Genomic DNA, 55,585 nt, shown 5'->3' with positions numbered 1-55,585 from the left:
GCGGCCTGAGGACCCCGCGCCCCGGCTTCGCACTAGGTGACGATCATGCTCAGACCCATGGTGCGCCCCGGCGGGCGCAGTGCCCGAGTCCAGCGGGCGGTGCACGCCGCCGTACCGCGTCCTCTTCCGGCCGGGCGCCCTGGACGGGGCGTACGCGCGCCGCCTGGTGGCCGACTGCCTGGGCTGACGGGGAGGTATTCGCTCGTCCTTCCGGCCGGCGCGACCCCCTCAGCTAACATGTTCGAGCCAACAGTGACCGGTTGAAATATGAACATCGGCTGAGAATTGATATCTGAGGAACCACGAGCGCTCACGCGCACGAGCAGCGCCACCGCGTCCGGGAACCGGAGCCGGCCACTCGTCCTCCTGTGGGCCGCGGTGGGCGTGACGGGCCTCGGGTTCCTCGTCGCCCTGGAGATCGCCGCGCGCCACTACGGCGTGGCGGGCCCGATCGTCAGCCAGGCGCGAGAGGTCGTCTTCGCCCCCCGGTCGGGGACGGTGCTGTACGCGAGCATGGCGCTGATGATGGTCGTGCTCACCTGGCGGCAGCGGTTCATCGCACTCGGTGCCGCGATCGGCATCGACCTGCTCCTCTGGCTCGTACGGTCGGCGGCCGGCGCCGAGAACATGTTCGGCAGCGGCGCCCTGTGGGTGACGCTGGGCTGTGCCGTCTTCGCCGTCGTGCGCCGCAAGGGAGCGGAGCGCGCCCTGCTGCTGAAGGGCGTCGGCCTGGCCCTGCTGCTGGTCGCCGGCCGCAAGACCGGCTACACCTGGCTGCTGATCACGTCGAAGACCCGTCCGATGGTGCTCGACCAGTACGTGGCGGCCGCCGACCGCGCGCTCGGCAACCCCTCGTGGGTGGCCGGCCGGATCGTGGAGGCCACCGGCCCGATCGGCCACCACGTCCTCGAATGGGTCTACATCCAGCTCGCGGTGGGCGCGGTACTCGTCGCCCTGTACCAGCTGCGCAACGTGGCGTCCGAGCGCCGCTTCCCGGCCCACCACCTGGTGCGCACCTTCCTGGTCGTCGGCCTGCTCGGACCGGGCATCTACATGGTCTTCCCGGTGGTGGGCCCGATCCTCGCCTACGGCGCCGACGGCGGGCAGTGGGCGCTGGCCGACCTGTGGCCGCACACCGCCCCGCCCCTCGGCATCCCGCAGCCGATGCCGTTCGACGAGTTCACCCCGCGCAACTGCATGCCCAGCCTGCACACGGCCTGGGCCACCGCGATCTTCATCCACTCCCGCAAGGGCCCCTGGCCCCTGCGCTTCCTCGGCGCGTTCTGGCTCGTCGCCACCCTCGGCGCGACCCTCGGCTTCGGCTACCACTACGGGGCGGACATCGTCTCCGGCGTGGTGTTCACCCTCACGATCGAGGCGGCGCTGCGGGCGCTCGCCCGGGGCTGGGACCGGCGGGCGACCCTGCTCGTCGGCCACGGCGCCGCGGTCTTCACCGCGATGCTGGTGTCGTACCGCTACCTGTCGACGGAGATGGCCGGTCACCCGTGGGTGTTCGGGCCCCTGGTCCTCCTGGCGACGGCCTCGGTCGTCTACGCCTACGTACGGACCACCAGGCAGTGGGACCGGCAGCCCGGGCCGGCCCGCGTGCCCGCCCAGCGGCGCGCACCGGAGCCCGAGCTGGTCTGAGCCGGGGCTACCGGCTGCCGTGCTCGTTGTGCATGGCCAGGCAGAGGGCCCGGACCTCGGAGAAGGTGTTCGGTGAGAGCGATCCGCCGGCGTGGATCTCGGCCGTCCAGTGCGTGGGGGCCGAGCTGCCGCTGCGGACGGGGTGCCGTCGGCGGCACCGGGGAAGCTGCCGTTGAGGTGGGTTCCGCCCGAGCCGGCCTTGGTGAAGCCGGCCGTGGTCGTGCCGCCCGTGGTGGGGCCGGCGACCTCGCGGTGGTGGACATGAACTCACCTCGCATCTGCCGTGAACCGCGCGGGAGCCGCCTGCGGTCGGCGCGGCCCGGCCTACCCGAAAAACACGGCTCGGTGGACTTGATCAGCGCGACGACGGAGCTGCCGGCGGCACCGACTACCCGGTCAGGGGCCCGCTCAGAGGGTTGGATCGCGGCCTGTGGCGCGTTGCCAGTCCTGGTAGGCGGCAACGGCCGTCGGGAGCGTGGGGAAGATGCGCTCCGGGCCGATCTTCGCTGTCAGGCCGTAGGCGTCGAGGGGGTGGCGCAGGTCCTGCTTGACGCGGGCGAGGGCGAACACGATGTCCTGTCGGGCGAGTTCGGCGCGGAGGGCTTCGACGGCGTCGAGGGCGGTGATGTCGACCTCGACGTTGGCCTCGGTGTTAAGGACGAACCAGTGCACCGGTTCCGCCTTGGCCGCGACCGAGGCCAGCGCCCGGCGGCGGAAGTCCTCGGCGTTGGCGAAGAACAACGGGGAGTCGTAGCGGTAGATGAGGAGACCGGGAATGGTGCGCGCGGTCGGGTAGTCGTCGATGTCGTGCATGCCGGCCAGCCCGGGCACCATGCCCTCGACGGCGTCGTGCGGACGGGCGACCCTCGTGAGCAGTTCGGCGACGGACAGTGCCACGGCGAGGAGCACGCCGTACAGGATGCCGAGGGCGAGGACCCCGAGACCGCAGCCGAGGGCGAGCAGGAACTCGCGGCGACGGAAGGCTGCCAGCCTGCGGAACTCGCCCACCTCGATCAGGCGTACGGCGGCGTAGACGACGATCGCGCCGAGGGCGGCGGAGGGGGTGTGGGCCAGCAGCGGGCCCAGGAAGAGCAGGACGGCGGCCACACAGACGGCACCGACGATGGAGTACGCCTGGGTGCGGGCGCCGGCGGAGTCGGCGAGGGCGGTACGGCTGGCGCTGCTGCTGACGGGAAAACCGTGCAGGACACCGGCACCGATGCTGGACACGCCGAGCGCCAGCAGCTCGCGGTTTGCTGCCAAGGGCTGCGGATCGTCGTGGCGGGCGAAGGCGCGCGCGGTGAGGACGACATCCGAGTATCCGACGAGGAGAACTCCTACGGCCGGCAGGACCAGGCCGGCGTAGTCCGACGGATCGGGCAGGGCGAAGCCCGGCAGGCCGGTCGGGACGGCTCCGATGACGTTGATGCCGTGGTTGTCGTCGAGGGCGAAGCCCCCCACCACGGCGGTGGCGAGCGCCAGGACGACGAGCGGTCCGGGCAGCGGGCGCCACAGCAGGGGCAGGAGGAACAGAAGGGCGAGGCATCCGGCGGCGAGCACGGCCGTGGGCCAGTGCACGTCACCGAGATGATGGAGGAAGGAGAACAGCTGGGGGAAGAAGCCCGATCCGCTTCCCCTGGCCCCGGTCAGGCGGGGAAGCTGGTCCACAATCATGATCAGGGCGACACCGGCGAGGTAGCCGACGAGGACCGGCCTGGAGAGGAGATCCGCGAGGAAGCCCAGCCTGACGGCCCACGCGGCGAGGCACAACAGACCAGCCACGACGGCCAGGGCCGCCGAGAGCGCCGCGTACCGCGCGGGGTCGCCGGCCGCCAGCGGGCCCACGGCCACGGCAGTCATGAGGGCGGTGGTCGATTCAGGGCCTACGGACAGCAGGCGGGAGGACCCGCTGAAGGCGTAGAGGACCATGGCCGGGAGGGCGGCCCACAGGCCGACGACCGGTGGCAGGCCGGCAACGCCGGCGTAGGCCATGACTTGCGGCACGAGATAGGCGGCGACCGTGATGCCGGCCGGCACGTCACCCCGGAGCCAGGCGGCGCGGTAGCCGTGGAGAGCAGGCGGGACCACCACGGTCCATCCGCGCTTCGGCATGGCACCTCCGGAACTCCTGCGGGCGTGTGCCGCACCATCGTTACGTGCCGAGGGCCGCGTGGAGGTGAAGCGCGCGAACGGGCGCCGCTAAGGACCACCCTCGCGCAAGCGGAAGCCGGTGACCAGGTCGGGTCTGATCCGGATCGCGCAGGATGCGCTGCCCGCGGCCCAGGGCCGCAGGAGGCGCACGTACCGCTCGATCTCGTCGGGGTCGGTGACAGCGGTGGCGTAGCCGGTGGCGACCACGCTCCATCCCAGGTGTTCACCGGTGTCGATGTCGTCGGCCTCGTAGGCGACGACCACGCCTGCGCCGTCCTGGGCCGCGAGCAGCGCCGCCAGCGTCGATCCGTCCTGGACGCGGATGATGATGTCGCCGGCATCGAGAACGTGGTTGACCGGGCGCACGGCGGGCAGTGCGTGACGGGTGAAGACGATCCGGCCCAATTCGGCGGTGCCGAGTAGCCGCAGCGCCTCGTCAGCGCTGAGCTCTTCCATCAGCCGTCCCGGCACACTGGCGGCAGGCGAACTGACGGTCACACCTGCCGGGTGGCTTTTCATCATGGACGTCCTTCGTCGAGCGGGCAGGCCGCGACCCGGACGGTCGGCGTGGCGAGGGAGGCGAATGCCTCCGGTCTCCATGCCATGACCGTTCCCGTACGTCACACGCCTGACGCTCGGACAGGGTCGGAGGCCGTGAACGGGCCATCTGCTGCCAGCATGTCCGCGTGCGCCGATCTCGGACATGGGCCGATCGGCCCTTGGACGGGACCACAGGGCCCATGCCCGGAACGGACGGAACGCCAAGACTGGAGACGGACTCGAACAGGAGGCCGTCCATGAGTACCCCTTCACCCACCCGTATCTCCGAGGCGCTGCCCGCCGACTGCCGTTCCCGTCTGATGGAACTGGCCCAAGAGGTCAACTTCGACGAAGGGACCCATCTCTTTCGCGAAGGTGGCCACGCCGACCGGTTCTGGATCGTCCTGTCCGGCACCGTGACCTTGGACGTTCATGTGCCCGGGCGGCGCGCCGCCGTCATCGAGAGCCTCGGCGCCGGCCAGCTGGTCGGCTGCTCGTGGCTCTTCAAGCCGTACTGCTGGCGTCTGGGCGCCGAAGCGATGACGCCCGTCCGCGCGTACGAGTTCGACGCGGAGCGCGTACGGACGCTGATGGACGCCGACTCCGCTTTCGGCTCTGCCCTGGGCCGCTGGGTCGGGCAGGTCCTCGCCAACCGGCTGCAGGCCGCCCGCGTGCGCCTTCTCGACCTGTACGCGCCCTACGGCAGCGGCAGCTTCCTCTGATCGTCCCCACGGCGAAGGAGCCGGTCATGCCCGCGTCCCGCTACACCGTCAGTGACGTCATGACGCACACGGCCGTCGCCATCGGCCGCGAGGCGTCGTACAAGGAGATCGTCGAGCTGATGCACCAGTGGAAGGTGAGCGCGGTCCCCGTCCTGGAAGGCGGGGGGCGCGTCGTCGGCGTGGTCTCCGAGGCGGACCTGCTGCCGAAGGAGGAGTTCCGGCGTACGGACCCCACCCTGCCCGATCAGCTGGAGGAAGCGTCGAAGGCCGGCGCGGTGCTGGCCGAGGAGCTCATGTCGAGCCCGGCGATCACCGTGCCTCCCGACGCGCCCGTCGCCGAAGCCGCGCGGATCATGGCGCACAAGCACGTCAAGCGCCTGCCCGTGGTGAACGCGCTCGGCATGCTGGAGGGCGTGGTCAGCCGCAGCGACCTCCTGAAGGTGTTCCTTCGGCCCGACGAGGAGCTCGATGAGGAGATCCGCCAGAGCGTACTCACCGGGCTGATACCCGGCGTGCACGTGGACTTCGCCGTACAGGACGGCGTCGTCACTCTGCGCGGCCCGCTGCGGGACCGGGCCCTGGTCCCCCTGCTCGCCCGGGCGATCCGCGCGGTCGAGGGTGTGGTGGACGTCCGGATGGAGCTGAACGGCGCCGTCGCTGCCTAGTGCCTTCGCACGGCCACGGGGTGCGGTGCGCACCTTCCTGAGACAATTCGGATGAAAAGCATCATGGGGTCGAGCCAGGGGCGATCATGTCCGATGATCCGAAGGAATCCGCCGAGGCGCCGATCAAGGTGTTCCTCCTCGACGACCACGAAGTGGTCCGGCGCGGGCTGCGAGACCTCCTGGACGCCGAACCGGACATCAGCGTCGTGGGCGAGGCGGGCACGGCCGAGCAGGCGCTTGCCCGCGGGCCGGCGCTGCGCCCGGACGTGGCCGTGCTCGACGTGCGGCTTCCCGACGGCGACGGCATCACCGTCTGCCGCGAGCTGCGCTCTCGCATGTCCGGCCTGGCCTGCCTCATGCTGACGTCCTTCGATGACGAGGACGCGCTGCTGGACGCGATCATGGCGGGCGCCGCCGGGTACGTGCTGAAGCAGATCAAGGGCTCCGACCTGGTCTCCGCCGTACGGACGGTGGCCACCGGGCAGTCCATGCTGGACCCGGCCACCACCGCCCGCCTGATGCACTCCCTGCGGGACCCCGAGAGCCCCAGGGAACCGGAAGACGCCCGCCTGGCAGCTCTGTCAGAACGCGAGCGGGCAGTGCTGGACCTCATCGGCGAGGGCCTCACCAACCGGCAGATCGCGAAGCGGCTCTACCTGTCCGAAAAGACCGTCAAGAACCACATCTCACGGCTGCTGGGAAAGCTCGGCGTGGAGCGGCGGGTCCAGGCGGCCGTGATCGCCGCCCAGGTGCACGGGCACGACGCCGGGACTGCGAAGCATTAGGGACGCCGGCGACGGTCACCGCGAGGGCGGCGGGACCAGGGGTACCTGCCACTCCAGGCGGGTGCCCGGCGCACCGTCGCCCCGCGCTGCGACGTCCATCCGGCCGCTCAGCCTTTCGGCACGCTCGGCCAGGTTCCGCAGTCCGCTGCGCCGACCGCCCGCGGGCAGGCCGACGCCGTTGTCCGTCACGGTGAGGGTCAGGATCCCGTCGGCCGCAACGATCGAGACCTCGACGCGCGTGGCCTCGGCATGGCGGGCGACGTTGGCGAGGGCTTCCCCCACCACGGCGAGGGCCTCGTCCGCGACGGCCGACGGTACCTCGGTGTCGATCAGCCCCTCCATCCTGAGGGCCGGGGCGAAGCCGAGGGCTGCAGCGGCCTCGTCCATGGCCTGGACCAGGCGGGAGCGCAGTTTGGACACCTGACCGGGGGCTTCGTGGTCGCGGAGTCCGAAGATGGTCGATCGGATGATCTTGATGGTGGCGTCGAGGTCGTCCACGGCACGCGCGAGGCGCTCGGACGCCTGGGGGTGGTCGACGAAGCGCTGGGCGCTCTGGAGGGTCATGCCGGTGGCGAAGAGGCGCTGGATGGCCAGGTCGTGCAGGTCCCGGGCGATGCGGTCGTGGTCCTCCAGCAGGCTCATCTGCTCGGTGTCGCGGCGCCGGTCGGCGAGCTCCAACGCGAGGGCGGCCTGGCCCGCGAACCCCGGAAGCGCGGCTACCTCCGTGGTGGCGAAGACGGGACGACCGTGCCGCCGGGCGAGCATCAGGACGCCGCTCAGCTTTTCCTTGGTGCCAACGGTGACGGCCACGGCCGGGCCGAAGCCGCTCCACCGCTCGGGTTGCACGGTGACGCGCTCGTCGGTCGCCACGTCGGGAACAGTGATGAGGCCGTTGCGGGCCAGGGCGGCCTCGGCGAGAGTGCCCTGGGTGCTGGGCAGGACGATCCCGCGGTGCGCCTCGGCTCCCTCCCCGAGTGCGAGGGAGCCACGCAGTTCACCGGCGGAGCCGAGCAGGTAGAAGACGCCCATGTCGGCGCTGGTGATGTCCTTGGCCCGTTCCAGCATGCCTTCGAGGACTTCCTCCTCGGGCGCTCCGGAGAGCAGGGCGCTGGTGATGTCGGAGCTGGCCTCCAGCCAGCGCTCGCGCAGCCGGACTTCCTCGAAGAGCCGGGCGTTCTCGATGGCGATGCCGGCCGCGACGGCGAGGGTGGACAGGACCGCCTCGTCCTCGGCGTCGAATTCTGCTCCGCCGCGCTTCTCGGTCAGGTAGAGGTTGCCGAAGACGTCCTCGCGGACCCGGATCGGGACACCGAGGAAGGAGTGCATCGGCGGGTGGTGGTCCGGGAACCCGTACGAGGCAGGGTGCTCGGACAGCTCCGACAGTCGCAGCGGTTCGGGATGGCGGATCAGTTCGCCGAGGATGCCGTGGCCGGAGGGCAAGTCTCCGATCCGTGCGCGGAGGCTGTCGCTGATGCCGACGGGAAGGAACTCGGCCAGTTTCTTGTCGTTCCCGATGACTCCGAGGGCCCCGTATTCGGCGTCCACGAGCACCACGGCGGCCTCGACGATGCCTTGTAGGACCTGCGGCAGGTCCAGTTCCCGGCCCACGGACATGACGGCTTCGAGCAGGCCGTTCAGCCGGTCCCGCGTGCCCCTGACCTCGTCGATCCGTACCTGGAGCTCGTCCAGCAGTTCATCGAGCCGCAGTCGGGGAACACCGCTCCCGGTGGGCTGTTCCCCTGCGCTCATGCCCGCCTCCGGCCGGAAGTGATGGCGAGATGGCCATCGCTTCCACGGTATCCCCGGCCGGAGGGCCCGGCCTTCCCACTCAGTGGGAGGCCGTTGCATCGTTCGGCCCCTCCTCGTTCCGTGGCGTGCCGTCGTCGTGCAGGTGCCGGACGTGGGCGTCCGGGCCGGGGAAGAAGACGGTGGTGCGGCCGGTGTCGGACCAGCGCACGTCGTACGGCGGGGTTCCGTCGTCATGGTGCAGGGCGATGACTTCGCCGTCACGGCCGGGCTTTCCGATGGTGGGGCCGCCGACGACGATCTGGTCGCCCACCATGGCGTGGATCCCATGGCCGTCGGCAGGTGAATAGGCGTTCATGGTCATGCCTTTCTGTGGAATGCGCTGCGCAGGATCCGGGCAGTGACGAATGCTGCGAGGGCTGCCGCCGTGGCGAGCCCCGCGCCGGCCCAGCCGACCGGCTGGGTGTCCAGCAGCGACTGCAGCGCGGGAACGTGCAGGGCAGCCATCGCCAGGAGGCCGGAAACCGCCACGGAGGCGGGGAGGAAGAGGTTCTGGGTGGTAAGCAGCCGGGCCCGCAGACCCAGGGCCACGCCCAGCTGGGCCCCGAGCAGAGACAGGAAGAGCACGCTCTGCCAGGGCAGGCCCATGCCACGCGCGCCGATGCCGGCGATCAGGCTGAACGCCGTCACGGCCGCGGCCAGGATGAGGAGGCGTTGCCACACGCCGGCGGCCAGGATGTGCTGTCCCGGCGGCCGGGGCGGGCGCCGCATCGCCTCGGGTGCGGCCGGCTCGGCGCCCATGGCCACGCCGGTCAGGCCGTGGGTGAGGAGGTTGATCCACAGGATCTGCCCCGCCCGCAGCGGCAGGGCCAGGCCGAGCAGGGGACCTGCCAGCATCACGAGGATCTCGGCGGCTCCGCCGGCCATGGCGTAGACGAGGAAGCGCCGGATGTTGTCGTAGACGCGGCGGCCTTCCTCGACGGCCGTGACCACGGTGGAGAGCTCGTCGTCCGTGAGGACGAGGTCGGCGGCCTGGCGGGCCACCTCCGTGCCGCGGGCGCCCATGGCGACGCCGATGTCGGCCTGGCGTAGGGCGGGGCCGTCGTTGACGCCGTCCCCGGTCATGGCGGTCACGGCGCCACGGGCCCGCCAGGCGTGGACGATGTCGAGCTTCTGCTGTGGATCGGTCCGGGCGAAGACGCGGATCGCGGTCAGGTCGGTGTCCGGTGCTGCGGCCAGCTCGGGGCCGGTGACCACCGCATCGGCCGGCCCGTCCTCTACGAGGCCGATGCGTACGGCGATGGCGTGGGCCGTCGCGGGGTGGTCGCCGGTGATCATGACCGGGGTGATGCCCGCGGCGCGGCAGGCTGCCAAGGTGGCCGCTGCCGCCGCTTTCGGCGGATCGCTGATGGCGATCAGGCCGAGAAGGCCCAGTCCGCGTTCCGCCTCGGTGGCGGGCGGACTCCACTGGAGCCGTTCGGTGCCTGCCACAGCCAGGACCCTGAACCCGTGCGAGGCCAGCTCTGCTGCCCGTCGGCGGGCCTGGTCCAGGACCTCGGGCGGCTCGGCGAGCACCGTGGGAGCGAGGACGGCCTCGGGCGCCCCTTTGAGGCAGACCAGAACGTTGCCGTCCGGCAGGTGGTGGAGGGTGGTCATCCGTTTGCGCAGGCTGTCAAAGGGGGCTTCTCCGATCCGGGGGCAGTCCCGGTGCAGCTCGGCAGGGTCGGGGCAGCCGGCCTTGGCAGCGGCTGCCAGCAGTGCGGCCTCCATGGGATCGCCCACGGCCGTCCACATGTCGGATCCGCTCTGGGGCGGTTTCAGGCTTGCGTCGTTGCACAGTGCCGCCGTGGTGAGGAGCTCCTGTAGCGGGCGGAGCTGCTCGGGTGTCAGGGAGCGTCCGGAACGGGTCAGGGCTCCGTGGGGTTCGTATCCGCTGCCGGACACATCGGCGGCTCCGGACGGCGTCCACACGTGCTGGACGACCATGCGGCCCTCGGTGAGGGTGCCGGTCTTGTCCGTGGCCAGCACGCTCACCGAGCCGAGTGTCTCGACCGCCGGCAGGCGTCGTACCAGGGCTCCCCGGGCCGCCATGCGGCGGGCCCCGAGGGCGAGGGCCAGGGTGACCACGGCGGGCAGGGATTCGGGTACCGCGGCGACGGCCAGGCTGATGGCGGTGACCGCCATCGTGCTCACGCCGAGGCCGCGTACGAGGCCCAGGGCGAAGAACAGCACGCACAGGGCGAGGGTGACGGCAGCCAGAACGCGGCCGAGGGAAGCGAGGCGGCGCTGGAGCGGGGTCGGCTCGTGTTCCCCGCCAAGGAGCGCCGCGATCCGGCCGAGGGCACTGGAGGATCCGGTGGCCGTGGCGGTCGCGGTACCCCGACCGCGCACCACGACGGTGCCGGCGCCGACCGTGTCACCGGCAGTTCTGGCGACGGGTTCCGATTCGCCGGTGAGCATGGACTCGTCCAGCAGGATCGCCGACGCCTCGGTGAGGTCTGCATCCGCGGCGACGATGTCTCCCTCGCCCAGGAGCAGGCTGTCACCGGGCACCACCAGCGCTGCCGGCACCTCGTGGGCGGCACCGTCGCGCCGCACTCGGGCGTGCGGGGCCGAGAGCGCGGAGAGGGCGGCGACCGCGTGGTCCGCCCGGACCTCCTGGGCCACTCCCACGGTCGTGTTGAAGAGGACCACCAGGCCGATGACGACGGCATCCGGGTGGTCACCGATCGCGATGGTCAGCAGGGCGGCACCGAGCAGCACCATGATCAGCGGATCGCGCAACTGCGCCAGCACCCGACGGTGCAGGGGTGTCGGCCGCGGCGGGGCCACCTCGTTGCGCCCGTACCGGGCGAGTCGGCTTTCGGCCTCGGACTGCGTCAGCCCCGCCGGCTCCGAGGAGCCGACGGACGGCATGTCGATCGCGCGGCTGGTCATGGCGGGTCAGCCGGTGGGGACGGTGATCACCGGGCAGTGCGCACGGTGCAGCAGGCCGTGGACCACGGATCCGATCCTCATGCCGGTGTATCCGCCGCGGCCGCGGCGGCCCACGACGACGGCCAGCGCGTGCTCGGCGGCGCGGGCCAGTTCCTCGACCGGGTGGCCGGTGAGGACCTCATGCGTCACATGGACGTCCGGGTACTTCTCCGACAGGCCGGCGGTGGCTTCGGAAAGCAAGGTGCGCTGGGCCTGCAGCGCCACCTCCTCGTCGTCGAGCATGATGAGCGGCGGCTGCCACACGCAGGCGACCCGCAGAGCTGCCCCCCGAAGGTCGGCCTCGTCGAAGGCGAAGGCCAGCGCGGCAGTGGCGGACGCGCTGCCGTCGATACCCGCGACGACGTAGGGCGGCTGCTGGCTGATGTGCTCGGCGTCGCCCACGACGACGACCGGGCAATGGGCCTGAGCCGTGATGGGGACCACGAGCGAGCCTGCACTGAAGAACTCGGCGGTGCGGCTCAGGTGCCGGGAGCCGAGGACGACCATGCGGGCTTCTCTCGCTGCGCCGCCCAGGACCGGGACGGGGAAGCCGCCGAGCAGATCGCCGGTGACGCTCACTTCCGGGTGGCGGTCACGCACCCAGTTGCACGCCTGTTCGAGCCTGTCGGAGCCGGCCTGCCCCAGGGCCGTCTGGCCGGGGGTGCCATCGACGTGATGGGTGTCGTGCTGGGGCGGTACCGCGAGCACCAGGCGCAGCGGGAGCCGGCGCCGTTGTGCCTCGTCGGCGGCCCAGGCCAGGGCAAGGTGCCAGTCCCTGACCGGGTCGATGCCCACGACGATGTCATGGCTTCCTGCGGGGTGGATGGTCATGACTGGCTCCCGAAGTCGCTGCCGGTCCGGGGAATGAGGAGGACGGGGCAGTGGGCGTGGTGCAGCATGCCGTGCGTGGCCTTGCCCAGGTTGGGGGCGAGTCCGAGGGGCCCTGGGACCCGGCGCCCGCCCATGACGAGCAGGTCGGCGTGCCGGGACGCCTCGACCAGGACACCGGCCACGGAGATGCTCTTCTCCGCATCGGCCTGAACCTCCAGGTCGGGGAACTCGCCGCGGACCACGTCCGCGACGGCCCGCAGGGTCTCTGCGTGCCCGCCTGCGATCTCGTCCACGCCGTCGAGCATGCTGACCACCTCACCGACGGACTGGAGCACGTTCCACACGTGCAGCAGCCGCAAGGAGGCCTTGTGCAGCTCGGCTTCCTTGGCGGCGTACCGGGCGATCAGGAGGTCGTGCTCATCGCGGATCGCCGCGAGGACCGTGCCGGTCTCATCGGCCCCGTCGATGCCGCGGACGACGATGACGGGCGTCATGGCGATGGCCGCGGTGCCCAGCCCGACCGACCCGAGCATGAGGGAGTTGAAACCGCCCAGGCCGCGGTTGCCCACCACGACCGTGCCGTGGAGCCCGCCGGCCCGGTGCAGGGTGTCTACGGCGCCAGCGCGGCTGAATTCGGTGGTCACGGTCAGCCCGGGGTACTCGGCCGACACAGCCTTCGCCGTATCGTCCAGGAGTGCCCGTCCGTTGACGCGGACCCGTTCGATGGTCTCCGCCGACAGGTACAAGGCCCTGCCGTCGGTGTCGGCGCCGTAGACGATGTGCAGGGGACGGTCACGGCGGACGGCTTCCTTGGCCGCCCACAGGGCGGCGACGCGCGCCGATTCCGAGCCGTCCACGCCGACCGTGACCGAGCTGGTGTCCGGGGTGCGGAACGTACTTTCCACGATTCCTCCCAACCGAGAAGCCGATGAGGGACACCCCTCACGCTGGCAGCGTCGACGCTCTGGGAAGAGGGCCGCCCGGGGCCGCAGATGGGACCAAAGGTCCCCAACGTCGCGACCCGGCACCCCGGACCCCTGCGGGCCCCTGAACGGGGCCGTTCGGCCCTCGCTCACCAGCGGTCACCGGTGGATGGTGGGGGCACACCCCACACCGGACATCAGCCTGGCGTGACACGGCGGAGCAGGAGGGCCTCATGAAGCATCTCAAGGTGGCGGACCTGATGACCGACGAGGTCGTCTCCGTGGCCCCGGGTACCGCCTTCAAGGACGTCGCGAAGCTCCTCGCCCAGTACGACGTCTCCGGAGTCCCTGTCCTGGACGACGAGGATCGTGTGGTGGGCGTCGTCTCGCAGACCGACCTACTCGCCCACACGGTGTCGGGCTCCCATCCCCCCGGGCAGAGCAGCACGGCAGCTGGGCCGCCGTCCGCGGGCGGGGTCATGTCCGCGCCCGCGGTCACCGTCCATGCCGAAGAGACAGCGGCTGACGCCGCGCGGCTGATGACCCGCCGGAGCATCGAACGCCTCCCCGTCGTGGACGTGGAGGACCGGCTCGTCGGCATCGTCACCCGCAGGGACCTGCTGCGCGTGTTCCTGCGCCCGGACTCCGAGATACGCCGGCGTGTCACCGACGACGTCCTCACGGACGTGCTCGGTGTGCCGGCCGGTGACGTCGACGTCCACGTGGTGGACGGCATCGTCGCCCTGGACGGCCAGGTCGAGCGCCGCAGTCAGCTCCCTGCACTTCTCAGCCTCGTCGAACGGCTCGACGGGGTCGTCGCGGTGGCATCTCGTGTCACCGCCCGCACCGACGACACGGCAACCCACGCGGACCATGCCCGGCACGCAAAGCCGTGGTGATGAGCGCCGGACCGCACGAAGGGAGTCAGAGCCATGAGGAACCACGTGACCGTCGGAGTCGACGGCTCCGAGGAGAGCCGGGCAGCAGCACGCTGGGCCGCGCGGGAAGCCGTCCTGAGGCAGGTGCCCCTGCGTCTCGTGCACGCCGTTGACTGGCCCCTGGACCCGGTGTTCCCCGGCGTGGGCCGCCAGGACGTAGATCGCTGGGCGGATCAGGCCCTGACCGAAGCCGCTCAGGAGCTGCACGGGCGCCACCCGCAGCTGGAGATCACGACACGCTGCCTGACAGCACGGCCGGCCGCCGCCCTCGCGGCCGAGGCCGCCGACGCCGGGCTGCTGGTTCTGGGATCGCGCGGCCTGGGCGGCCTGGTCGGATTCATCGTCGGCTCGGTGGCGATGTCCACAGTGGTCGGGACCGACACGCCGGTCGTGCTGGTTCGCGTCGCCGACGACCCGGACGGCCCGGGCACCGGGTTCGCAGCCGAGGTCGTCGTGGGGGTCGACATTCACGAGGCCTGCGACCGGGTACTCGCGTTCGCCTTCGAAGAGGCGGCCCGGCGCGACTGCCCGCTGCGGGCTGTCCACGGCTGGAAGATGCCGGCCGCCTACGGCTACGTCCCCTTCTTCGACCCGGACAACGAACGGGACATCGGCACGAGCGTCACACACATGGTGGACGACATGCTGCTGCCCTGGCAGCACAAGTTCCCCGACGTGAACGTCAGCCACGACGTCTTCATGGGATCGGCGGGCGGACATCTCGTCGGGGCCTCGCAGGGCGCGGGACTCGTCGTCGTGGGACGCCATGTGCGCCGCTCTCCCCTCGGCGCACACCTGGGCTCGGCCGCCCACGCCGTCCTGCACCACGCAGCAGCCCCCGTGGCCGTCGTCGCCCACGAGTGAAGGACCGGAAACCGGTGAACGGCCGTGCGAGGCACACAGCAAGGGCGGAAAGAGTCCGCCCGCTTCTCGCGGATCCCGATTGTGCGGTGCACGCTCGGCCGCTTCTCCGCATCCTCGCAAGGACCCTTTCCGCACTTCCATGGAACCGTCCCTGGGCGGGGCCCACCAGGGCCGGCCCGACCGCCTCGTGCCCCGGACGGCCCTGTCCACGGGAAGGTCGCCCTGCACACCATCGCGAGTACCGGCAGTCCCATCGAGGAGGAAGACCATGAAGCATCTGCGCAACGTCGAGGACGTCATGACGCACGCCGTGATCTCTGTCGACCGGGGAACCGCGTTCAAGGACATCGTGGAAGAGCTGCGGATGTGGAACATCAGCGCCCTCCCGGTCCTGGACCATCACGGACAGGTGGTCGGCGTCGTCTCCGAAGCCGACCTGCTGCTCAAGCCCCAGGGCACCGAAACGGCCCACGACACCACGGCCGAGCAGCTGATGACCCGCCCGGCCGTGACCGTGACGAAGGACGCCACCATCCCCACCGCGGCGCGTCTGATGGCCCGCCGGCACCTCAAGCGCCTTCCCGTGGTCGACGGCGACGGCCGCCTCGTCGGCGTCGTCAGCCGCGGCGACCTGCTCAAGGTCTTCCTGCGCCCGGACGAGGACATCGGCGCCGAGATCCGCGAACTGATCATGTACCAGCTGCTCCCGCAGATTCCCGCAGAAGCGCACGTCCACGCGCACGGTCCCGTCGAGGTACACGTCCACGTCGCCGACGGCATCGCCTACCTCAACGGTTCGCTGCCGGACCCCGCGATGGAAGACATCGTCGTACGCGCCGCCAGTACCGTACCGGGCGTCGTCGACGTCAAGACGGACTTCACCGCCCCCGTCTCCGCATGAAGGCACCACCCCCATGAGGCATCGCAGTGTCGTGGACCTGATGACGCCCAGCGCCGTCACCGTCCGGCGCGCGACCGCGTTCAAGGAGATCGCCCGGCTCCTGAAGGAGTTCGACATCACCGCCATGCCGGTGATCGACGAAGCCGGCCACCCGGTCGGTGTCGTCTCCGAAGCCGACCTTCTCGGCTGGCGGCCCGCCGGTGGTGCGGCAACCGCCGAGGAGCTGATGACGAGCCCGGCCGTCACGGCACGGCCCGAGTGGAGCGTGGTGCGCGCGGCCCGCGTCATGCAGCGGCACCGGGTCAAGCGGCTGCCGGTCGTCGACGAGGAAGGCCGCCTGGTCGGCATCCTCAGTCGCAGCGATCTGATCCAGCTCTTCCTCCGCCGCGATCACGCGATACAGGAAGAGATCCTCGAGGACGTTCTCACCCGAACACTCCACCTCGCGCCTTCGGCCATCACCGTCGAAGTCGACGACGGCTTGGTGACGCTCAGTGGCACCGTGCCGCAGCCGGGACTGCTGCCCGTGGTGGTCCGCCTCTGCCAGAGCGTCGACGGGGTCGTCGACGTCGACAGCAGACTCACCTGCGCTGAGGCCGAACAGAGCTGAGAGGGCGAGGAGGGCCGAACGGTCCCAGGTTGGGCCGCTCGGACCTTCCCAGGGGCAGGGCAAGCGGAAGAGCCTGAAAGAAGCCGACCATTCGCCCCTGGGGGAACGCCATGTCGAACCTGATCACGGTAGGTCTGGACGGATCGAGCGCCGGCAGCGCTGCAGCCGACCGGCCCGCCGACGAGGCCGAACTACGGGGCGCGGCTCTGGAACTCGTCCACGCGGAGGACTGGGCCCAGTACGGTCCCTTCGCCGCTGCTCCACTCCCCGAACCGCGTCCGCAGTGGGCCGAGGACCTCCTTTCGCTCACGCGGGACCGGCTGCTGCGCGTACACCCCACGCTCGGCATCAGCACCCGCGGCACGAAAGGCCTCGCGGCCGCCAAGGTCCTCGCCTCCGCCGCAGCCGAGGCGGACCTGCTGGTCCTCGGCTCACGAGCTCTCGGCACCGTCGCCGGGTTCGTCGTGGGCTCGACCGGCTCGGCGACCATCCCCGAGACCGACTCGCCCGTCGTCCTCGTGCGCTCCGTCGACGGCCAAGACCGTCCCCCCAGGCACGCGGACGATGCCGGACCGGTGGTGCTCGGTATGGACCTGCGCAGCAGCTGCGACCGGCTCCTCGCCTTCGCCCGCGAGGAAGCGGACCGGCGGTCCTGCCCCCTCGTCGTCGTACACGGCTGGTCGCTCCCGCCGGTCTTCTCCTACGCTCCCGCCTTCGATCCCGGTGTCGAGCAGGAGATGGCCGACGGAATCGAGGCCACGCTCCGCGGGCTGCTGAGCCCCTGGGAGCAGAAGTACCCACAACTCGCCGTCGACGCACGCATCGTCATCGGCCAGCCCGCCGTCCAGATCCTGGACGCCTCGTCCGGCGCGGCACTCGTCGTGGTCGGCCGGCGCATCCGCCGACCGGCAGTCGGTGCCCGCATCGGTCCCATCACCCACGCGGTGATGCACCACGCCACCTCACCGGTCGCCGTCGTGGCGCACGACTGAGGCCGCACAGACAGGAACAGTCCCGTGACCGCAACACACTTCGACCCCGACACCGTCATCCGGCTCGTCGGCGACGCCGTCACAGCCCCGTCCATGCACAACGCCCAGCCGTGGAAGTTCGTCTTCCATGTCGGCACCGGTGCACTTTCCCTGTACGGCGATCCGGAACGCGCCATGACCCGAACCGACCCGGTTCACCGCAGCCTCCACCTCGGTTGCGCCGCGGCACTGTTCAACCTTCGCGTGTCCGCAGCCTGGATCGGTCTCCCCGTCCGCGTGCAGCTCTTGCCCGACGACGCTGAACCGTGGCTGCTCGCCACGGTGACCATCGACGAAACCGCAGGGGCGGACCGCGAGCTGGCCTCCCTGCACGACGCCGTCCGGCGTCGGCACACCAGCCGGTACCCCTTCAGCGAGGAGCCGGTGCCGACCGCGCTCCTGGACGGTCTGTGGGCCGCGGCCCACTTGGAAGGCTGCCGCCTCACCGTCCCGGACACCTGGCACATCGACACCGTGCTCGGGCTGGTACGGGACGCGGAACACCGCGAGGAGATCGATCCGCTCGCCCGGGAGGAGACCATGGCTTGGACCTCCCCCTCGCAGAACGCTCCGGGCTCACGCCGCGACGGCATTCCGGCCGCCGCGTTCGGGCCGAAGGCCTCCGGCGGCCCCGCCGCCGTGCGCGACTTCGGTTGGGCCAATCCCATACCGGATCGCGGCTGGGCCGTGTTCGAGAAGAGGCCTCAGCTGGCTCTGCTGAGCACCTCAGAGGACACGAGGGCCGACTGGCTGCGCGCCGGCCAGGCGATGGAGCGCGTCCTCCTGCAGGCCACCGCCGACGGACTAGCCACGTCGATGACGTCCCATCCCCTGGAATGGCCGGAGCTGCGGTGGACGGTGCGCGACCCGGTCGCGGCCATGGGACACGTGCAGATGGTCTTCCGCCTCGGCTACGGTCCCCCAGGGCCCGACACGCCCCGCCGTCCGCTGACCGAGGTACTGGAAACCCGAGAGTAGAAACCGTTCTTGAGAGACGTGTAGCCGCTCAATGGCTACTCCGCTCAGTGCGCGAGGTCTCGGCGTTGGAGCAGCAGGTGAGCCGGCAGGATGCCCAGCACTCCCGCTCCGACAAGGATCCCGAGCTGGGGCCAGAGCACGGCGCCTTTGGCCCAGGCGTCGCCCGGGGCGTAGTAGTGGAACGGGCTCAGGAACCTCAGCGGGGCCGCCGGGGCCCATGCCAGAGCGATGAAGTTGACGGCGAATCCCACGGCTCCGATCGCGATGGTCGCGCCGACCACCTGGGCCCGCCGTCGTCCCGCCGCCGATACGGCCATCGCCGGCCCGATCAGGCACAGGGCGAAGCCGAGGCCCATGACCCCGGCGGCGAACACTCCTCCGATCGGCACCGCCCGGTGGATGTCCGGCGACAGCGCCACCCCCACCGCGACCGTGACGGTCGCTGCCAGGTTCAGGGCCACGGCCGCGAGTACGAGTGCGGCCGTTCGTTCGTGTGCGACATGGTGTGCCTCCGGTTGGATCAGGAGTAGCGGTGGTGTCGAGGTCGGACCCAGCGCCGGAGCGTCGTTCACGCCGTCGCCGGTCATGGCCACGATCTGCCCGTGCGCGCGCAGGGCATCGGCCACCTTCAGCTTGGTCTCGGGCGAGGAGCGGGCGAAGACGATCTCCGTGGCGTCCTGGCGGAGGAGGTGGTCGAGCTCGTGGTCATCGATCGCCTCGGACTGAGCGACCACCCGGAGGTTCGGTGTACCGATGCCAACGGCGCGGGCCACGGCTGCGGCGGTGGCTCCGTTGTCGCCGGTGACGATGTGGACGGTAAGGCCCGCATCGTGGCAACGCTGGACTGCGGCGGCGACCTCAGGGCGCGGCAGGTCGTACAGGCCGACCAGTCCGAGCAGGTGCAGGTCCCTCTCGACGTCCTGCCGCTGCGGCGGTGCTGCTGTGCCGGGCGGCAGTTCGCGCACCGCGACGGCCAGCACGCGCATACCGTCCGCAGCCAGGGTGTCGGCGGCATCCTGGGCCCGGCCGGTCGGCTCTCCTTGGGCCAAGAGCGCCAGGACGGCTTCCGGTGCTCCCTTGACTATCACGCGGTGGCTGCCGTTCTCTCCAGCCTGGATCACCGACATGCGGCGCAGGCGCGGGTCGAAGCGGAAGCAGGCTCGTCGGTGGGCATCCCGGTCGGCCGGGTCGACCAGCGTGGCGTGTTGCGCTGCTCCCTCGACCAATGCGGTCTCGGTCGGGTCACCGTGCAGCCGGCCATCGCTTTCGCGGGGGACGGTGGTGCACTGGGCCGCGGCACGGACCAGTTCGGCGGTCTCCGAACCGCTTGCGGACTCGTGCGGCGGGGTCCACGTGGAATGGAGGCGCATCTGGTTGCGGGTGAGGGTGCGGTCTTGTCCGTACAGATGACGTAGGTGGATCCGAGGGTCTCCACTGCGCTCAGCCGCTTGATCACGGCGCCTTGGCGGGCGAGGACCCGTACGCCGACGGCGAGCGCCAGGGTGATGGTGGGCAGCCGATTTCGTGGTGCGGGGCTGATGCCACTGTCACGCGGCCGACGGCTGCTCCGCTTGGTCCGGACGGATCCCCACAGGGGCCATTCGGTCCTCCCCGTAGCGCTCGTCCTCGGCAGCGGCGACGTGCTGCTTGACGGCCGCGAAGCTGTCGGGGGCGACGGAGATCGAGTCGATTCCGGCGCGGACGAGGAAGGCGGCGTACGCCGGGTCGTCGCTGGGCCGCTGTCCGCACAGGCCCACGGGACGTCCCAAGGTCTGGACCCGTGGGAGCAGGATCCGGATGAGGTCGGTGACGGCCGGGTCGTTCTCGTCGAAGACGTGGGCGAGGGCTTCGGAGTCGCGGTCGACTCCGAGGGTGAGCTGGGTGAGGTCGTTGCTGCCGATGGAGAAGCCGTCGAAGCGCTCGGCGAAGTCCTGGGCGAGGAGGGGGCCGGCGCAGGGTCGTGGTGCGTCGGCGGGACCGCACGGTGGGGATCAGTACGGCAGGGGGCGGCCGGACGGCGTGCGCAGATCCAGCGGCGCGGGCCTGTGGGGCTGCTTGGGCCGGGTCTGGATCCGAATGCGCTGCATCGTGGTCACCCTCTTCGGAAGGGGGCGCCGGATTGGCGTCTGGGTTCCACGATCACGCAGGAGGCCAGGAAGACCGCAGTGCCGAGGGGGCCATTCACGCGGGGCCGATCGGCCCAGCTTCCGGTACTGAGTGGCTGCCTGGCCTGCGGCAGGACTGTGTCCGTCCTGCTCAGGACCATGCCGGAAACACCGTTCACCGCGCGCCAGGACGCCGGTGACCACCGCGAGGAGAGACGGAACCGTCAGCAGACCTTCCCGGGTCGGACAGCCGTCGCTTTGAGGAGGTCCCGCAGCAGGTCGAAGTCGATGCTCGCCGGCCTGCGGAACCGCAGGCAGCCCTTGCCCACGTCCTGCTCGGCCAGCCGTTCCTCGAACGCTTCGCGAACGTCACTGCGCATGAGATAGAAGGAGATGTACTGCTTCTGGCTGGCAAACGCGATCTCGCAGGCGCCGTCGCGCTCGTATGCAGGCATCCCGTAAGCCATGACTTCGTCGAAGCCGACCAGCTCTTCACGGCACAGCTGCCGCACCTTGGTCAGCGCACCCCTGCGCTCCTCGGGAACCTCGGTCAGGTAGCCGTCGACGTCGCCTGCCTCGCTCTGCACCATTCCGAGAGGTTATGCGCCCGCCCGAGGTGGGGCTATTCGACGGGGGTGCCCGCCCGGACGATGGTGATCGGGCACGGTGCGTGGAGCGCCGTCTGATGGCTCACCGAACCGAGCAGGGCCCGGCGGAAGCCGCCGCGACCACGGCTGCCCACGACCAGCATGTCCGCTCCGTCTGCCGCATCCACCAGGACGTCTACCGGATTGCCGCGTACCAGGCGCTGGTGCACGGAGGAAGCGCCGTCCTCACCGAGAACCGTGCGCACCTCCTCGACCAGACGCCGCTCGGCCTCCTCCTCGTCGAACGTGGTGTCCACCGCTGGAGCCGACCACGAGGCGGCACCGGGCACGTCCCATGCCGCGACCGCCTCCACTCGCCCGCTCACCAGCCCTGCGTACCGGACCGCCCAGCGCAGCGCGGCCTGGGACGAGGGCGATCCGTCCACGCCCACCACGATCCGCGGAGCCTCTTGCTGCCTGTCCATTCCGCTCATCCTTCCGACGGCTGATACATCCACAGTGTGCGCTTTACGAACGCAGCGCCACGCGAGCATCGGCGACTGCCGGTCAGCCCTTGGGAAGCCGGAACCACCGTTCCTGGCCTGCGGAAATGCTTTCGTGACGGTCTCCGGGCAGGACCAGGGGCACCGGGCCCAGAGGGGACGAAGGGACGCTGATGCCGAGCCGGCCGGGCCGGAACCGGATGCGGATGTCCCGGTGCCCCAGGTAGGAGATCGAGAACGAGGAACCGGGCACTTCGGAGAGGGGTACCGGGTCGATGTGCAGGCCGTCGCCGTGGGGCTCGAGTCCGACGATGCCGCGCTCGACGAGGTCCAGGGTGCCGCCCATGGCGCCGAGGTGGATCCCTTCGCCGGTGGTGCCGCCCTGGACGTCGGTGATGTCATTGAGCAGGGCTTCCTGGCAGTAGCGCCAGGCGTCCGGGCCCTGCTCCCGGGCGAGGACCCAGCCGTGGACGAGGCTGCTGAGCGTGGAGCCGTGGCAGGTGCGCCGCAGGTAGTGGTCCACCGTCCTGCGCCAGAGGCCGTCGTCAAGGCGGTGTCCGAGCCGAAGGAAGAGTTGCTCGAGCTCTGCGGGGCGGAAGAGGTAGCCGAGCATGAGGGTGTCGGCCTGCTTGGACGCCTGGTAGCGGTTGGGCGTGTCGCCTTCGGCTTCCAGGATGCGGTCCAGGCGCCGGATGTCGTGGTAGCGGGCGCGGTAGCCGTCCCAGTCGAGCTCGGCGAGGTCCCCGTAGCCGTGGAACTGGCTGATCACGTCGTGGTGGAACGGCACGTACAGGCGGTGGGAGACATCCTCCCAGAGGGTGAGGTCATCGGGGGCGATGCCGAGTTGCGTGAGGAGTTCGGCGCGTCGGGCTGTCGGGAGTTCCCCGTACAGGTCGAGTGCGCGGGCCAGTACCCACGCGGCGGTGACGTTGGTGTAGGCGTTGTCGTCGATTCCGGGGGCGGCGGCGTCCGGGTAGGCGTCGTGGTATTCGTCCGGTCCGACGACGCCGCGGATCCGGTAGCGGCGAAGGCCGGTGTCCCATGTCGCCGTGTCCGCCCAGAAATGGGCTGTGTGCAGGAGGAGTTCGGCGCCCGGGCCGTGCATGAAACCGGCGTCGCCGGTGGCCAGCCCGTACTGCCACACGTTCCAGGCGATGGCCGACCCCACGTGGTGCTGGAGGTGGGAGTGGTCCGGAAGCCAGCGGCCGGAGCGCGGATTGAGGTGCAGTCGCTGGGTCTCCTCGCTGCCGGAACCGCCGCTCTGCCAGGGGAACATGGCTCCCTTCACCCCGGCTCGGCGAGCGGCCTCGCGAGCCGCGGGGAGCCGTCGGTGCCGGTACATCAGCAGGGCGCGAGCGGTCTCGGGGAGGTGGAGGGCCAGGTAGGGCAGGACGAACAGCTCGTCCCAGAAGACGTGGCCCCGGTACGCCTCGCCGTGCAGGCCGCGGGCGGGGACGCCGGCGTCGAGCTCCGCGGTGTGCGGCGAGAGGGTCTGTAGGACGTGGAAGGCGTGCAGCCGCAGGACCTTGCCCGTCTCTCCGGGTACCTTCAACTCTCCTTCGCTCCAGAGACGTCGCCAGGACGCCCGGTGAGAGTTCAGCAAGGAAGGGAAGGCCGGGGCGTGTGTGGCGCTGTCGATGCTACGCCGTAGCGGATCGGCCGGGGGACGGTCGAGCGAGGTGCACAGGGCGGCGGTCTTCTCAACGACGACCGGGGCCGTCCTCTTGATCGGCAGGACGAACGTCTGCGTGGCGGTGGCGGCTGTGCATGCCCGGCCCACCGGTGCCAGAGGACGTGCCGCTGTCCGGACCGCGAGCCCCATCCGTATCCGGGAGGTGGCCGTGGTGCATGCGATCCAGGCGGCGCCCTCCGCCTCCACTCCGGCCCGGTGCTCGACGAGATGCCGCCCGGCCAAGGCGCGGTAGCGGTCGACTCCCGCGTTGGTGACGCCGCCGTCGAGTACGGACTCGATCTCGATCCGGCCGCTCCAGCCGTACGCTCTGAACACCGTGTTCTGCGCGGCCAGGTTCGGATCTCCCATGTGGACGAGGCGGGTGTGGGTGACGCTCAGGCGGCGGCCGTCGGCGTCGTGGAAGAGCATGCGGCGGGTGAGCGTCCCGGCACGCAGGTCCAGCGACACGTGGCTGTGGCGCAGGGTCGGGTGGTCGGGCGTGAGCCAGTCGCCCGGCGGTGCGCCCTCGGGCAGGCAGCGGTACCGCAGCGCGGTCCAGTCCGGCAGCCGGACCATGTCCTCGTTGGAGACCGTGCGTCCGCCGACGGCGGAGTCGAGCCGGTCGTAGCAGCCGGCGAGGTACGTGCCCGGGTAGTGGACGTCGTCGGCGACGCTTTCGGGGGCCGAACCGCGCGTGGCGAAACGGCCGTTGCCCAGTGTGCAGAGGGACTCGACCAGCCGCTCGGCTTTGGGGTCGTAGCGGTGGTACTCCCAGCGCCAAGCCGTGGTCACGGGCGGTCGCCTGCGAGTGCGGCGGGCAGCCCGCCGAGGTCTGGGAGGACGAGCTGGGCGCCGTGCGCGCGCAGGGTGTCCCTCATGTGCGGGTCGTCTTCGCGGTCGAGTCCCACCACTAGGCGAAATCCGCCTCGGTGTCCCGCTTCAACGCCGGCGAGTGCGTCCTCCACCACGGCGGTGTGAGCGGGGGTCGCGCCGAGACGGCCGGCGGCTTCGAGGAAGAGGGCAGGGTCAGGCTTGCCTGGAAGGTCAAGGGCGGCGGCGTCCCGGCCATCCACCAGGGCGTCGAAGTAGCCGATGAGGTCTGCGACTTCCAGGAGGGAGCGGGCGTGCCGCGAGGCCGAGACGGCGGCGCACCGCACCTCCATCTCCCGCAGTCGCTGGAGCACGGGCCGTACGTCGTCGAATGTGCGGACGCCGACGGTCCGCAGCATCGCGGAGAAGACCTCCTCCTTGCGGGCGGCGACCGCGCGAACGCTGGTGCACCCGGGCGGATCTTCAGGCGTTCCGGACGGGAGGTCGATGTGACGGGCGCCGAGGAAGGCCCGTACGCCGTCGAGGCGGGACCTGCCGTCGACCAGGTCCCGGTATTCGCGGACGGCGTCGAACGGGCGTGGTCGTGCGCCGGGGGGCGACGGCTGCCATTCGGTGAGGCAGCCGTCGAAGGTCTCCTTCCATGCGGCCGCGTGGCGGTCCGCCGTGGCGAGGAGCACTCCGTCGGTGTCGAAGACTACCGCGCGCAGGTCGTTCATGAGTCGTGCACCACGCGGCGGCCGGTGATCCGATCCGGAGTGAGCTCCATCCAGTGGCTGCGCGGACCACCGGCCCAGGGCTGGGAGCGGGCCGTGGTGTTGAGGTGGCGAATCTCGTCCGGGTCTGTGACGGCTGCCAGTTCACCCACCGCCAGGACGCTCCAACCGGTGGCGGTCACGTCGTCGATGTTGTCGATCTCGAAGGCGACCTCGGTTCCCGCAGCTCTGGCAGTGACCGCTTCCGCGGAGGTACGGAAGGCGATGTCGGCTCCTGCGACCAGGTAGTTGACAGGGAGGACGGCCGGGCCTTCCGGCGTGAAGATGGCGATGCGGCCCACGCCGTGCGTGCTCAGCAGCCGTCGGCATTCGGTCTCGTCCAGCGGTACGAGCGCACTGTCGCGCCGGGCGGTGGCCCGGCCCGCGACGCGGTGGGCACTGGCACCGGTCAGGTCGTCGACGGTGAGGCCGAGGGCGTCGGCCACCCGGACGAGCGTGCCGATGGCAGGACTGGCGGCGTGCTCCTCGAGGTAGGCGATGTACGTTTCGTCGGCGCCGCACCGCCGGCCCAGTTCGTCGCGACTCAGGCCGAGGGCTTCACGGCGGGCCGCCAGACGGCGGCCCAGGTCGGTGTGTCCGGCCATCTCGCCGGTTTGCTGCGGGTGGGTGCTCGGTGTGCTCTTCACGGCACTCACTGCTCCTGGGGCGGTACTGCGACCATGTCGTGCTGCGGTCCGCCGAGCACGACCTTGAGGGCGCCGGTTTCGCCGGCGCGCGAGAAGACGTCGTACGCCTCTTCCATCTGGTCCAGCTCGAAACGGTGGGTGACCAGCGCGGTGCCGGGGAGGCGTCCGGCGGCCATCATGCGCAGCAGCATGGGGGTGGAGTGGGTGTCGACGAGGCCGGTGGTGATGGTGACGTCCTTGATCCACAGGTCTTCGAGGTGGAGGACGGCGGGCTTGCCGTGGACGCCGATGTTGGCGACCCGTCCGCCGGGGCGGACCATGCGGGTGCACATCTCGAACGCCTCGGGCACGCCGACGGCCTCGATGACCACGTCCGCCCCCAGCCCGTCCGTGAGGTCCTCCACCAAGCGCTCGGGCTCTTCGTCCGCGCTCACGGTGGCATCGGCGCCGAGGTCGCGCGCGGCAGCGAGCCGGGGCGCGGCGAGGTCGACGGCGATGATCCGTCCGGGGCTGTAGAGCTGTGCCGTGGCGATTGCTGCCAGGCCGATGGGGCCGGTGCCGACCACGACGACGGTGTCGCCGGGGCGTACGTTTCCGTTGAGCACGCCGACCTCGTAGGAGGTCGGGAAGATGTCGGCGAGCAGGACGGCGTCGTGGCTGGCCAGGGCACTGGGCAGCGGGTGGACGGAGAGGTCGGCGAAGGGGACGCGCACGTATTCGGCCTGGGTGCCGTCGATGGTGTGGCCCAGGACCCAGCCGCCGCCTCCGCGGCACTGGCCGTAGTGCCCTTCGCGGCAGAAGCGGCATCGGCCGCAGGCGGTGATGCAGGAGATCAGCACACGGTCGCCGGGACGTACGGTGCGGACGTCGCCACCCATCTCGACCACGGTGCCGACGGCCTCGTGGCCCAGGATGCGGCCAGGTGTCACTTCGGGGACGTCGCCCTTGATGATGTGCAGGTCGGTACCGCAGATGGTGACGGCGTCGACCCGGACGATCGCGTCGGCGGCGTCCTTGATCGCGGGGTCCGGGACGTCCTGCCAGGACGTCTGCCCGGGCCCGTGGAAGACGAGTGCCTTCATGGCGCGGCCTGCTCTCTGTGTGCTGTGCGGAAGGGTTCACCGTCAGGCTGTGCCTGTGTCCCTCCGTCCCGCTTGGGCCGGTCGGCCCCTACCAGGGGCCGGTAGGTCCCCAGCGGGCAGCTCGTTCCGGTGCGACGGTGGAGACCGGTATCCGTTCCGTCCGCTGCTTCCGCCCGCCCGGCGCTGCTGAGGTTCCTCGGCGGAGTGCGGACGGTCACCGGCAGCAAGTTCCTCGTCGAGAGCGACCACGCCCGGATCCTCGTCGACTGCGGACTCTTCCAGGGTGTCGCGGACCTGCGCCGCCGCAACTGGGACAAGCTGCCCTGCGACGCCTCCGACATCCACGCCGTCGTGGTCACCCACGCCCACCTGGACCACTGCGGCTACCTGCCGCGACTGGTCCGGCACGGATTCCGCGGACCGATCCTGACCAGCGCCCACACCGCCCGGCTCGCCGAGATCGTGCTCCGCGACAGCGCCCGCCTCCAGATGGAGGCCGCCGAGCACGCCAACCAGCACGGCTGGTCCAAGCACCGCCCCGCCAAGCCGCTCTACGACGATGACCCGCTCCCGCGACCTCGTGGACGGCGCCCGCACGCTCAAGATGTTCGGCGAGTACGTCCCCGTACGAGCCGAGGTCGCCGACGTCCCGCACTTCTCCGCGCACGCCGACGCCGACCAGATCATCGACTGGCTGCGCAACGCCCCGGCCCCGCACACCACCTACCTAGTCCACGGCGAGGAAACCGCCGCCGAAACCCTGCGGGACCGCATCGACCACGAGCTGAAATGGACGGCCGTCGTACCCAAGTCCGGGGAGGCCGTCCTGGTCCGCTGACCGGGGCCGGACGGTCCCCGCGGTGTGCACCGCGCGGCCCTCCCGGACACTGCGGCCCACCGAGCACGGTGGATGCGAAGGGTTGGAGGCACTCCATGAGCACCATGCACACCATCCTCGAAGCAATGGCACCGGAAGCCCGCGAGGCCCCGCTCGCCCACTCCCACCAGGTGACCTTCCCGGCCGGCACCCGCATCTTCAACGAACCCCGGCGGGCCGAGAAGTTCTGGATCATCCAGTGCGGCACCGTGGACCTCGACACCCATGCCCCCGGCCGCAAGAACGTGGTCGTCGACACCCTCGGCTACGGCGAGCTCCTCGGCTGGTCCTGGATGGTCCCTCCGTACAGCTGGCACCTCGGCGCCACCGCCACCCGCGAGGTGCGCGCCCTGGAATTCGACGCAGCGGCCGTACGCCGGCTGTGCAACGAGGACTCGGCCGTCGGTCGCTCCGTCGCCGTCGCCGTGGGCGCGGTCATCGCCGACCGGCTCGACTCCGCCCGCACCCGCCTCCTCGACCTGTTCGCCCCTCACGGCAGCGGCACCCCGCTCGCCTACGCACGCTGAGGACCCCGCCATGACCTCCACCCCGTACACCGTCGCCGACGTCATGACCCCCGAGGTCATCGCCGTCACCCCCTCGACCGGCTTCAAGGACATCGCCACCGCGATGGAACGGTGGAAGATCACCGCCCTCCCCGTCATCGAGGGCGAGGGCCACGTGGTCGGTGTGGTCTCCGAGGCCGATCTCCTCCCCAAGGAGGAGTTCCACGAGCACCGCCCCGGCTTGATCGAGCAGATGCGCCGCCTGGGCGACACCGCCAAGGCCGGCTCCACCCGGGCCGAGAACATGATGACCACCCCGGCCGTCACGATCCGCCCCGACGCCACCCTTCCCCAAGCCGCTCGCCTCATGGCCGACCGGCACATCAAGCGCCTCCCGGTCGTCGACGCCGACGGCACCCTCCAGGGCATCGTCAGCCGCGCCGACCTCCTCAAGGTCTTCCTCCGCACCGACGAGGAACTCGCCACCGAGATCCGCCGCACCGTCGTCGACCGCCTCTTCCCCCTCTCCCACGAGGCGGTCAAGGTCACCGTGGCCCAAGGGATCGCCACCCTGACCGGCGAGGTCCGCGACGGCAACCTGATCCCCCTGGCCGAACGCCTCACCCACTCCGTCGAGGGCATCGTCGACGTCCACTGCCGACTGGATGCACCGGACGAGGCGTGAAGTCCGACCGGGGAGCCGTGCCGGGACGATGCTGCAGTCCCTCGATGCCTTCACGGGTGAAGTTCCGGACCTCATAGTCGGCGCCGTCAAGGGTACCTGTCACGCACGAACTCGCTCAGCTCCACGGCATGCCGTTCGGCCCTCAACCGGTGGAGCGTGGACTTACGGGTGGCGGGTCGGGTTCTGCGGGTATCGCCCGAGGTGGCCTCCACGCACGTACAACGCAGGACCTAGCAAGAATGCAGACAGGAGGAGTCCCCGCCACTGAACTGACCACCCGAGTCTCGGGCGGATGCCAGCCGAGAGAGGGTGCCAGCAAGGGCGGACGGGGGGCATCTGAGTCCGCCGAGCGTTCGCACGCATGTCCGGTGACGACAACGGCTGTTATGTGCCAACCATCGTTGTGAGTCACAGGCCATCAACGGCGGACCCTCGGCATGCCCAGGCCGATCCAGGAGATGATCTCGCGCTGGATCTCGTTGTTGCCGCCGCCGAAGGTGAAGATCACGGCGCTGCGGTAGCCGCGCTCCAGCTCGCCGTGCAGGACCGCGCCCGCCGAGCCGTCCTTGAGGGAGCCGGCCGCGCCGGCCACCTCCATCAGCCAGGCGTACGCGTCCCTGCGCGCCTCCGAGCCGTACACCTTGACGGCGGAGGCGTCCTGCGGGGTCAGGGTGCCCGACTGGACGGCGTTCACCATCTGCCAGTTGAGCAGTTTCATCGCGTCGAGGCGGGCGTGGGTGCGGGCGAGGCGGCCGCGCACCCAGGGCAGGTCGATGACGCGGCGCCCGTCCGCGAGCTTGGTCGCGGCGGCCCAGCGCTGCACGTCGTGCAGGGCGCGGATGGCCATGGTGCCGTGGGCCGCGAGGGTGACGCGCTCGTGGTTGAGCTGGTTGGTGATCAGGCGCCAGCCCTTGTTCTCCTGCCCGACGCGCCGGCTCGCGGGGACGCGGATGTCCTCGTAGTAGCTGGCGGTGGTGTCGTGCGAGGCGAGGGTGTTGATCAGGGTGCAGGAGTAGCCGGGGTCGGAGGTCGGCACGAGCAGCATGGTGATGCCCTTGTGCGCGGGGGCGTCCGGGTCGGTGCGCACGGCGAGCCAGACCCAGTCGGCGGTGTCGCCGTTGGTGGTCCAGATCTTCTGGCCGTTGACCACGTAGGTGCCGGTCTCCTCGTCGCCCTCGCGGACGGCCTTGCACTTGAGGGCGGCGAGGTCGGTGCCGGCGTCGGGCTCGCTGTAGCCGATGGCGAAGTCGATCTCCCCGGAGAGGATCCGGGGGAGGAAGTACGCCTTCTGCTCGTCGGTGCCGAACCGCATGATGGTCGGGCCGACCGTGTTCAGCGCCATCAGCGGCAGGGGGACGACGGCCTGTGCGGCCTCGTCGAAGAAGATGAACTGGTCCATGGCCGACATGCCGCGGCCGCCGTACTCCTTCGGCCAGCCCACGCCGAGCCAGCCGTCCGCGCCGAGGCGGCGGATGGTCTCCCGGTAGAAGCGTTTCTGCGCGGCGGGGTCCTCGTAGCGGGCGTAGACGTCCTCGGGCACGAGCTCGGCGAAGTAGGCCCGCAGCTCGGCGCGCAACTGCTGCTGCTCAGGCGTGTATTCGAGGTGCACGGGCCCTCCGGAGGTCTGGCGGCACTGCCGGTCGCTGTGGTGGCGGCGGTCAGAGTAGAACCCGTTACAGGAATTGGGAAGGGCCGGGAGTTCCGTGGGGAACTCCCGGCCCTTCGGATGCCGTCGGGTCAGGTCCGTCGGCACTGTCCGGTGCGGGGGCCGGTGCCGGTGGTGCCCGCCACGAGGGGTTCGGGGGCGTTGCCCTCGCAGCGCAGCGGGCCGTCGACGGTGTTGGCGGAGACCTCGACGCCGCCGGTGTTGGCGCCCAGCGTCACCGGGCCCCGGACCGTGTTGCCGGGGCAGGACGCCTCGGCGCGGCCGGAGCCGAGGAGCAGCGGGCCGGAGCTCCGCTCGACGGTGAGCGGGCCGGTGAGGGAGGACCGGCAGACGGTGAGGGCGAGGGCGCCGTCGGCGGAGACCGGGCCGGTGAGGGTGGCGTCCGTGACGGCCAGGGCCCCGCCGGGCCGGACGGTGACCGGGCCGGTCTGACTGCCGCCGGCGGCGATGCACCGGGCCTCGCCGGAGGCCACCGTGAGGGGGCCGGTTGGCCAGCGAGAGGACGCCCGCACCGTGCCGTCCGGCGAGGAGGGCGCCGGTCGGGTACGGCTGCGGCATGTGCGGTGCCCCTTCGGACGGCGCGGACGGCGAGCCTTCGCCGTCCGACCCAACACCGCCCGCTCCGCGCCTTCAACCGCGGCGGCGCCGTCCTCCCGCTCAGTGGGATTTCCGCCCGCTCCGCTGTCAGGGCCGGGCCAGGACCCCGATCATCGCCTCGGCCGTCGCGGCCATCGCCGTACGGGCGGCGGTGAGGTAGGGGCGGGGGTCGGCCGGGGTGAGGTGGGTGCGGATGGCGTCGGTCATGGCCAGGTTGAGGGCGGTGCCGATGTTGACCTTGCGGATCCCGCCGGCCACGGCGGCCGCGAGTTCCCCGTCGGGCAGGCCGGAGGAGCCGTGCAGGACCAGGGGCACGTCCAGGGTCTTCGCGAGCCGGGCCAGCAGGGCGTGGTCGAGGGAGGCGGTCCGGGTGGTCATGGCGTGGCTGCTGCCGACGGCCACGGCCAGGGCGTCGACCCCGGAGTCGGCGACGAACCGCCGGGCCTCGTCCGGGTCGGTACGGGCACCCGGCGCGTGCGGGTCGAGCGGCGCGGCCCCGTTCTTGCCGCCGACCTCGCCCAGTTCCGCTTCGATCCACAGGCCGTTGGCGTGGGCCCAGTCGGCGGCGGACCGGGTGGACTCCAGGTTCTCGGCGTAGGGCAGGTGGGCGGCGTCGTACATCACGGATCCGAAGCCGGCGTCCGCGGCCTGCCGCAGCAGGTCGGGGCTCTTGACGTGGTCGAGGTGGAGGCCGACGGGCACCCGGGCGGCCTCCGCGCAGGCGGCGGCCGCGCGGGCGATGGGCAGCAGGGCTCCGCGGCGGAACTTCACGGCGTTCTCGCTGAGTTGCAGGATGACGGGCAGGGCGGCCCGTTCGGCGCCCTCGACCACGGCCTCGGCGTGTTCCAGGGTGATGATGTTGAAGGCGGCGACGGCGCCGCCGGCCGCGGCCGCCTCCGCGACGAGGGTCCCGGCGGGGGCGAGGCTCATCGGACCGCCTCCTCGCCCGCGGCGAGGATCACCGAGCGGGTGAGGTTGCGGGGCGCGTCCGGGTCCAGCCCCCGGTGCGTGGCGACGGCGACGGCGAGCCGCTGCACCCGGACCAGTTCGGCGAGCGGGTCGAGTTCCCCGTCCACCCATTCGGCGCCGGTCCGCAGGACCTGCTCGGCGATCCCGTCGGGGGTGCCGCCCAGCGACCAGGTGACGGAGCCGGGGCCGGTGACGCTGACGGGGCCGTGCCGGTACTCCATCGCGGGGTAGGCCTCGGCCCACGACAGGGAGGCCTCGCGCATCTTCAGGGCGGCCTCGTGGGCCAGGCCGACGCTCCAGCCCCGCCCGAGGAAGGTGAACTGGCCGCGCGACTCCAGCCCGCCCGGCAGCGGCATCTCGAGGGCGGTGCGGGCGTCGGCGACGACGGAGGGGGTGTGGGCGCCGATGTGGGCCCGCAGCAGGGTCAGGGCGGTGGTGGCGAAGCGGGTCTGGACGACGGACCGCTCGTCGGCGAAGTCGAGTACGACGAGGTCGTCGGCGAGGGTCATCACCGGGGTGTCCGGGTCCCCGATGACGGCGGTGGTCGGGATCCCGGCCTCCCGCAGCCCGGCCAGGAGGTCCAGCACCTCGGTGGTGGTCCCGGACCGGGTCAGGGCGACGACCCGGTCGTAGCGGCGGTGGCGGGGGAACTCCGAGGCGGGGAAGGCGTCGGTCTCCCCGTGCCCGGCCTCCTCGCGCAGGGCGGCGGCGGCCTGTGCCATGTAGTACGAGGTCCCGCAGCCGATCACCGCGGTGCGCTCGCCGGGCCCCGGCAGCACCGCCCGGTGGCCCGGGGCCAGTTCGGCCGCCCGTTCCCAGCTGTCGGGCTGCGTGGCCAACTCGTACGCGACGTGACTCATGCGGGCTCCTTGCGCGTTGGATGCGTACGTCGGCTGCGAACCGACCGGACTTCCCTGCGTGTTCCTGCAAGGTAGCGGGCTGTTTCGCGCAACTTCAAGCATCTACGGCGGTGATCCGCTGGGCTAATCTCGACGGCGGGGCCCGGCCGGACGCCGGGGGACGACAGGGAGGGGCGCCATGACCCGCAAGGAACGCTGGCAGAGACTGCTGGACCTGCTGGTGGAGCGGGACGGGCTGGAGGTGGAGTCCGCCGCCGAGGCTCTCGGCGTGTCCGCCGCGACCATCCGCCGCGACCTCGACCAGCTCGCCGAGCAGCAGCTGCTGGTCCGCACGCGCGGCGGGGCGGTGCCGCACGGGGTCTCGTACGAACTCCCCCTGCGCTACCGCACCTCCCGCCGGGCCGCCGAGAAGCGCCGGATCAGCGAGGCGGTCGCGGCCCTGATCTCCCCGGGCGAGGTGATCGGCCTGACGGGCGGCACCACCACGACGGAGGTCGCCCGCGCCCTCGCGGCCCGCCCCGACCTCGCCGGGCCGGCGGGCGGCTCCCCCGCGCTCACCGTGGTCACCAACGCCCTCAACATCGCGGGCGAGCTGGTGATCCGGCCACAGTTCAAGATCGTCCTGACGGGCGGGGTGGCGCGCCCCCAGTCGTACGAACTGACCGGCCCGCTGGCGCAGCAGACGCTCGGTCAGCTCTCGATGGACACCGCCGTGCTCGGCGTGGACGCCTTCGACGCGGCCGACGGCGCGGCGACCCGCCACGAGGACGAGGCCGCCGTCAACGCCCTGCTCTGCGAGCGGGCCCGCCGCCTGGTCGTCGCGGCGGACTCCTCGAAGCTGGGCGTCCGCGCCTTCGCCCGCATCTGCGCCACTTCCGCCGTGGACGTCCTGGTGACGGACACCGCCCTGACGGAAGCCGCCGCCCGGCCCTTCCGGGACGCGGGCGTGGAGGTCATGAGGGTCTGACGCGGCCCCTTCCCGGCTCCCCGTTCAGCCCTTCTTCTCGAACCCCGCCAGCTGTCCGCGCGGGTCGAAGGTGACCCGGATCCGGGCGATCCGCCCGTCCTCCACGTGCATCCAGTTGGCCGTGGGCGCCGGCGCCGCGATGGTGGTGTACATGTCGAACCAGGTGATGACCTCGTCGCCTTCGGCCACCCGCGCCTTCACGTCGATCCGCTCCAGTACCCGGCCCATCCCCCTCAGTCCGGCCAGCGCCTCCTCCGCTCCCGACGCCGTCGCCAGCGTCCCGACGAAGTCGACGTCCTCGGCCAGCAGCCCCCGCAAGGTCTCGAAGTCGCCCGCCTCCCAGGCGGTGAAGTAGGTCTCGGCAAGCTCTCGCGCGGTCTTCGTCGTCGTCATACCCCCATGCTCCCGCCGGGCTCGTCCATCAGTCCAACAGATGGATGTGATGGCATCTATCATCATGGATTATGGAGATGCACCAGCTGCGCTACTTCGCCGCCGTCGCGGACGAGGGCACCTTCACCGGAGCCGCCCGCCGCCTGCACGTCAGCCAGTCCGGCATCAGCACCCAAGTGGCCAAACTGGAGCGCGAGTTGGGGCAGCAGCTCCTCGAACGCGGCGGACGCCGGGTCGGTCTCACCCCGGCCGGCGAGGCCGTCCTCCCCCTCGCGGAGAACGCCCTCGCCACCCTCGACGCCATCCGGCACGCCGCCGCCGAGTTCGCCGACGCCGTCCGCGGCCGGGTCCGGCTCGGCATGATCACGGGCTGCTCGATCCCGCCCTTCCTGGACACCGTCGCCGACCTCGGCCGCACCCACCCCGGCATCGAACTCAGCCTGCACGAGGGCCACTCCGACGCCCTCCAGGCCCTGGTCCTCGCCGGCTCCCTCGACCTGGCCCTGATCGGCTACGCGGGCGAGGCCGCCCCGGGCCTGGAGGCGGACGTCGTCATCGACGAGCCGATCGCCGCCGTCGTGCCGGCCGGGCACCCGCTCGACCGGGCGGAACTGCGGCTCGCCGCCCTCCGGGACGAGAAGGTCCTCTGCCTCTCCCGGGGCACCGGCATCCGCGCCGCCTACGAGGACTCCTGCCGCCGGCTCGGCCTCGACCCCCGCGTGGACCTCGACGCCAGCTCCCCGGCCGCCCTGCTCCGGCTCGCCGGGCGCGGCGCGGGCGTCGCCGTCCTCAGCGCCTCCTCCGCGCAGGGCTCCGGCCTGCGGGCGGTCCCGCTCGCCGACGCCGCCACGCACTCCCGGCTCGGCCTCGTCGCCCGCGGCGACCAGCACTCCCCGGCCGTCCGGCTCCTGCGGACCAGGCTCCTCACGGCGCTGCGGAGCGGCTAGGCCCAGTCTTTTGGATCAGGCCGGGCCGGCGACGAGCAGAACGCGCGCGCCCCCTGCCACGGGGGTCGGCTCGCCCCGGCACGCCTCAGCCGAGCGGCGGCCAGGGACCCGCCAGCAGCCGCTCGGCCTCCGCGACGACCGCCCCCGCCCGCTGCTCGCGCGTGCCGCTCCGAACCGCCTCCCAGCCGTTGTACGCGTCGGCTTCGTCGACGAGCCGCTTGAGCGCCCGCGGCCGGTCCGACGCGCCCCAGCCTTCGTAGGCGATGACGTCGCCACCGGCCCCGGGAGCCATGCTCCCGCTCACGACCAGCCGCAGCCACCAGCGCACGAGTTCCCAGCGGGCCGCCTCCCAGGGGATGCCGGTGTCATCCACGGGAAGACCATCCGACAGACCCGACTCGCGCAGCACCCGGTCGAAAAGCGGTTCGGCACTGTCGTACTCGGCGCGCGACAGGCCGGCGAGCAGCGGAAGCGACTCCGTCTCGACGTCGAGCACCAGGGCCGCGAGTCCTGCCTCGACCAGTTGGTGCGGGTGGTGCCTTCGGCCGATCAGGCGCTCCAGCGCCAGCATCCGCAGGTACTCGACAGCCTCCTGCGCACTGGCCGCGTAGGGGCTGTGCGGGCCATGCCCCCCCTAGCGGAGGCGGGCGGCGATCGTGCGGGCGCAGGCCAGGGATTCGGTGTGCGTCGTGTCCACCTCCAGGTCGTAGGAGACGCCCTCGTGGACCACGGCCGCCTGGGACGCGGCCATGCCCGGGGTGCGGTCGCCGCGGGCGATCTCCCGGCCCGCGGCGGCCTCCGGGTCGCACCGGACGGCGACCCACAGCACGTCCAGGCCCTCCAGGGCCCGCAGCCAGCGCTTCTGGGACTCGGCGCCGCCCAGGAAGACGTCGTCGACGACGATCCTGGCACCGGCCCGGGCCATCGCCGCGATGCCCTCCATCCAGGCCGCCTCCAGCGCCCGGAAGTCCGCCCCGACGCTCACCCGGCCGTCCTCGGCGAACACGATCCCCCCGTCCGCATCCCGCATCCTCGCGGGCAGGGAGTCGACGAAGGAGTCGCAGCCGTACGCCAGCCACGGCTCGGGCAGTTCGGCTTGGAGGCAGCGTACGATCCCGGACTTCCCCGAGCTGGACGCGCCGTTGAGGACGATCATGCGAACGGTCATCACGCCACCGTAGGGCGGCCGCTCCCCCGGCGGTAGCGGGTTTCGGGTCCGGCGCCGCTCAGTGCGCCGGCACCCGCTGGGCCTCGCGGGTCAGGGCCGCCAGGACCGGGGCGATCAGCGGGTGGGTCTCGGCGCCGCGGCGGGTGGCGGCGAAGACCCGGCGGGTGGCGGCCGGGCCCGCGACCGGGCGGACCCGGACCTCCTTGAGGTCCATGCCGCGCAGTGCCGAACGCGGCACCAGAGCCACCCCCGCGCCCGCGCCGACCAGGGCGGTCACCGCCCGGAAGTCGTCGGAGGAGTGCACGAAGCGCGGCTGGAAGCCGGCCAGTTCGCACGCCAGCAGGGTCACGTCGTAGCAGGGGTTGCCCGGGTACTGGCCGACCCAGTCCGCGTCGGAGAGGTCCGCCAGCGCCACGGCGGGCAGGTCGGCGAGCGGGTGCCCGGCCGGCAGCACCGCGTCGAAGGGCTCCGCGTACAGCGGGAGGACCGACAGCCGGCCGTCGTCGGCGCCCGGAGCGCCCCGGTACTCCACCGCGAGGGCCAGGTCGGCCTCCCCGTCGAGCAGCAGCGGCAGGCTCTGGTCGCCCTCCGCGTCCCGGACCCGCAGCCGGATGCCCGGGTGCTCCAGGGCGAGGCGGGCGATGGCGGGGGCCAGCACCTCGGCGATGCCGGTGGCGAAGGCCGCGACCGTGACCTCGCCGGCGGAGCCGCCCGCGTAGGCGGCGAGTTCCGCCTCGGCGCGCTCCAGCTGGGCCAGCACCTCGTGGGCGTGGCCCAGCAGGATCTCCCCGGCCGCGGTGAGGCGTACGCCCCGGCCGCTGCGGGTCAGCAGCGCGTGGCCGGTCTCCTGTTCGAGCGCGGCGAGCTGCTGGGAGACGGCGGAGGGGGTGAGGTACAGCGCTGCGGCCGCGGCGGTCACCGTACGGTGGTCCGCCACGGCCCGCAGGACGCGCAGCCGGCGGGGGTCGATCACACCCCCATGATGTCAGCCCTGAGCAGCGGAAAGTGCCGCGCGGGCGTCCACGAAGGCGGCCACCGCGCGCTCCACGTCGGCCGTGGAGTGGGCCGCCGAGAGCTGGACGCGGATACGGGCCGCGCCGAGCGGGACGACCGGGTACGAGAAGCCGATCACGTACACGCCGCGCTCCAGCAGCAGCTCCGCCATCCGGCCCGCTTCGGCGGCGTCGCCGATCATGACGGGGGCGATGGCGTGGTCGCCGGGCAGGATCTCGAAGCCGGCCTCGGTCATCTTCGTGCGGAACAGCTTGGTGTTGTCCGCGAGCCGCTCGCGCAGGTCGCCGGCGGACTCCAGCAGGTCGAGGACCTTCAGGGAGGCGGCGGCGATGACCGGGGCGAGGGAGTTGGAGAAGAGGTACGGGCGCGAGCGCTGGCGCAGCAGCTCGACGATCTCGGCGCGGGCGGCGACGTAGCCGCCCGAGGCTCCGCCGAGGGCCTTGCCGAGGGTGCCGGTGATGATGTCGACCCGGTCCATGACCCCGTGCAGCTCGGGGGTGCCGCGGCCGCCGGGGCCGACGAAGCCGACGGCGTGCGAGTCGTCGACCATGACCATGGCGTCGTAGCGGTCGGCGAGGTCGCAGATCTCCTGGAGGGGGGCGACGTAGCCGTCCATGGAGAAGACGCCGTCGGTGACGATGAGCTTGCGGCGGGCGCCGCCCTCGGAGGCCTCCTTGAGGCGCGCCTCCAGCTCGGCCATGTCGCGGTTGGCGTAGCGGAAGCGGCGGGCCTTGGACAGGCGGATGCCGTCGATGATCGAGGCGTGGTTGAGGGCGTCGGAGATCACCGCGTCCTCGGCGCCGAGCAGGGTCTCGAAGACTCCGCCGTTGGCGTCGAAGCAGGAGGAGTAGAGGATCGTGTCCTCCTGGCCGAGGAAGGCCGACAGCCGGGCCTCCAGCTCCTTGTGCACCTCCTGGGTGCCGCAGATGAAGCGGACCGAGGCCATGCCGTAGCCCCAGCGGTCGAGGGCGTCCTTGGCGGCGGCGACCACCTCGGGGTGGTCGGCCAGCCCGAGGTAGTTGTTGGCGCAGAAGTTCAGCACCTCGCCGGGGGCACCGCCGGCGGTGACGGCGACGGCGGCGTTCTGCGGGGTGCCGATGACGCGCTCGGGCTTGTGCAGGCCCGCTGCGCGGATCTCTTCGAGGGTGGAGCGGAGGTCTTCGCGTACGGACTCGAACATGGGCTTCGGTTTCTCCTTGTGCGGATCGCCGTCCGGCGGACGGGGAGGAGGGGCCGGGTGCCGCCCGGCGGGGCGGACGGGTCTGAGGGTGGGGCCGGGCCCCGCGGAGGGGGGAGGGTGTGCGGGGCCCGGCCCGGAGGGAGATGGTCTTGTGGTTGCGGCGGCCGGCGGCCGCCGGGGACGACGGTAGCGGCTGCCGGTGCCTCCGGCGGCCGGTCGGGCCGTGGGTGGCCGACACGTTCCGTCGGCCCGACCCGGCCCGGTCCGCTCCGCAAGCGCGGTGTAGGCCGTCCCCTTTCGGACGGCCGCGCCGGCCTGCGGAACCCGTCCCGGCGTCAGACGGCCGGAGCCGGGTCCCGAGCCGGAGCTCGGAGCCTGAGTCCCCGTCCGGGGCCCGAACCAGGCTCTGGAGCCAGGGTTCGGAGCCCGGGGGGGGCCGCCCGGCCTCCGAACCGGAGCCCGGAGCCGGGGTCCATGTCCGGATCCCGGAGCAGGCTCTGGAGCCGGGATCCGGCCCGGGGGCCGGAGCCGGGGTCCCGAACAGGAGCCTGGAGCAGGGTCCCGTCCGCGTTCGCGAGCGGGAGCCCGGAGCAGGGTCCCGGACCGGGTCGGCGTCCCGCCCGGTGCCCGGACCACGGTCCCGGCCAGGCCGGCCGGATCCGGGGTTCGGTCGGGGCCCGGGCGCGGATCCTGGACCCGGCTCACGGGTCGGAGGCCTGTCGGGGTGCCGCCGGATGCCTACGCGGTCCAGTCGAGGATGATCTTGCCGCTGCGGGCGGTGGCGGCCTCGTCGAAGGCGGCCTGGAAGTCGCGGTGCGAGTAGCGGCCGGTGATGACCGGCGACAGGTCGAGGCCGCCCTCCAGCAGCACCGTCATCGCGTACCAGGTCTCGAACATCTCGCGCCCGTAGATCCCCTTGATGGTGATCATCGACGTGACGACCTTCGCCCAGTCCACCGGGAACTCCTGGGCCGGCAGGCCGAGCATCGCGATCTTGCCGCCGTGCGTCATGTTGTCGATCATGTCGCGCATCGCCTCCGCGCGGCCCGACATCTCCAGGCCGACGTCGAAGCCCTCGCGCAGCCCCAGCCGCGTCTGCGCCTCGGCGATGGAGGACTCGGCGACGTTCACCGCGAGCGTGGCGCCGGCCTTGCGGGCGATCTCCAGCCGCTCGGGGCTGACGTCGGTGATGACCACGTTGCGCGCGCCGGCGTGCTTGGCGACGGCCGCCGCCATGATGCCGATCGGGCCCGCGCCCGTGATCAGCACGTCCTCGCCGACCATCGGGAAGGACAGCGCGGTGTGCACCGCGTTGCCGAAGGGGTCGAAGATGGCCGCCACGTCGAGGTCCACGGCGGTCCGGTGCACCCACACGTTCTGCGCGGGGAGGACGACGTACTCGGCGAAGGCGCCGTCGCGGCCGACCCCGAGCCCGATCGTGGAGCGGCACAGGTGGCGGCGGCCGGCCAGGCAGTTGCGGCACTTCCCGCACACCAGGTGGCCCTCGCCGCTGACCAGGGCGCCGGTCTCGATGTCGCGGACGTCCGCGCCGACCGCCGCGACCTCGCCGACGAACTCGTGACCGAGCACCAGCGGGGTCTTGACGGCGCCCTGCGCCCATCCGTCCCAGGCGCGGATGTGCAGGTCGGTCCCGCAGATGCCGGTCCGCAGCACCTTGATCAGCACGTCGCCGGGGCCGTACTCGGGCTCCGGGACGTCCATGAGCCACAGCCCGGGCTCGGCCTTGTGCTTGACGAGTGCCTTCATGGCGGTGGCTCCAGGCGTGCGAAGGGGTGTTGCCGCTCCCGCCGGTACGCGGGTGGCGTTGGTGACGGGCACCAATCTGCCGATCGTCGCGGTGATCAGTCCATCGAGACTTTCTTAAGCGGGTCGACAGCGCAGCTTCACGCCTATGCTCCTCCCTGGACGGGGATGGGGCCCGGGGGCGGAAGCCGCGCTATGGTCCCTCACCGGGGAAAAGGGGAGGTGAGGGGCGTGCCGAGTCTGCGCAGCAGGGCGTTTTCGGCCGCACTGGTGGCGACGGGGCGGCGAAGACGTTTCGCGACCGCCGAAGCGGTCCGGGCGGCGGTGGCGCAGGCGGCCCGCAGGCCCGCTTCGCATCTGCCGCCGCGCTCGCTGGGCCGGGTCGCGGAACTGTCGCGGACCTTCGTCGGGGCCTGGCCGGTGTACGACGCCTCGCCGCGCGGGCGGGAGCCCGTGGCGCGGGTGCTGTACGTGCACGGCGGCGCGTACATCGACGAGCTGGTCCGGCCGCACTGGTCGCTGATCCGCACCCTGGTGACCCGGGCCCGGGCCCGGGTGGTCGTCCCGGCGTACGTGCTCGCCCCGCGCGGGACCGCCGACCGGAACGTCCCCGTGGCCGCCGATCTGCTGAGCGGCCTGATCGAGAGCGGCGGCGCCGGCGGGACGGTGCTGATCGGGGACTCCGCGGGCGCCGGACTGGCGCTGGCCGCCGCGCAGCGGCTGCGGGAGCGGACCGGGGCGCAGCCGTCGCGGATCGTGCTGATCTCCCCCTGGCTCGACCTGAGCATGAGCCACCCGGGCCAGGCCGCGCTGGAGGCGGCCGATCCGGTGCTGGCCCGGGCGGGGCTGGCCGAGGCGGGGCGGCTGTACGCGGGGACCCTCGCGGCGGACGACCCCCGGGTGAGCCCGCTGCACGGCTCCTTCGAGGGGCTGGCGCCGCTGACGGTGTTCACCGGAACCCGGGACGTGCTGGCCACCGACAGCCACGAGCTGCGGCGGCGGGCCGGCGCGGCCGGGGCGCGGGTGGAGTGGCACGAGGAGCCGGGGATGCCGCACGCGTACCCGCTGCTGCCGGTCCCGGAGGGACGGGCGGCCCGGGACAGGATCGTCGAGCTCATCGGGGAGACCGCCGACCAGGAGTGAACCGGGGCCGTGTCTAGGCGGTGCACGTCATCAGCGAGCTGACCGGCCAGGCGCGGTACGCCGTCCAGTACGCCTCGTCGCGCGCGGCGTCGGCGGGCGGGGTGCGGGAGGGCTGCCAGCCGACGGTGCTGAAGCCGGCGTCGACGGCGGCTTCGGCGAAGTCGGCGTGCGCCCATTCGCGGTACTCGAAGTGCTGCGGCGGCTCGGTCAGGAACTGCGCCTTCAGCAGCGGGGCGTCGCCCTCCGGCAGCCGGTCGAGGATGCGCATCCCGTACGGGGACCAGTCCACGCGCGGGTACGCCCCGGGGTTGCGGACGAGCGAGAGCAGCCGCCCGCCGGGGCGCAGGTTGGCGCGGATGCCGCGGAACATGGCGTGCAGGGCGGCCCGGTCGGGGGCGTGGCTGAACAGGTAGACGGCGGTGGCCAGGTCGAAGGGGCCGAGCTGCGGCATGTCGACGGCGTCCGCGACCACGTACTCGACGGAGGCGGAGGGGGGCGCGGACGCCCGGGCACGGCGGACCCGGTCCGGACAGCTGTCGACGCCGACGGTGCGCCGGGCGCCGCCGCTCGCCAGGAGTGCGGCGGTGCCGCCGTGTCCGCAGGCCACGTCGAGGGTGTCGAGGTCGCGGACCCCGCCGAGGGCGTCGAGGGCGGTGCGGAGGGTGAAGGCGTCGGCCGCCGTGAAGGCCGCGCGGGGGGCCGGGTGCGTGTCGTCGTCCTGGTGTCGCATGCGGGATGCCTCCCCGGCGGGGGCGCGGACGACGGCGTGCCCGGTGGCCCGTTCCCCCCTTCGGGGGAGGCGTTCGGCGCATCGCCGCCCACCGGGCCGTGTCAGCCGGGCAGCAGCTCGCGGGCGCAGGCGCGCAGCCAGACGTGCGCCGGGTCGGCGTCGTGGCGGGGGTGCCAGGCGAGCCCGATCGGCAGCGGCGGCAGCTCCAGGGGGACCTCGAAGGTGACGAGGCCGAGCGCGTCGGTCTGCGGGACGGTCCGGGAGGCGGCCAGGCCGATCAGGTCGGTCTCCCGCAGCACGATGAGGGACGCCGAGAACGAGGCCATGCTGCCCACCACCCTGCGGGACAGGCCCCGTTCCGCGAGGGCGTCGTCCACCGGCCCCTCCAGCCGGCCGCGCCGGGACACGGTCAGGTGCTCCCCGGCGGCGAACCGGCGCGCGGTGATCCGGCCGCGCAGCAGCGGGTGGCCGCTGCGCACGACGCCGAGCACCCTGTCGTCGAAGAGGTGCTCAGTGCGCACTTCCGGCGAACGGGCGTCGATGACGCCGAACTCCAGATCGGCGACCCCCTCGCGCAGCATCGGGAGGTCGACGTGGCTCTCGGAGAGGAACCGCAGCCGCACCCCGGGCGCTTCGCGGGCCGTGCGGCGGAAGAGGGCGGCGCCGAACGCGGCGGCGAAGGAGTCGTGGGCCAGGACGGTGAAGGTGCGGGTCAGGGTCTCCAGGTCCACCCTGCCGCCGGTGAGGAACAGGGCGCGGGCGCGTTCCACCACGGCCCGGACCTCGCCCTGGACGGAGAGCGCGTGGGGGGTGGGGACCATCGTGCGTCCGGCGCGGACGAGTACGGGGTCGCCGAGGGCCTTGCGGATCCGGCCCAGGGTCCGGCTCATGGCGGGCTCGGAGAGGTGCAGGCGGGAGGCGGCCCGGGACACGCTCGACTCCTCCAGGAGGACGTCGAGGGCGACGAGCAGGTTGAGGTCCACCCCGGGCAGGCCCGATGCGGATTGCGTCACACGCATTCATCCCTTGCGGAACTTGCACTGGAAAGCAGGTCACGCCAACCCTACGGTGGTTTCCGGGGCGATCGGGCCGGACCGGCCTTCTCCCGCCCCCCTTCCACCACCCTTCACCGACTCCGAGGAGGAGCCGTGATCCGCCATGCCCGCACACCGTCCCCGGCCGGTGCCGCCACGCCCGGCCCGTCCGGCCCCGCCCCGTCCGGCCCCGCCCCGTCCGGCCCCGCCCCGTCCGGCCCCGGCCCGTCCGGGCTCCCCGGCCCCGGGCTGTCCCGCCCCGCCCTGCTGGTCCTGTGCGCCTGCGTGCTCGTCGCGCAGGGCATGGTCGCCGCCGTGAACCTGCTGATCCCCGAGCTCGCCGCCTCCACCCTGCACCCCGCCCCGGGCCAGCTGCTGTGGGCGGTCGACGCGTACGTGATCGTCTTCGCCGCGCTGCTGATCCCGGCCGGGGCGCTCGGTGACCGGTACGGCCGCAAGGGCGCCCTGCTGGCCGGGCTCGGCCTGTTCGCCGCGGGGGCGGCGCTCAGCGCCCTCGCCGCCGGCCCGGCCGTACTGATCGCCGGACGCGGGCTGTCCGGGGCCGGGGCGGCGCTGGTCATGCCCGCCACCATGTCCGTTCTTGTCCGCCTGACCCCGCCCGAGCGGCGCGGGCAGGCGCTGGCCACCTGGACCCTGTCCGCCGGCCTCGGGGGCCTGGCGGGCAACGTGTTCGGGGGCCTGGCCGGGGAGTTCCTGACCTGGCGCGCCCTGTTCTGGGGGGCCGTCCCGCTGGCCGCGCTGCTCGCCCTCGCCGTGGCCGTCGCGGTGCCGCGCACCCCTTCGCGCGCCGACGCCGCCGTCGACCCGCTCGGGGCCCTGGTCCTGGCCGGAGCGCTGTTCGCGGTGGTCCACGGGATCATCGAGGGGCCCTCGTACGGCTGGTCCTCGGTCCGCGTCCTGGGCTCCTTCGGGGCCGGGGCGGTGCTGCTGGCCGCCTTCACCGCGTACGCGCTGCGCGCCGCCCGCCCGCTGCTGGACCCGCGGGTCTTCGCCTCGCGCGGGCTGCGCGCGGGGACGCTGGGCATCGGCGCCGCCTTCTTCGGGCTGTTCTCCCTGTTCTTCGTCAACGCCCAGTACCTCCAGTACGCCAAGGGCTTCTCGCCGGCCCTGGCGGGGCTGGCGATCGTCCCGCTCACCGTCGGCATGGCGGTGGTGCCCAGGCTGGGCGCGCGGCTCGCCCAGCGGACCGGGCCCCGGCTGCCGGTCGGGGCCGGGCTGCTGCTGATCGCCGCCGGGCTGCTGCTGGTGTCCACCGCCGACGCGGGCACCCCGTACGCCGTCTACGGCGGCTACCTGCTGGTGCTGTCGGTCGGGACCGGGCTGTGCGCGCCCTCCCTGACCCTGACGGTGGTCTCGGAGCTGCCTCCGCACCAGGCGGGGCTGGGCTCGGGGCTGAACACCGCCGCCCGCGAGATCGGCGCGGCGCTCGGCGTGGCGGTGGTCGGCACGGTGCTGGCCTCCCGCTTCCACGGGAACCCGGCGGATCCCGCGCAGGCGGCCGCCTTCACCGACGCCATGGGGGTGGCGCTGCGCACGGTGGCGGTCGCCCTGCTCGTCGCCTCGGCGGCGGTGGTCCGCGGCTACCGCGGGGGCGGTCCGGGGCGAACGGGTGCAGCCGCCGGGCCGGAGGGCGCATCCTGACTGTGTGACGGCGAGAGCGGGCAGCGTCGGCCCGGCCCCCGTCGCCGGGGACCGGGCGCTCGCGCGGGCGGCGGTGGGTGCCGTGGAAGCCGTCGGCGGGTACGCGGGCGGGGTCTACCTGCGCTCGGGCACGGCCGGGCTGCTGCGGATGGCGGTGGTCACGGGCCTGCCGGAGCGGCTGTTCCGGCCCTGGTGGCGGATGCAGGTGAACCGGCCCTACCCGGTCGCCGAGGCGTACCGCACCGGGCAGTCGGTGCACCTGCCGGACGGGGAGGCCGCGATGCGGCGCTTCCCCCAGCTGATGGCCGGGCTGCCGTTCCCCTTCGGGTCGTTCTACGAGCCGGTCCACGCCGGGGCGGAGCGCTACGGGGTGCTGCTGGCGCTGCGGCCGGCGACGCCCGGGGCGGTGCTGGGGGCCGGTGAGCGGGCGCGGCTGCGGGAGGCCGCCGCCACGCTGGCCGGGGAGCTGGCCGCGCTGCACGCCGCCGGGGAACCGGTCCTGTGGGACGGCGACCCGCTGTGCGTGCCCTGGCCCGCGGCCGCCGGGCAGGAGGCCCGGGAGGCCGTGGACCGGCTGGGGGCGGCGGTGCTGTCCGTGGACCGGCAGGGTGCCGTCACCTTCGCCAACGCCGCCGCCGAGGAGCTGCTCGGGCCGGGTGCTCCGCCGCTGCGCGGACGCGTGCTGTGGGAGGCGCTGCCCTGGCTCGGACACTCCGCGTACGAGGACCACTTCCGCGGGGTGTTCATCTCGGGCGAGCCCGTGCGCTTCGCGGCCCGGCGCGGCCCTCCCCCGGAGGCCGGTCCCGGGAGCGGGGCCGGTCCCGGTGCGGCCGCCGAGTGGCTGTCGGTCGGCCTGTATCCGGGCCCGTCGGGGGTGACGGTGACCCTGGAGACCGCCGAGCCGCCCGCCTACGCGCCGGGGTCGGTGGCCCGGCCGGGCGCCGGCCTCGGTTCGCCGGCGGACCGGGCCTCCTCCCTGTACCGGCCGGTGGCCCTGGCGATCGCGCTCACCGAGGCGGTCACCGCGCGCCAGGTGTCGGCCGTGGTCACCGAGGAGCTGCTGCCCGCGTTCGGCGGCCGGCAGTTGGCCATCTACATGCTGGACGAACGGCACCTGTACCTCGCCTGGGAGACCGGTTTCCCCAAGGGGTTCCTGAGCCGCTTCGACGGGGTCTCGCTCCACGAGCGGCTGCCGGGGGTGGAGACCCTGACCTCGGGCCGGCCGCTGTTCTTCGAGTCGATGGAGCACCTGGCCGCGGCCTATCCGGGGATCCCGCTGGACGCCGAGGTCGGGGCCCGCGCCTTCCTGCCGCTGATCGCCTCCGGCCGCCCGGTCGGCTCCTGCATCCTCGGCTTCGACGAGCGGCGCGGCTTCAGCCCGGAGGAGCGTACGGTCCTCACGGCGCTGGCCGGCCTGATCGCGCAGGCCCTGGAACGGGCCCGGCGCTACGACAGCGAGGCGGCGCTGGCCCGGGGGCTCCAGGCCGCCCTGCTGCCGCACCGGCTGCCGGTGCGCGGGGAGGTGGCCACGGTGGGCCGCTACCTGCCCGGGACGGACGGCATGGAGGTCGGCGGCGACTGGTACGACGTCATCGAGACGGACGCGGGCCGGCTGGCGCTGGTCATCGGGGACGTCCAGGGACACGGGGTGGCGGCCGCCGCGACCATGGGCCAACTGCGCAGTGCTGTACGGGCCTTCGCGCTCAGCGGCAATGCCCCGGACCAGGTGGTGCGGGGCACGAACCAGCTGCTGATCGACCTGGACCCGGGCCAGTTCGCCAGCTGCTGCTACGTGCTGCTGGACCCGGCCTCCGGCCGCGCCCTGGCCGCCCGCGCCGGGCACCCGCAGCCGCTGCTGCGGCACGCCGACGGCCGGGCCGAGGTGCTGGACCTGGCGGGCGGAGTGGTGCTCGGCATCGACCCCGGGGCGCGGTACCCGGTGACGGAGCTGGCACTGGCGCCCGGCGAGGTGCTGGCCCTGTACACGGACGGGCTGGTGGAGACGCCGGGGGCGGACATCGACGAGGGCGTGGAGCGGCTGCGGGCGGCGCTGGCCACGGCCCGGCCGTCCCCGCTGACGGAGACGGCCGACCGGCTGGTCGCCGAGGCGGCCCGCACGCCGGACCGCCCGGACGACATCGCCCTGCTGCTGGCCTCCCGAACCGCTAACGGAGCGCCCGGGCGGCGTTCCTGAGGAGGCGCGGGTCCTGCGGCTCGGGAACCGGCACGGGGGCGGGGGTGCGGGCACCTGCGGCCGACGGGCACAGGGCCTGCTCCTGGAGTGCGCCGAGAGCCGTGTCGACGGGGTGCGGGAGGGGGCGGCCGTCGGCGTCCAGGCGCTGGTATTTCTGGAGGTTGAAGCCGACCGCGTACTGCCGTCGGCCGTCGTCACTGGTCAGGGCCATCGTGCCCGCGCCGAAGACGGTCCCGCCGTGGCCCCAGACGGGCCCGCAGGGGGTGTCCGTGGCGTGGATCCCCAGGCCCCAGCGGACGGGCCGGCCGGTGCCGTCGTCCTCGGCCGGCACCGTCGTGCGCATCTGGCGCAGCTGCTCGTCGGGCAGCAGCCCGCCCTGGAACAGGGCCCGGAAGAAGGTGGTGAGGTCGGCGGTGGTGGAGACCAGCGCGCCGGCCGTACCGGCGAAGGTCATGTTGTAGTCGCTGTAGTCGCGCGGCGGGTCGATCAGCCCGAACCAGGACTCGTACATCCGGGGATGGGGGCCCTTGATCCGCGGGTCGGCACCGGGGAAGTAGGTGTCGCGCAGTCCGGCCCGGTGGATCACGTCCCGGGTGATGAACTCCTCCGGGTCCCGTCCGGTGACCTTGCGCAGCACCTCGCCCAGCAGCAGGTAGTTGGTGTTCGAGTACGACCAGCCGGCGCCCGGTTCGAAGAGCGCGGGCCTGGCCGTGGCGAGCCCGATGAGCCGGCCCGGGGTGACGGTGCGGTGGCGGAAGTCGTCGAGGCTGCGCGTGGAGCCCTCCTTGAGGGAGGGGAAGGCCTCGGCGACGTAGTCGGCGATGCCGCTGGTGTGGTTGAGCAGCATCCGTACGGTGACCTTCCGGCCGCGCTCCCCCGGGAGGAGCTCGGGGACGTAGTCCGAGACGGGCCGGTCGAGTGCGATGCGTCCCTCGGCGTTCTGCCGGAGCACGGCGACGGCGGTGAAGGTCTTGGTGACGCTGCCGACCCGGTGCCGCATGCCGGGGGTGGCGGGCCGGCCGGTGGCCGTGTCGGCGAGGCCGGTGGCCCCGTCCCAGCGGGCGCGGCCGTCGCGGACCGTGCCGTACGCCCCGTACATGCCGGCCGCCCGGACGGCGTCCAGGCGCTGGGCGAGGGCGGTTCCGTCGACGCCTGCGGCGGCCCGCGGGTCCGGGGCGGCCTGCGCCGGGGGCGTCCCGGCCAGGAGGGCCAGCCCGACGGCGACGGCCGCCGCCGCGCCGCGTAACCGGCCGTGCCCGTGCTGCTGTACGCGTTCCACGTGGATCTCCCCTGGTCCGTGCGGCGGCCCGCCGAGAGCCGGCGAGCGATCTTGTGCCTGGAATTCTCTCGGCCCGACACCGGCCGCCCATCGGGCCAGGGGACGATCCCGGCGCATGCGGCATAGGCCCCCAGGCCCATCCACACCTCCCACCCCGCTCCCACCCGGCGCCCCGGGAGGTCTTCCGGCTCCGGGCAAAGCGGAGGGAAATTCATTGGATCTCGCTGCGGTTCCCGCACCCCCCGCCCGGTCAATATTTACGCGGCCTTAACACCGGGATCGGCCGCCCGGAGGCGTGATCCACGATGGATTCCGCAGGTGAACAGCTATTGACCTGCGGATCTCGTGGAGCTTGCATAGCGGCCCGGGAGCCACGCGAACGAAGTGCCCACCACCGCCCCGGAGGCGATACCGCTCCCGCACTCCTTCACCGCTCTGCCGATCGGAACCTCGCACCGATGACTGACACGATCAGCGCACCTCAGGCCCTCGCCCCGGCCACCGGCCCCACCCCGCAGAAGCTCAAGCGTTCCATCGGCGTCGTCGGCGGGACACTGCTCACGCTGTCGTGCGTGACGCCCGCCTCGACCCTCTTCGTCGTCGTGCCCGACCTCTTCTCCGGTCTCGGCACCTGGACCGCGCTCACCATCGCCATCGGCTCGCTGCTCTGCGTCGGCGTGGCCTTCTGCTACTCGGAACTGGGCACGCTCATCCCCAGCGCCGGCGGCGAGTACGCCATGGTCTCCACCCTCGCGGGCCGGCTCGCCGGCTGGCTCGTCTTCGTGCTGTCCCTGCTCGTGGTGATGATCGTGCCGCCCGTGATCGCCATGGGGACGGCCGACTACCTCTCCCCGGTGATCGACGTACCGGCTCCGGTGGCCGGCGCCGGCGTGATGCTGCTCGCCACCCTGGCCGGTCTGCTGGACCTGCGGGCCAACGCCTGGATCACGGGCGTCTTCCTCGTGCTGGAGGTGGTCGCCGCCGCACTGGTCGCCGTGCTCGGCTTCGCCCACAGCGAGCGGGGCGCCGACGCCCTGGTGCACGGCTCGGTGGCCGCCGAGGGCGGCGGGGTCTCCTCGGTGACGGCCATGATGGTGGTCTCCGGGCTGGCGATCGCGCTCTTCGTCACCCAGGGCTTCTCCACCGCCGTCTACCTCTCCGAGGAGCTGGAGCAGCCGCGCCGCGACGTCCCGCGGACCGTGCTCGCCACCCTCGCCATCTCCTCCGCCGTCATCCTCGTGCCGGTCATCGCGATCACCATGGGCGCCCCGGACCTGGAGGCCCTGACCTCCGGCGACCTCGGCGCGATGGTGACGGCCTGGTCGAACTCGGCCGTCGGCACCTTCGTCAGCCTCTGCGTGGCCCTGGCCATCGTCAACGCCGGCATCGTGATGGTCATCCAGAACTCCCGGGTGCTCTTCGCCTCGGCCCGCGACAAGGCCTGGCCCGAGCCGGTCAACCGCGGTCTGTCCCGGCTGGGCCGGTTCGGCTCCCCCTGGGTGGCCACGCTGCTGGTCGGCCTGCCGGGCGCGGCCATGTGCTTCGTCAACCTCGACACCCTGTACGGGGTGACCGGCGTGTCGGTGACCGGCATGTACCTGCTGGTCGCGGTGGCCGCGCTGTTCAGCCGGCGCGGGGCGCACGGGGAGAAGGCCGCCTGGCGGATGCCGCTGTGGCCGGCCGTGCCGGTCGTGCTGATCCTCGTCTTCGCGTACATCCTGACCCAGCAGGAGACCCAGTACCTGCTGTGGACCGGCGGCATCACCGCCGCCGCCACCCTCTACTGGGCGCTGTACCTGCGGCCGCGCAAGGACTCGCGCTGGCTGGTCAGCATCCCGGACACGGAGGACGAGCCGGCGGTCTGACCGCACGGGTGAGGGGGGCCGTCGCGGGTTCGCGGCGGCCCCTCGCCGTGTGCGCGGGGGTCAGCCGGCCGCTTCGGTGCCGGACAGGGCGATCGCGGTGTTGACCAGGCCGACGTGGCTGAACGCCTGCGGGAAGTTGCCGAGCTGGCGGCCGGCGCGGGTGTCGTACTCCTCGGCGAGCAGGCCCACGTCGTTGCGCACGGCGAGCAGCTTCTCGAAGAGTTCGCGGGCCTCCTTGGTCCGGCCGGTCATGTGCAGGGCGTCGGCCATCCAGAACGAGCAGGCCAGGAAGGTGCCCTCGTCCCCGGGGAGTCCGTCGACGGAGGGTCCTTCGGTGCTGTAGCGGCGGACCAGGCCGCTGCTGCCCAGTTCCGCCCGGACGGCGTCGACCGTGCCGATCACGCGGGGGTCGTCGGGCGGGAGGAAGCCGACGCGGGGGATGAGGAGGGTGGCGGCGTCCAGCTCGCGGGAGCCGTAGTACTGGGTGAAGGTGCCCCGCTCGGGGTCGTAGCCCTTGTCGCAGACGTCGCGGTGCACCTCGTCCCGCATGGCCCGCCAGCGCCCGATGTCGCCGGGCAGGTGCGGGGCGTTCTCCAGGGTCCGCACGGCCCGGTCTGCGGCGACCCAGGCCATCACCTTGGAGTGGGTGAAGTGGCGGCGCGGGCCGCGCACCTCCCACAGCCCCTCGTCCGGGCGGTGCCAGTTGCGCTCCAGGAAGTCGAGGAGGGCGAGCTGGATCTTCCAGGCGTGCCGTTCCGAGGCCAGCCCGGAGGCCCGAGCCAGGTGGAGGGCGTCGAGGACCTCTCCGTACACGTCGAGCTGGAGCTGGTCCACGGCGGCGTTGCCGACCCGGACCGGGGCGGAGCGTGCGTAGCCGCGCAGCCAGGGCAGTTCCGCCTCGGGGATGCGGCGCTCGCCGGCGATGCCGTACATGATCTGGAGGTCGGCCGGGTCGCCGGCGACGGCGCGCAGCAGCCAGCCCCGCCAGGCCCGCGCCTCGTCGAGGAAGCCGGTGGACAGGAGGGCGCCCAGGGTCAGGGTGGCGTCGCGGAGCCAGCAGTAGCGGTAGTCCCAGTTTCGGACCCCGCCGATCTCCTCGGGCAGGGAGGTCGTGGCGGCGGCCGCGATGCCGCCGGTGGGGGCGAACGTGAGGGCCTTGAGGGTGATCAGCGAGCGGGTCACGGCTTCCTTGTACGGGCCCTCGTAGCGGCACTGGCCGGCCCATTCGCGCCAGTCGTCGAGGCTCTGCTCCAGCGCCTCGTACGGGTCGGCGGGCTCGGGGCGCGGCTCGTGCGAGGGGTGCCAGGTCAGCACGAAGGCGACCTTCTCGCCGGGGCCGACGGTGAACTCCGAGCGGGTGCTGCGGTCCTCGCCCCAGGTGTGTACGGGCGGCTCGCTGCGGAACCAGGCCGAGTCGGGTCCGGCGACCGCGACCCGGTCGCCCTCGCTGCGCCGGACCCAGGGGACGACGTGGCCGTAGTCGAAGCGCAGCCGCAGGGTGCTGCGGACGGTGACCCGGCCGGAGACCCCCTCGACGATCCGCATCACGTCGGGCGCGTTGTCGCGCTGCGGCATGAAGTCGACGACCCTGACGGTGCCCTCGTCGGTCTCCCAGTAGGACTCCAGGACCAGCGAGTCGTCCAGGTAGGCCCGCCGCGTGCACCGTTCGCCGTTCTCGGCGGCGGCCGGGGCGATGCGCCAGTGGCCGTTCTCCTTGTTGCCGAGGAGGGCGGCGAAGCAGGCGGCGGAGTCGAAGTGCGGCAGGCACAGCCAGTCGACGGACCCGTCACGGCCGACCAGTGCGCTGGTCATCAGGTCGCCGATGAGTGCGTAGTCTTCGATGGGTTGTGTCATTCATCCGCTTTTCCCCCGAACGCCGGGGGTCAATCAGCCCGCCTGGGGGTGGGCGGCGGCGCGGGCGGCCTCGACGTTGGCGGTCATCCTGCGCAGCACCTTGAGCGCGGCGACGTACTCCGCGTCGTCGATGCCCTCGTGGACGACGGCTCGCTGCTCGGTCACGAGGGCGCGCAGCCGGAGCCTGGCGGCCTCCCCCTCGTCGGTCAGGCCGAGCCGGCCGTCCTGGTCGCCGCGGAGCCAGCCGCGGTGGAGCAGCTGGTCGACGACGCGGGCGATCTCGTGCGGCCCGTCCGCGAGGGGGGTCAGCTGGGCGACCACCTCCTCGCGGGCGGGCGCGGCGGGCCCGCCGTTCACCCGGTTGAGCACCCAGTACTGCGGCTGCGTGACGTCGATCCGGGCCATGGCGTCGCGCAGGTGCCGGGTCACGGCCTCGTGGGCGAGGCCGCTCCAGTAGCCGATGGGCTGGTTGGCGAGCGCGTCGTCGGCGGCGGCCGGGTCGGCGGGCGCCTGGTCGGTGGTGTTGCCGGTGGGCGGTTTCATGATCACGACGCTACCGGCAGCCGGGGCTTCGGCCTAGCCGCGGATGAAGAGGGTCACGACGGCGAGGACCACGCCGAGGGCGAGGGCCTGGGCGCCGAGGGCGAGGCGGTGGGTGCGCAGGGCGGGGACGGACAGGAACCGGTCGACGGCGTGGCGGCCCGGTCCGGCCAGGGTCAGGGCGGCGGCGGCCACGGCGAGCAGGAGCTCGTACTCCATGCCCTCGGGGGCGAAGAAGGCGCCGGTGCCGTGGACGGCCACGGCGTTGATCATCGTGCCGGTGACGGCCGCACCGGCGAGCGGGGTGAGCAGGCCGAGGGCGAGGCCGAGGCCGCCGAGGGTCTCGGTCAGGCCGGCGAGGGCGGCCATGGCGTCGCCGGCCGGGTAGCCGCTGGCGGTGAAGAACTGGCCGGTGCCGCCGATCCCGCCGCCGCCGAACCAGCCGAAGAGCTTCTGGGTGCCGTGGGCGGCGACGGTGAGGCCGAGGACCACGCGCAGCAGGAGCAGCCCGGCGTCGTAGGAGGAGGTGTCGGCGACGGGTGCGGCGGCCTGCGCGGCGGCCGGGGTCTTCGTCGCGGTGGCGGTGGCGCTGCTCATGGGGGGGTCCTTCCGGTCGGGCGGCCCGAGGGGATTGGTTCAAATTCGAACCTGCTTGAGCCCGACCATAGCCAGTGATTCAAATTCGAACAACTCGTGTACCCTGGCGCCATGGCTGAACCGAGATGGCTGGACGACCGCGAGATGCGGGCCTGGAGGGGCTTCCTGGCCGCCTCCGCCCTGGTGAACCGGCACCTCGACCAGCAGCTGAAGGACGACTCCGGACTCTCCCACCCCCAGTACGAGATCCTCGTGCGGCTCGCCGCGGCGCCCGGCCAGGAACTCCGCATGACGGAGCTCGCCAACGGGCTGATCAACTCCAAGAGCGGCCTGACCTACCAGGTCGGCCAGATGGAGAAGGCCGGCCTGGTCCGCCGCCGCAGCTGCCCCTCGGACGTCCGGGGCGTCTTCGCCGTCCTCACGGACGCGGGCCGCACCCGCCTGGAGGAGGCCGCCCCCGGCCACGTCACGGCGGTCCGCGCGGCCCTCGTGGACGTACTCACCCCCGAACAGCTGGACGCCCTCGCCGACGGCCTCGGCGAGGTCAGCCGCCGCCTGCGCGAACAGGGGGCCTAGGCACGGGGGAACCCGGGGCGGGACCAGGGGGCCGCGGGCGCGGCGCGGGCAGCACGCCCAGCGCGGTCACGGTTCCTCCCGCGGAGCCCTCGCAGGCGGAACGGACCCCGCCGACGCGCGTACGCCGATGGCGCCGCGTCCACGTTCGGCCACCTCGGCGGGTCTCTCTGCCATACCGTCGGCAGCAGGTCGCAGGGCACGACTCCACCGCACCGGGAGGTTTCCGTGAAGATGCTCATCAATTCGCCCGACACCGTGGTCTCCGACGCGCTGCGCGGCATGGCGGCCGCGCACCCCGAGCTCGACGTCGACGTGGAGCGGCAGGTCGTCGTACGGCGGGACGCGCGGGCCGGCGGACGGGTCGGGCTGGTGTCCGGGGGCGGGTCCGGGCACGAGCCGCTGCACGCCGGGTTCGTGGGCCCCGGGATGCTCTCGGCCGCCTGCGCCGGCGCCGTGTTCACCTCGCCGGTACCCGACCAGATGCTGCACGCGGCCGGCGCCGTCGACGCCGGTCAGGGGGTGCTGTTCGTCGTCAAGAACTACACCGGGGACGTGCTGAACTTCCAGATGGCCGCCGAGCTGGCGGAGGAGGACGGCCTGCGGGTGGAGCGGGTGCTCGTCAACGACGACGTCGCCGTGACCGACAGCCTCTACACGGCCGGCCGGCGCGGCACCGGAGCCACCCTCTTCGTCGAGAAGATCGCCGGGGCGGCCTCCGAGGAGGGGGCGCCGCTGGAGCGGGTCGCCGCCCTCGCCCGGCGGGTCAACGACTCCTCCCGCAGTTTCGGCGTGGCGCTCAGCGCGTGCACCACGCCCGCGAAGGGCAGCCCGACCTTCGACCTCCCGGACGGGGAGCTGGAGTTGGGCGTGGGGATCCACGGCGAACCGGGCCGGGAGCGGCGCGCGATGATGACCTCGCGGGAGATCGCGGAGGTGGCGGTGGCGGCCGTACTGGACGATCTCGCGGAGACGGGGCCGCCGGCCGGTCCGGTGCTGCTGCTGGTCAACGGAATGGGCGCGACCCCGCTGCTGGAGCTGTACGGGTTCCACGCGGAGGTGGCCGCGGTCCTGGCCGCGCGGGGCGTGCCGGTGGCGAGGGCGCTCGTCGGAAACTACGTCACCTCCCTGGACATGGCAGGCTGTTCGGTGACCGTGTGCCGGGCGGACGACGAACTGCTGCGGCTGTGGGACGCGCCGGTGCGGACGGCCGCCCTGCGCTGGGGCTGCTGAGCGCGTGGCGGACGTACGGGAAGGCGGAGGAGACGGGATGCGGGACGCGGAGTTCTTCCGGCGCTGGATGGAGGCCGCCGCGGCGGCGGTGGAACGGGAGGCGGACCGGCTGACCGAGCTCGACTCCCCCATCGGCGACGCCGACCACGGGGCGAACCTGCTGCGGGGATTCACGGCCGTGCGTTCGGCGCTCGCCGGGGCCGACCCGGGGGCCGCGCCGGGGGCGCTGCTCCAGCTGGCCGGCCGCACCCTGATCTCCACGGTGGGCGGCGCGTCCGGACCGCTGTACGGGACGCTGCTGCGGCGCGCCGGCAAGGAGCTCGGGGAAGCCGCCGAGGTCTCCGACGGGGAGCTGCGCGGGGCCCTGGACGCCGGGGTGGACGCGGTGGCCCGGCTGGGCGGGGCGGCCCCGGGCGACAAGACGATGCTGGACGCGCTGGTCCCGGGGGTCGCGGCGCTGGGTACGTCCTACCGTGCCGCCGGGAACGCGGCGGAGGGCGGGGCGCTGGCGACGGTTCCGATACTGGCCCGCAAGGGCCGCGCCAGCTACCTCGGGGAGCGCAGCGTCGGGCACCAGGACCCGGGAGCCACCTCGGCCGCCCTGCTGCTGGGCGCGCTGGCCGACGCGGCGGAGGGGGCCGCGTGAGCGGCGGGGCGCTGGTCGGGATCGTGCTGGTGTCGCACAGCGCCGGGGTCGCGGAGTCGGTGGCGGAGCTGGCGCGGGGCATCGCGGCGGGCGGGGCGGTGGCGCCGGTGGCCCCGGCGGGAGGCACCGCCGACGGCGGGCTCGGCACGAGCGCG

53 protein-coding genes and 3 pseudogenes (2 of these 56 only partly in view) are annotated in these 55,585 nt (G+C 72.7%); 25 read left to right on the top strand and 31 right to left on the bottom strand.

The features are described from left to right. Together ACZ597_RS10780 and ACZ597_RS10775 are read left to right on the top strand one after the other, a co-directional pair. Window positions 1-9: pseudogene (locus ACZ597_RS10780) on the top strand (amidase); its annotated part reaches 1,121 nt to the left of the window's first position; the annotation flags it as partial. A 276-nt stretch (window positions 10-285) separates the two neighbouring features. Beyond that, entirely contained in the window at window positions 286-1,647 is a 1,362-nt protein-coding gene (locus ACZ597_RS10775) for a phosphatase PAP2 family protein (protein ID WP_471327756.1), read from the top strand. A 408-nt stretch (window positions 1,648-2,055) separates the two neighbouring features. On the opposite strand, the gene ACZ597_RS10770 is transcribed toward ACZ597_RS10775, so the two are convergent. Then, entirely contained in the window at window positions 2,056-3,759 is a 1,704-nt protein-coding gene (locus tag ACZ597_RS10770; RefSeq protein WP_471327754.1) for a SulP family inorganic anion transporter, read from the bottom strand. Between the two features lie 87 nt (window positions 3,760-3,846). Next, window positions 3,847-4,320: a pyridoxamine 5'-phosphate oxidase family protein gene (locus ACZ597_RS10765; protein WP_471327753.1), complete on the bottom strand. Its 474-nt coding sequence runs from the start codon at window positions 4,318-4,320 to the stop codon at window positions 3,847-3,849. Window positions 4,321-4,595: 275 nt separating this feature from the next. On the opposite strand from ACZ597_RS10765, the gene ACZ597_RS10760 reads away from it, so the two are divergent. From ACZ597_RS10760 to ACZ597_RS10750, 3 genes are all read left to right on the top strand, one after another. Then, window positions 4,596-5,060, top strand: coding sequence for a Crp/Fnr family transcriptional regulator (locus tag ACZ597_RS10760; RefSeq protein ID WP_471327751.1), 465 nt, complete (start codon window positions 4,596-4,598; stop codon window positions 5,058-5,060). Between the two features lie 26 nt (window positions 5,061-5,086). Then, window positions 5,087-5,725: a CBS domain-containing protein gene (locus tag ACZ597_RS10755; RefSeq protein ID WP_471327750.1), complete on the top strand. Its 639-nt coding sequence runs from the start codon at window positions 5,087-5,089 to the stop codon at window positions 5,723-5,725. 86 nt (window positions 5,726-5,811) lie between these two features. Further along, entirely contained in the window at window positions 5,812-6,510 is a 699-nt protein-coding gene (locus ACZ597_RS10750) for a response regulator (RefSeq protein ID WP_471327748.1), read from the top strand. A gap of 15 nt (window positions 6,511-6,525) precedes the next feature. Here the strand turns inward: ACZ597_RS10750 and ACZ597_RS10745 are convergent, their stop codons facing one another. The 5 genes and pseudogenes from ACZ597_RS10745 to ACZ597_RS10725 form a co-directional block, all read right to left on the bottom strand. Then, on the bottom strand, window positions 6,526-8,259 hold the full coding sequence (locus tag ACZ597_RS10745) for a sensor histidine kinase (protein WP_471327747.1): 1,734 nt from the start codon (window positions 8,257-8,259) through the stop codon (window positions 6,526-6,528). 121 nt (window positions 8,260-8,380) lie between these two features. Then, window positions 8,381-8,581, bottom strand: a pseudogene (locus ACZ597_RS10740) (DUF1918 domain-containing protein); the annotation flags it as partial. Between the two features lie 35 nt (window positions 8,582-8,616). Beyond that, window positions 8,617-11,193 (bottom strand): cation-translocating P-type ATPase, encoded by a 2,577-nt coding sequence (locus ACZ597_RS10735; RefSeq protein WP_471327745.1) that lies wholly within the window; start codon window positions 11,191-11,193, stop codon window positions 8,617-8,619. 6 nt (window positions 11,194-11,199) lie between these two features. Then, window positions 11,200-12,063: a universal stress protein gene (locus ACZ597_RS10730; protein ID WP_471327743.1), complete on the bottom strand. Its 864-nt coding sequence runs from the start codon at window positions 12,061-12,063 to the stop codon at window positions 11,200-11,202. Continuing rightward, window positions 12,060-12,968, bottom strand: a complete 909-nt coding sequence (locus tag ACZ597_RS10725; protein ID WP_471327741.1) for a universal stress protein — start codon at window positions 12,966-12,968, stop codon at window positions 12,060-12,062. The genes ACZ597_RS10730 and ACZ597_RS10725 overlap by 4 nt, the downstream gene beginning before the upstream one ends. 251 nt (window positions 12,969-13,219) lie before the next feature. Here ACZ597_RS10725 and ACZ597_RS10720 point away from each other — a divergent pair, with 251 nt between their 5' ends. The 6 genes from ACZ597_RS10720 (at window position 13,220) to ACZ597_RS10695 (ending at window position 18,308) form a co-directional block, all read left to right on the top strand. Further along, entirely contained in the window at window positions 13,220-13,885 is a 666-nt protein-coding gene (locus ACZ597_RS10720) for a CBS domain-containing protein (protein WP_471327739.1), read from the top strand. Between the two features lie 33 nt (window positions 13,886-13,918). Continuing rightward, window positions 13,919-14,788 (top strand): universal stress protein, encoded by an 870-nt coding sequence (locus ACZ597_RS10715; protein WP_471327737.1) that lies wholly within the window; start codon window positions 13,919-13,921, stop codon window positions 14,786-14,788. A 268-nt stretch (window positions 14,789-15,056) separates the two neighbouring features. Beyond that, window positions 15,057-15,689 (top strand): CBS domain-containing protein, encoded by a 633-nt coding sequence (locus ACZ597_RS10710; RefSeq protein WP_471327735.1) that lies wholly within the window; start codon window positions 15,057-15,059, stop codon window positions 15,687-15,689. Window positions 15,690-15,702: 13 nt separating this feature from the next. Further along, window positions 15,703-16,299 (top strand): CBS domain-containing protein, encoded by a 597-nt coding sequence (locus tag ACZ597_RS10705; protein ID WP_471327733.1) that lies wholly within the window; start codon window positions 15,703-15,705, stop codon window positions 16,297-16,299. 110 nt (window positions 16,300-16,409) lie between these two features. Next, window positions 16,410-17,291: a universal stress protein gene (locus tag ACZ597_RS10700; RefSeq protein ID WP_471327732.1), complete on the top strand. Its 882-nt coding sequence runs from the start codon at window positions 16,410-16,412 to the stop codon at window positions 17,289-17,291. A gap of 24 nt (window positions 17,292-17,315) precedes the next feature. After that, window positions 17,316-18,308, top strand: a complete 993-nt coding sequence (locus ACZ597_RS10695) for an Acg family FMN-binding oxidoreductase (protein ID WP_471327730.1) — start codon at window positions 17,316-17,318, stop codon at window positions 18,306-18,308. A gap of 44 nt (window positions 18,309-18,352) precedes the next feature. On the opposite strand, the gene ACZ597_RS10690 is transcribed toward ACZ597_RS10695, so the two are convergent. The 8 genes from ACZ597_RS10690 to ACZ597_RS10655 all read right to left on the bottom strand — a co-directional run bounded on the left by ACZ597_RS10690 (window position 18,353) and on the right by ACZ597_RS10655 (window position 26,487). Then, window positions 18,353-19,678, bottom strand: coding sequence for an HAD family hydrolase (locus tag ACZ597_RS10690; RefSeq protein ID WP_471327728.1), 1,326 nt, complete (start codon window positions 19,676-19,678; stop codon window positions 18,353-18,355). A 177-nt stretch (window positions 19,679-19,855) separates the two neighbouring features. Next, a complete protein-coding gene (locus ACZ597_RS10685; protein ID WP_471327973.1) occupies window positions 19,856-20,209 on the bottom strand; it encodes a putative PEP-binding protein in 354 nt (117 codons plus the stop codon). A 428-nt stretch (window positions 20,210-20,637) separates the two neighbouring features. After that, window positions 20,638-21,003: an iron chaperone gene (locus ACZ597_RS10680; RefSeq protein WP_471327727.1), complete on the bottom strand. Its 366-nt coding sequence runs from the start codon at window positions 21,001-21,003 to the stop codon at window positions 20,638-20,640. A 32-nt stretch (window positions 21,004-21,035) separates the two neighbouring features. Further along, entirely contained in the window at window positions 21,036-21,485 is a 450-nt protein-coding gene (locus tag ACZ597_RS10675; RefSeq protein ID WP_471327725.1) for a universal stress protein, read from the bottom strand. An 82-nt stretch (window positions 21,486-21,567) separates the two neighbouring features. Then, window positions 21,568-23,967 (bottom strand): glycoside hydrolase family 65 protein, encoded by a 2,400-nt coding sequence (locus tag ACZ597_RS10670; protein WP_471327723.1) that lies wholly within the window; start codon window positions 23,965-23,967, stop codon window positions 21,568-21,570. After that, on the bottom strand, window positions 23,964-24,722 hold the full coding sequence (locus tag ACZ597_RS10665) for an HAD family hydrolase (RefSeq protein ID WP_471327722.1): 759 nt from the start codon (window positions 24,720-24,722) through the stop codon (window positions 23,964-23,966). Before ACZ597_RS10665 ends, ACZ597_RS10670 begins: the two co-directional genes overlap by 4 nt. Continuing rightward, window positions 24,719-25,405: a helix-turn-helix domain-containing protein gene (locus tag ACZ597_RS10660; protein ID WP_471327721.1), complete on the bottom strand. Its 687-nt coding sequence runs from the start codon at window positions 25,403-25,405 to the stop codon at window positions 24,719-24,721. Before ACZ597_RS10660 ends, ACZ597_RS10665 begins: the two co-directional genes overlap by 4 nt. 5 nt (window positions 25,406-25,410) lie before the next feature. Then, on the bottom strand, window positions 25,411-26,487 hold the full coding sequence (locus tag ACZ597_RS10655; protein ID WP_471327720.1) for a zinc-dependent alcohol dehydrogenase family protein: 1,077 nt from the start codon (window positions 26,485-26,487) through the stop codon (window positions 25,411-25,413). A gap of 129 nt (window positions 26,488-26,616) precedes the next feature. Here ACZ597_RS10655 and ACZ597_RS10650 point away from each other — a divergent pair. The 4 genes and pseudogenes from ACZ597_RS10650 to ACZ597_RS10635 all read left to right on the top strand — a co-directional run. Beyond that, window positions 26,617-26,877, top strand: a pseudogene (locus ACZ597_RS10650) (MBL fold metallo-hydrolase); the annotation flags it as partial. Window positions 26,878-27,046: 169 nt separating this feature from the next. Then, window positions 27,047-27,325 carry an MBL fold metallo-hydrolase RNA specificity domain-containing protein gene (locus ACZ597_RS10645; RefSeq protein ID WP_471327719.1) on the top strand — a complete coding sequence of 93 codons (279 nt, stop codon included), beginning with the start codon at window positions 27,047-27,049 and terminating at the stop codon, window positions 27,323-27,325. Between the two features lie 95 nt (window positions 27,326-27,420). After that, the gene (locus ACZ597_RS10640; protein WP_471327971.1) at window positions 27,421-27,891 is read left to right on the top strand and encodes a cyclic nucleotide-binding domain-containing protein; all 471 of its coding nucleotides are present in this window, start codon (window positions 27,421-27,423) and stop codon (window positions 27,889-27,891) included. Between the two features lie 10 nt (window positions 27,892-27,901). Further along, window positions 27,902-28,555: a CBS domain-containing protein gene (locus tag ACZ597_RS10635; RefSeq protein ID WP_471327718.1), complete on the top strand. Its 654-nt coding sequence runs from the start codon at window positions 27,902-27,904 to the stop codon at window positions 28,553-28,555. A gap of 418 nt (window positions 28,556-28,973) precedes the next feature. On the opposite strand, the gene ACZ597_RS10630 is transcribed toward ACZ597_RS10635, so the two are convergent. From ACZ597_RS10630 to ACZ597_RS10615, 4 genes are all read right to left on the bottom strand, one after another. Then, window positions 28,974-30,164: an acyl-CoA dehydrogenase family protein gene (locus ACZ597_RS10630; protein ID WP_471327717.1), complete on the bottom strand. Its 1,191-nt coding sequence runs from the start codon at window positions 30,162-30,164 to the stop codon at window positions 28,974-28,976. Window positions 30,165-30,292: 128 nt separating this feature from the next. Continuing rightward, window positions 30,293-30,694, bottom strand: a complete 402-nt coding sequence (locus ACZ597_RS10625) for a hypothetical protein (RefSeq protein ID WP_471327716.1) — start codon at window positions 30,692-30,694, stop codon at window positions 30,293-30,295. Between the two features lie 211 nt (window positions 30,695-30,905). Then, window positions 30,906-31,748, bottom strand: a complete 843-nt coding sequence (locus ACZ597_RS10620; RefSeq protein WP_471327714.1) for a class II fructose-bisphosphate aldolase — start codon at window positions 31,746-31,748, stop codon at window positions 30,906-30,908. Further along, complete coding sequence (locus tag ACZ597_RS10615; RefSeq protein ID WP_471327713.1) at window positions 31,745-32,647, bottom strand: SIS domain-containing protein; 903 nt, start codon at window positions 32,645-32,647, stop codon at window positions 31,745-31,747. The genes ACZ597_RS10620 and ACZ597_RS10615 overlap by 4 nt, the downstream gene beginning before the upstream one ends. A 178-nt stretch (window positions 32,648-32,825) precedes the next feature. On the opposite strand from ACZ597_RS10615, the gene ACZ597_RS10610 reads away from it, so the two are divergent. Then, window positions 32,826-33,614, top strand: coding sequence for a DeoR/GlpR family DNA-binding transcription regulator (locus ACZ597_RS10610; protein ID WP_471327712.1), 789 nt, complete (start codon window positions 32,826-32,828; stop codon window positions 33,612-33,614). A gap of 24 nt (window positions 33,615-33,638) precedes the next feature. Here ACZ597_RS10610 and ACZ597_RS10605 read toward each other — a convergent pair whose 3' ends face one another. Next, a complete protein-coding gene (locus ACZ597_RS10605) occupies window positions 33,639-34,007 on the bottom strand; it encodes a nuclear transport factor 2 family protein (RefSeq protein ID WP_471327711.1) in 369 nt (122 codons plus the stop codon). Window positions 34,008-34,078: 71 nt separating this feature from the next. Between ACZ597_RS10605 and ACZ597_RS10600 the strand changes: the two genes are divergently transcribed. Further along, window positions 34,079-34,954 (top strand): LysR family transcriptional regulator, encoded by an 876-nt coding sequence (locus tag ACZ597_RS10600; RefSeq protein ID WP_471327709.1) that lies wholly within the window; start codon window positions 34,079-34,081, stop codon window positions 34,952-34,954. Between the two features lie 85 nt (window positions 34,955-35,039). On the opposite strand, the gene ACZ597_RS10595 is transcribed toward ACZ597_RS10600, so the two are convergent. The 5 genes from ACZ597_RS10595 to tdh form a co-directional block, all read right to left on the bottom strand. Next, window positions 35,040-35,525: a hypothetical protein gene (locus ACZ597_RS10595; protein ID WP_471327707.1), complete on the bottom strand. Its 486-nt coding sequence runs from the start codon at window positions 35,523-35,525 to the stop codon at window positions 35,040-35,042. A 63-nt stretch (window positions 35,526-35,588) separates the two neighbouring features. Then, the gene (cpt, locus tag ACZ597_RS10590; protein ID WP_471327705.1) at window positions 35,589-36,122 is read right to left on the bottom strand and encodes a chloramphenicol phosphotransferase CPT; all 534 of its coding nucleotides are present in this window, start codon (window positions 36,120-36,122) and stop codon (window positions 35,589-35,591) included. Window positions 36,123-36,180: 58 nt separating this feature from the next. Then, window positions 36,181-37,095, bottom strand: coding sequence for a LysR family transcriptional regulator (locus ACZ597_RS10585; RefSeq protein WP_471327704.1), 915 nt, complete (start codon window positions 37,093-37,095; stop codon window positions 36,181-36,183). 12 nt (window positions 37,096-37,107) lie between these two features. Continuing rightward, window positions 37,108-38,316: a glycine C-acetyltransferase gene (locus tag ACZ597_RS10580; RefSeq protein WP_471327702.1), complete on the bottom strand. Its 1,209-nt coding sequence runs from the start codon at window positions 38,314-38,316 to the stop codon at window positions 37,108-37,110. A gap of 738 nt (window positions 38,317-39,054) precedes the next feature. Beyond that, entirely contained in the window at window positions 39,055-40,083 is a 1,029-nt protein-coding gene (gene tdh / locus ACZ597_RS10575) for an L-threonine 3-dehydrogenase (RefSeq protein ID WP_470963490.1), read from the bottom strand. A gap of 228 nt (window positions 40,084-40,311) precedes the next feature. Between tdh and ACZ597_RS10570 the strand changes: the two genes are divergently transcribed. After that, window positions 40,312-41,223 (top strand): alpha/beta hydrolase fold domain-containing protein, encoded by a 912-nt coding sequence (locus ACZ597_RS10570; RefSeq protein WP_471327700.1) that lies wholly within the window; start codon window positions 40,312-40,314, stop codon window positions 41,221-41,223. Between the two features lie 13 nt (window positions 41,224-41,236). Here ACZ597_RS10570 and ACZ597_RS10565 read toward each other — a convergent pair whose 3' ends face one another. Beyond that, window positions 41,237-41,953, bottom strand: a complete 717-nt coding sequence (locus ACZ597_RS10565; RefSeq protein WP_471327699.1) for a class I SAM-dependent methyltransferase — start codon at window positions 41,951-41,953, stop codon at window positions 41,237-41,239. A 101-nt stretch (window positions 41,954-42,054) separates the two neighbouring features. Further along, window positions 42,055-42,972: a LysR family transcriptional regulator gene (locus tag ACZ597_RS10560; RefSeq protein ID WP_471327698.1), complete on the bottom strand. Its 918-nt coding sequence runs from the start codon at window positions 42,970-42,972 to the stop codon at window positions 42,055-42,057. 264 nt (window positions 42,973-43,236) lie between these two features. On the opposite strand from ACZ597_RS10560, the gene ACZ597_RS10555 reads away from it, so the two are divergent. Next, complete coding sequence (locus ACZ597_RS10555) at window positions 43,237-44,649, top strand: MFS transporter (RefSeq protein ID WP_471327969.1); 1,413 nt, start codon at window positions 43,237-43,239, stop codon at window positions 44,647-44,649. Between the two features lie 82 nt (window positions 44,650-44,731). After that, entirely contained in the window at window positions 44,732-46,843 is a 2,112-nt protein-coding gene (locus tag ACZ597_RS10550; RefSeq protein ID WP_471327968.1) for a PP2C family protein-serine/threonine phosphatase, read from the top strand. Here ACZ597_RS10550 and ACZ597_RS10545 read toward each other — a convergent pair. After that, window positions 46,815-48,122, bottom strand: coding sequence for a serine hydrolase domain-containing protein (locus tag ACZ597_RS10545; protein ID WP_471327696.1), 1,308 nt, complete (start codon window positions 48,120-48,122; stop codon window positions 46,815-46,817). The genes ACZ597_RS10550 and ACZ597_RS10545 overlap by 29 nt on opposite strands. A gap of 458 nt (window positions 48,123-48,580) precedes the next feature. On the opposite strand from ACZ597_RS10545, the gene ACZ597_RS10540 reads away from it, so the two are divergent. Further along, window positions 48,581-49,987 carry an APC family permease gene (locus tag ACZ597_RS10540; protein WP_471327694.1) on the top strand — a complete coding sequence of 469 codons (1,407 nt, stop codon included), beginning with the start codon at window positions 48,581-48,583 and terminating at the stop codon, window positions 49,985-49,987. Between the two features lie 60 nt (window positions 49,988-50,047). On the opposite strand, the gene ACZ597_RS10535 is transcribed toward ACZ597_RS10540, so the two are convergent. Genes ACZ597_RS10535 through ACZ597_RS10525 form a run of 3 tightly spaced genes read right to left on the bottom strand, consistent with a single transcriptional unit; the run spans window position 50,048 to window position 52,978 of the window. Continuing rightward, on the bottom strand, window positions 50,048-51,841 hold the full coding sequence (locus ACZ597_RS10535; protein ID WP_471327692.1) for a glycoside hydrolase family 15 protein: 1,794 nt from the start codon (window positions 51,839-51,841) through the stop codon (window positions 50,048-50,050). A 33-nt stretch (window positions 51,842-51,874) separates the two neighbouring features. Beyond that, window positions 51,875-52,384, bottom strand: coding sequence for a MarR family winged helix-turn-helix transcriptional regulator (locus tag ACZ597_RS10530; protein WP_471327690.1), 510 nt, complete (start codon window positions 52,382-52,384; stop codon window positions 51,875-51,877). Between the two features lie 33 nt (window positions 52,385-52,417). Next, window positions 52,418-52,978 (bottom strand): DoxX family membrane protein, encoded by a 561-nt coding sequence (locus ACZ597_RS10525; protein ID WP_471327687.1) that lies wholly within the window; start codon window positions 52,976-52,978, stop codon window positions 52,418-52,420. Window positions 52,979-53,089: 111 nt separating this feature from the next. On the opposite strand from ACZ597_RS10525, the gene ACZ597_RS10520 reads away from it, so the two are divergent. The 4 genes from ACZ597_RS10520 to ACZ597_RS10505 form a co-directional block, all read left to right on the top strand. After that, window positions 53,090-53,554, top strand: a complete 465-nt coding sequence (locus ACZ597_RS10520; RefSeq protein WP_471327685.1) for a MarR family winged helix-turn-helix transcriptional regulator — start codon at window positions 53,090-53,092, stop codon at window positions 53,552-53,554. Between the two features lie 225 nt (window positions 53,555-53,779). Further along, window positions 53,780-54,784 carry a dihydroxyacetone kinase subunit DhaK gene (dhaK, locus tag ACZ597_RS10515; protein ID WP_471327682.1) on the top strand — a complete coding sequence of 335 codons (1,005 nt, stop codon included), beginning with the start codon at window positions 53,780-53,782 and terminating at the stop codon, window positions 54,782-54,784. Between the two features lie 37 nt (window positions 54,785-54,821). Next, window positions 54,822-55,430 (top strand): dihydroxyacetone kinase subunit DhaL, encoded by a 609-nt coding sequence (gene dhaL / locus ACZ597_RS10510; protein WP_471327680.1) that lies wholly within the window; start codon window positions 54,822-54,824, stop codon window positions 55,428-55,430. Beyond that, on the top strand, window positions 55,427-55,585 hold the start of the coding sequence (locus tag ACZ597_RS10505; protein ID WP_471327678.1) for a PTS-dependent dihydroxyacetone kinase phosphotransferase subunit DhaM. 249 nt of this gene lie beyond the right edge of the window; 159 of the gene's 408 nt are visible here — the first part of the coding sequence; its start codon is at window positions 55,427-55,429; its stop codon lies off the right edge, out of view. Before dhaL ends, ACZ597_RS10505 begins: the two co-directional genes overlap by 4 nt.

The organism is Streptomyces sp. NPDC040718, assembly GCF_055593565.1.
Note: the sequence above shows the minus strand (reverse complement) of the source record. Positions and strands in the feature narration are given on the sequence as shown.

Bases quoted from the DNA above. Each gene is read 5' to 3' on its own strand.
- ACZ597_RS10770 (WP_471327754.1), bottom strand. From the start codon at position 3,759: ATGCCGAAGCGCGGATGGACCGTGGTGGTCCCGCCTGCTCTCCACGGC.
- ACZ597_RS10765 (WP_471327753.1), bottom strand. From the start codon at position 4,320: ATGATGAAAAGCCACCCGGCAGGTGTGACCGTCAGTTCGCCTGCCGCC.
- ACZ597_RS10760 (WP_471327751.1), top strand. From the start codon at position 4,596: ATGAGTACCCCTTCACCCACCCGTATCTCCGAGGCGCTGCCCGCCGAC.
- ACZ597_RS10755 (WP_471327750.1), top strand. From the start codon at position 5,087: ATGCCCGCGTCCCGCTACACCGTCAGTGACGTCATGACGCACACGGCC.
- ACZ597_RS10750 (WP_471327748.1), top strand. From the start codon at position 5,812: ATGTCCGATGATCCGAAGGAATCCGCCGAGGCGCCGATCAAGGTGTTC.
- ACZ597_RS10745 (WP_471327747.1), bottom strand. From the start codon at position 8,259: ATGAGCGCAGGGGAACAGCCCACCGGGAGCGGTGTTCCCCGACTGCGG.
- ACZ597_RS10735 (WP_471327745.1), bottom strand. From the start codon at position 11,193: ATGACCAGCCGCGCGATCGACATGCCGTCCGTCGGCTCCTCGGAGCCG.
- ACZ597_RS10730 (WP_471327743.1), bottom strand. From the start codon at position 12,063: ATGACCATCCACCCCGCAGGAAGCCATGACATCGTCGTGGGCATCGAC.
- ACZ597_RS10720 (WP_471327739.1), top strand. From the start codon at position 13,220: ATGAAGCATCTCAAGGTGGCGGACCTGATGACCGACGAGGTCGTCTCC.
- ACZ597_RS10715 (WP_471327737.1), top strand. From the start codon at position 13,919: ATGAGGAACCACGTGACCGTCGGAGTCGACGGCTCCGAGGAGAGCCGG.
- ACZ597_RS10710 (WP_471327735.1), top strand. From the start codon at position 15,057: ATGAAGCATCTGCGCAACGTCGAGGACGTCATGACGCACGCCGTGATC.
- ACZ597_RS10705 (WP_471327733.1), top strand. From the start codon at position 15,703: ATGAGGCATCGCAGTGTCGTGGACCTGATGACGCCCAGCGCCGTCACC.
- ACZ597_RS10700 (WP_471327732.1), top strand. From the start codon at position 16,410: ATGTCGAACCTGATCACGGTAGGTCTGGACGGATCGAGCGCCGGCAGC.
- ACZ597_RS10690 (WP_471327728.1), bottom strand. From the start codon at position 19,678: ATGCGCCTCCATTCCACGTGGACCCCGCCGCACGAGTCCGCAAGCGGT.
- ACZ597_RS10680 (WP_471327727.1), bottom strand. From the start codon at position 21,003: ATGGTGCAGAGCGAGGCAGGCGACGTCGACGGCTACCTGACCGAGGTT.
- ACZ597_RS10675 (WP_471327725.1), bottom strand. From the start codon at position 21,485: ATGGACAGGCAGCAAGAGGCTCCGCGGATCGTGGTGGGCGTGGACGGA.
- ACZ597_RS10665 (WP_471327722.1), bottom strand. From the start codon at position 24,722: ATGAACGACCTGCGCGCGGTAGTCTTCGACACCGACGGAGTGCTCCTC.
- ACZ597_RS10655 (WP_471327720.1), bottom strand. From the start codon at position 26,487: ATGAAGGCACTCGTCTTCCACGGGCCCGGGCAGACGTCCTGGCAGGAC.
- ACZ597_RS10645 (WP_471327719.1), top strand. From the start codon at position 27,047: ATGACCCGCTCCCGCGACCTCGTGGACGGCGCCCGCACGCTCAAGATG.
- ACZ597_RS10640 (WP_471327971.1), top strand. From the start codon at position 27,421: ATGAGCACCATGCACACCATCCTCGAAGCAATGGCACCGGAAGCCCGC.
- ACZ597_RS10635 (WP_471327718.1), top strand. From the start codon at position 27,902: ATGACCTCCACCCCGTACACCGTCGCCGACGTCATGACCCCCGAGGTC.
- ACZ597_RS10620 (WP_471327714.1), bottom strand. From the start codon at position 31,748: ATGAGCCTCGCCCCCGCCGGGACCCTCGTCGCGGAGGCGGCCGCGGCC.
- ACZ597_RS10615 (WP_471327713.1), bottom strand. From the start codon at position 32,647: ATGAGTCACGTCGCGTACGAGTTGGCCACGCAGCCCGACAGCTGGGAA.
- ACZ597_RS10610 (WP_471327712.1), top strand. From the start codon at position 32,826: ATGACCCGCAAGGAACGCTGGCAGAGACTGCTGGACCTGCTGGTGGAG.
- ACZ597_RS10605 (WP_471327711.1), bottom strand. From the start codon at position 34,007: ATGACGACGACGAAGACCGCGCGAGAGCTTGCCGAGACCTACTTCACC.
- ACZ597_RS10600 (WP_471327709.1), top strand. From the start codon at position 34,079: ATGGAGATGCACCAGCTGCGCTACTTCGCCGCCGTCGCGGACGAGGGC.
- ACZ597_RS10595 (WP_471327707.1), bottom strand. From the start codon at position 35,525: ATGCTGGCGCTGGAGCGCCTGATCGGCCGAAGGCACCACCCGCACCAA.
- cpt (WP_471327705.1), bottom strand. From the start codon at position 36,122: ATGACCGTTCGCATGATCGTCCTCAACGGCGCGTCCAGCTCGGGGAAG.
- ACZ597_RS10580 (WP_471327702.1), bottom strand. From the start codon at position 38,316: ATGTTCGAGTCCGTACGCGAAGACCTCCGCTCCACCCTCGAAGAGATC.
- tdh (WP_470963490.1), bottom strand. From the start codon at position 40,083: ATGAAGGCACTCGTCAAGCACAAGGCCGAGCCCGGGCTGTGGCTCATG.
- ACZ597_RS10565 (WP_471327699.1), bottom strand. From the start codon at position 41,953: ATGCGACACCAGGACGACGACACGCACCCGGCCCCCCGCGCGGCCTTC.
- ACZ597_RS10560 (WP_471327698.1), bottom strand. From the start codon at position 42,972: ATGCGTGTGACGCAATCCGCATCGGGCCTGCCCGGGGTGGACCTCAAC.
- ACZ597_RS10540 (WP_471327694.1), top strand. From the start codon at position 48,581: ATGACTGACACGATCAGCGCACCTCAGGCCCTCGCCCCGGCCACCGGC.
- ACZ597_RS10535 (WP_471327692.1), bottom strand. From the start codon at position 51,841: ATGACACAACCCATCGAAGACTACGCACTCATCGGCGACCTGATGACC.
- ACZ597_RS10530 (WP_471327690.1), bottom strand. From the start codon at position 52,384: ATGAAACCGCCCACCGGCAACACCACCGACCAGGCGCCCGCCGACCCG.
- ACZ597_RS10525 (WP_471327687.1), bottom strand. From the start codon at position 52,978: ATGAGCAGCGCCACCGCCACCGCGACGAAGACCCCGGCCGCCGCGCAG.
- ACZ597_RS10520 (WP_471327685.1), top strand. From the start codon at position 53,090: ATGGCTGAACCGAGATGGCTGGACGACCGCGAGATGCGGGCCTGGAGG.
- dhaL (WP_471327680.1), top strand. From the start codon at position 54,822: ATGCGGGACGCGGAGTTCTTCCGGCGCTGGATGGAGGCCGCCGCGGCG.